54 protein-coding genes and 1 tRNA gene (2 of these 55 only partly in view) are annotated in these 54,726 nt (G+C 68.4%); 20 read left to right on the top strand and 35 right to left on the bottom strand.

Annotation, left to right across the window (positions count from 1 at the left end; translation table 11 throughout):
• From argH to tam, 5 genes are all read left to right on the top strand, one after another.
• Positions 1-1,359 carry the 3' portion of an argininosuccinate lyase gene (gene argH, locus IEX88_RS19600; RefSeq protein WP_188853958.1) on the top strand. It extends 99 nt beyond the left edge of the window, so only the last 1,359 of its 1,458 coding nucleotides appear in the window; the start codon falls outside the window, past its left edge; its stop codon occupies positions 1,357-1,359.
• 2 nt (positions 1,360-1,361) lie between these two features.
• The gene (locus IEX88_RS19595; protein ID WP_188853956.1) at positions 1,362-1,673 is read left to right on the top strand and encodes a lipoprotein; all 312 of its coding nucleotides are present in this window, start codon (positions 1,362-1,364) and stop codon (positions 1,671-1,673) included.
• Positions 1,674-1,743: 70 nt separating this feature from the next.
• Positions 1,744-3,015, top strand: a complete 1,272-nt coding sequence (gene lysA / locus IEX88_RS19590; protein ID WP_188853954.1) for a diaminopimelate decarboxylase — start codon at positions 1,744-1,746, stop codon at positions 3,013-3,015.
• Positions 3,016-3,103: 88 nt separating this feature from the next.
• Positions 3,104-5,776 carry a TIGR02302 family protein gene (locus IEX88_RS19585; RefSeq protein ID WP_244640374.1) on the top strand — a complete coding sequence of 891 codons (2,673 nt, stop codon included), beginning with the start codon at positions 3,104-3,106 and terminating at the stop codon, positions 5,774-5,776.
• A 27-nt stretch (positions 5,777-5,803) separates the two neighbouring features.
• The gene (tam, locus tag IEX88_RS19580; RefSeq protein WP_188853952.1) at positions 5,804-6,601 is read left to right on the top strand and encodes a trans-aconitate 2-methyltransferase; all 798 of its coding nucleotides are present in this window, start codon (positions 5,804-5,806) and stop codon (positions 6,599-6,601) included.
• Between the two features lie 341 nt (positions 6,602-6,942).
• Here tam and IEX88_RS19575 read toward each other — a convergent pair whose 3' ends face one another.
• The 8 genes from IEX88_RS19575 to IEX88_RS19540 form a co-directional block, all read right to left on the bottom strand.
• The gene (locus IEX88_RS19575) at positions 6,943-7,824 is read right to left on the bottom strand and encodes a 3-hydroxybutyryl-CoA dehydrogenase (RefSeq protein WP_188853950.1); all 882 of its coding nucleotides are present in this window, start codon (positions 7,822-7,824) and stop codon (positions 6,943-6,945) included.
• A gap of 232 nt (positions 7,825-8,056) precedes the next feature.
• Positions 8,057-8,986 carry an electron transfer flavoprotein subunit alpha/FixB family protein gene (locus tag IEX88_RS19570; protein ID WP_188853948.1) on the bottom strand — a complete coding sequence of 310 codons (930 nt, stop codon included), beginning with the start codon at positions 8,984-8,986 and terminating at the stop codon, positions 8,057-8,059.
• 25 nt (positions 8,987-9,011) lie between these two features.
• A complete protein-coding gene (locus IEX88_RS19565) occupies positions 9,012-9,761 on the bottom strand; it encodes an electron transfer flavoprotein subunit beta/FixA family protein (protein ID WP_188853946.1) in 750 nt (249 codons plus the stop codon).
• 237 nt (positions 9,762-9,998) lie between these two features.
• The gene (locus tag IEX88_RS19560; RefSeq protein ID WP_188853944.1) at positions 9,999-10,697 is read right to left on the bottom strand and encodes a rhomboid family intramembrane serine protease; all 699 of its coding nucleotides are present in this window, start codon (positions 10,695-10,697) and stop codon (positions 9,999-10,001) included.
• 146 nt (positions 10,698-10,843) lie between these two features.
• Positions 10,844-13,177: a DUF3772 domain-containing protein gene (locus tag IEX88_RS19555; RefSeq protein WP_188853942.1), complete on the bottom strand. Its 2,334-nt coding sequence runs from the start codon at positions 13,175-13,177 to the stop codon at positions 10,844-10,846.
• A gap of 141 nt (positions 13,178-13,318) precedes the next feature.
• Entirely contained in the window at positions 13,319-13,891 is a 573-nt protein-coding gene (locus tag IEX88_RS19550) for a cob(I)yrinic acid a,c-diamide adenosyltransferase (protein WP_188853940.1), read from the bottom strand.
• Positions 13,891-14,079 (bottom strand): twin transmembrane helix small protein, encoded by a 189-nt coding sequence (locus IEX88_RS19545; RefSeq protein ID WP_188853938.1) that lies wholly within the window; start codon positions 14,077-14,079, stop codon positions 13,891-13,893. The genes IEX88_RS19550 and IEX88_RS19545 overlap by 1 nt, the downstream gene beginning before the upstream one ends.
• Positions 14,080-14,152: 73 nt before the next feature.
• On the bottom strand, positions 14,153-15,034 hold the full coding sequence (locus IEX88_RS19540) for a DMT family transporter (protein WP_188853936.1): 882 nt from the start codon (positions 15,032-15,034) through the stop codon (positions 14,153-14,155).
• 254 nt (positions 15,035-15,288) lie between these two features.
• Here IEX88_RS19540 and IEX88_RS19535 point away from each other — a divergent pair, with 254 nt between their 5' ends.
• Entirely contained in the window at positions 15,289-16,245 is a 957-nt protein-coding gene (locus IEX88_RS19535; protein WP_188853934.1) for an AEC family transporter, read from the top strand.
• Here IEX88_RS19535 and gluQRS read toward each other — a convergent pair whose 3' ends face one another.
• A complete protein-coding gene (gene gluQRS, locus IEX88_RS19530) occupies positions 16,246-17,148 on the bottom strand; it encodes a tRNA glutamyl-Q(34) synthetase GluQRS (RefSeq protein ID WP_188853932.1) in 903 nt (300 codons plus the stop codon). It lies immediately after the preceding gene.
• A 76-nt stretch (positions 17,149-17,224) separates the two neighbouring features.
• Between gluQRS and IEX88_RS19525 the strand changes: the two genes are divergently transcribed.
• The 3 genes from IEX88_RS19525 (at position 17,225) to IEX88_RS19515 (ending at position 19,143) form a co-directional block, all read left to right on the top strand.
• Positions 17,225-17,896, top strand: a complete 672-nt coding sequence (locus IEX88_RS19525; protein ID WP_188853930.1) for a DNA-3-methyladenine glycosylase family protein — start codon at positions 17,225-17,227, stop codon at positions 17,894-17,896.
• A 156-nt stretch (positions 17,897-18,052) separates the two neighbouring features.
• The gene (locus tag IEX88_RS19520; protein WP_188853928.1) at positions 18,053-18,613 is read left to right on the top strand and encodes an HNH endonuclease; all 561 of its coding nucleotides are present in this window, start codon (positions 18,053-18,055) and stop codon (positions 18,611-18,613) included.
• A gap of 251 nt (positions 18,614-18,864) precedes the next feature.
• Positions 18,865-19,143, top strand: coding sequence for a hypothetical protein (locus IEX88_RS19515; protein WP_188853926.1), 279 nt, complete (start codon positions 18,865-18,867; stop codon positions 19,141-19,143).
• Between the two features lie 6 nt (positions 19,144-19,149).
• Here the strand turns inward: IEX88_RS19515 and IEX88_RS19510 are convergent, their stop codons facing one another.
• A complete protein-coding gene (locus IEX88_RS19510) occupies positions 19,150-19,677 on the bottom strand; it encodes a disulfide bond formation protein B (protein WP_188853925.1) in 528 nt (175 codons plus the stop codon).
• 216 nt (positions 19,678-19,893) lie between these two features.
• Between IEX88_RS19510 and IEX88_RS19505 the strand changes: the two genes are divergently transcribed.
• Positions 19,894-19,978: transfer RNA gene (locus IEX88_RS19505), tRNA-Leu, on the top strand.
• A gap of 247 nt (positions 19,979-20,225) precedes the next feature.
• Positions 20,226-20,588 carry a hypothetical protein gene (locus tag IEX88_RS19500; protein ID WP_373289625.1) on the top strand — a complete coding sequence of 121 codons (363 nt, stop codon included), beginning with the start codon at positions 20,226-20,228 and terminating at the stop codon, positions 20,586-20,588.
• A gap of 83 nt (positions 20,589-20,671) precedes the next feature.
• Here IEX88_RS19500 and IEX88_RS19495 read toward each other — a convergent pair whose 3' ends face one another.
• The 10 genes from IEX88_RS19495 to IEX88_RS19450 all read right to left on the bottom strand — a co-directional run bounded on the left by IEX88_RS19495 (position 20,672) and on the right by IEX88_RS19450 (position 31,344).
• The gene (locus IEX88_RS19495; RefSeq protein WP_188853923.1) at positions 20,672-22,585 is read right to left on the bottom strand and encodes a sensor histidine kinase; all 1,914 of its coding nucleotides are present in this window, start codon (positions 22,583-22,585) and stop codon (positions 20,672-20,674) included.
• Positions 22,586-22,589: 4 nt separating this feature from the next.
• Entirely contained in the window at positions 22,590-23,273 is a 684-nt protein-coding gene (locus tag IEX88_RS19490) for a response regulator (protein ID WP_188853921.1), read from the bottom strand.
• A gap of 186 nt (positions 23,274-23,459) precedes the next feature.
• The gene (locus IEX88_RS19485) at positions 23,460-23,729 is read right to left on the bottom strand and encodes an EF-hand domain-containing protein (RefSeq protein WP_188853919.1); all 270 of its coding nucleotides are present in this window, start codon (positions 23,727-23,729) and stop codon (positions 23,460-23,462) included.
• Positions 23,730-23,901: 172 nt separating this feature from the next.
• Complete coding sequence (locus tag IEX88_RS19480) at positions 23,902-24,519, bottom strand: ferric reductase-like transmembrane domain-containing protein (RefSeq protein ID WP_188853917.1); 618 nt, start codon at positions 24,517-24,519, stop codon at positions 23,902-23,904.
• Positions 24,500-25,021: a peptidase associated/transthyretin-like domain-containing protein gene (locus IEX88_RS19475; RefSeq protein ID WP_188853914.1), complete on the bottom strand. Its 522-nt coding sequence runs from the start codon at positions 25,019-25,021 to the stop codon at positions 24,500-24,502. Before IEX88_RS19475 ends, IEX88_RS19480 begins: the two co-directional genes overlap by 20 nt.
• A gap of 147 nt (positions 25,022-25,168) precedes the next feature.
• Positions 25,169-26,446: a GNAT family N-acetyltransferase gene (locus IEX88_RS19470; protein ID WP_188853912.1), complete on the bottom strand. Its 1,278-nt coding sequence runs from the start codon at positions 26,444-26,446 to the stop codon at positions 25,169-25,171.
• Entirely contained in the window at positions 26,443-27,873 is a 1,431-nt protein-coding gene (locus IEX88_RS19465; RefSeq protein WP_373289623.1) for a lipopolysaccharide biosynthesis protein, read from the bottom strand. Before IEX88_RS19465 ends, IEX88_RS19470 begins: the two co-directional genes overlap by 4 nt.
• A gap of 64 nt (positions 27,874-27,937) precedes the next feature.
• Positions 27,938-28,507, bottom strand: a complete 570-nt coding sequence (locus tag IEX88_RS19460; protein WP_188853908.1) for a DUF924 family protein — start codon at positions 28,505-28,507, stop codon at positions 27,938-27,940.
• A 369-nt stretch (positions 28,508-28,876) separates the two neighbouring features.
• Complete coding sequence (locus IEX88_RS19455) at positions 28,877-30,055, bottom strand: CobW family GTP-binding protein (protein ID WP_244640372.1); 1,179 nt, start codon at positions 30,053-30,055, stop codon at positions 28,877-28,879.
• A complete protein-coding gene (locus IEX88_RS19450) occupies positions 30,052-31,344 on the bottom strand; it encodes a D-alanyl-D-alanine carboxypeptidase family protein (protein ID WP_244640370.1) in 1,293 nt (430 codons plus the stop codon). Before IEX88_RS19450 ends, IEX88_RS19455 begins: the two co-directional genes overlap by 4 nt.
• A 136-nt stretch (positions 31,345-31,480) precedes the next feature.
• Here IEX88_RS19450 and IEX88_RS19445 point away from each other — a divergent pair, with 136 nt between their 5' ends.
• On the top strand, positions 31,481-32,650 hold the full coding sequence (locus IEX88_RS19445; RefSeq protein ID WP_188853906.1) for a M20 aminoacylase family protein: 1,170 nt from the start codon (positions 31,481-31,483) through the stop codon (positions 32,648-32,650).
• A 46-nt stretch (positions 32,651-32,696) separates the two neighbouring features.
• Here the strand turns inward: IEX88_RS19445 and IEX88_RS19440 are convergent, their stop codons facing one another.
• The gene (locus tag IEX88_RS19440; protein WP_188853904.1) at positions 32,697-33,191 is read right to left on the bottom strand and encodes a CreA family protein; all 495 of its coding nucleotides are present in this window, start codon (positions 33,189-33,191) and stop codon (positions 32,697-32,699) included.
• A 243-nt stretch (positions 33,192-33,434) separates the two neighbouring features.
• Here IEX88_RS19440 and IEX88_RS19435 point away from each other — a divergent pair, with 243 nt between their 5' ends.
• Entirely contained in the window at positions 33,435-34,121 is a 687-nt protein-coding gene (locus IEX88_RS19435; protein ID WP_188853902.1) for a hypothetical protein, read from the top strand.
• A 24-nt stretch (positions 34,122-34,145) separates the two neighbouring features.
• On the opposite strand, the gene IEX88_RS19430 is transcribed toward IEX88_RS19435, so the two are convergent.
• The 6 genes from IEX88_RS19430 to IEX88_RS19405 all read right to left on the bottom strand — a co-directional run bounded on the left by IEX88_RS19430 (position 34,146) and on the right by IEX88_RS19405 (position 40,320).
• Positions 34,146-35,285 (bottom strand): Gfo/Idh/MocA family protein, encoded by a 1,140-nt coding sequence (locus tag IEX88_RS19430; RefSeq protein WP_188853900.1) that lies wholly within the window; start codon positions 35,283-35,285, stop codon positions 34,146-34,148.
• Between the two features lies 1 nt (position 35,286).
• A complete protein-coding gene (locus IEX88_RS19425) occupies positions 35,287-36,042 on the bottom strand; it encodes a sugar phosphate isomerase/epimerase family protein (RefSeq protein WP_188853898.1) in 756 nt (251 codons plus the stop codon).
• Positions 36,043-36,067: 25 nt separating this feature from the next.
• Positions 36,068-37,177: an ABC transporter ATP-binding protein gene (locus IEX88_RS19420; protein ID WP_188853896.1), complete on the bottom strand. Its 1,110-nt coding sequence runs from the start codon at positions 37,175-37,177 to the stop codon at positions 36,068-36,070.
• Positions 37,178-37,179: 2 nt separating this feature from the next.
• Complete coding sequence (locus tag IEX88_RS19415; RefSeq protein ID WP_210319301.1) at positions 37,180-38,124, bottom strand: carbohydrate ABC transporter permease; 945 nt, start codon at positions 38,122-38,124, stop codon at positions 37,180-37,182.
• Complete coding sequence (locus tag IEX88_RS19410) at positions 38,121-39,008, bottom strand: carbohydrate ABC transporter permease (protein ID WP_188853894.1); 888 nt, start codon at positions 39,006-39,008, stop codon at positions 38,121-38,123. The genes IEX88_RS19415 and IEX88_RS19410 overlap by 4 nt, the downstream gene beginning before the upstream one ends.
• A 64-nt stretch (positions 39,009-39,072) precedes the next feature.
• Positions 39,073-40,320 (bottom strand): ABC transporter substrate-binding protein, encoded by a 1,248-nt coding sequence (locus tag IEX88_RS19405; protein ID WP_244640368.1) that lies wholly within the window; start codon positions 40,318-40,320, stop codon positions 39,073-39,075.
• A gap of 182 nt (positions 40,321-40,502) precedes the next feature.
• On the opposite strand from IEX88_RS19405, the gene IEX88_RS19400 reads away from it, so the two are divergent.
• From IEX88_RS19400 to IEX88_RS19385, 4 genes are all read left to right on the top strand, one after another.
• Positions 40,503-41,564, top strand: a complete 1,062-nt coding sequence (locus IEX88_RS19400; protein ID WP_188853892.1) for a LacI family DNA-binding transcriptional regulator — start codon at positions 40,503-40,505, stop codon at positions 41,562-41,564.
• A gap of 108 nt (positions 41,565-41,672) precedes the next feature.
• On the top strand, positions 41,673-42,389 hold the full coding sequence (locus IEX88_RS19395) for a cell wall hydrolase (protein WP_244640386.1): 717 nt from the start codon (positions 41,673-41,675) through the stop codon (positions 42,387-42,389).
• A 68-nt stretch (positions 42,390-42,457) separates the two neighbouring features.
• Positions 42,458-43,465 carry a Gfo/Idh/MocA family protein gene (locus IEX88_RS19390; RefSeq protein ID WP_188853890.1) on the top strand — a complete coding sequence of 336 codons (1,008 nt, stop codon included), beginning with the start codon at positions 42,458-42,460 and terminating at the stop codon, positions 43,463-43,465.
• Positions 43,466-43,614: 149 nt separating this feature from the next.
• A complete protein-coding gene (locus IEX88_RS19385; RefSeq protein WP_188853888.1) occupies positions 43,615-44,841 on the top strand; it encodes a nucleotide disphospho-sugar-binding domain-containing protein in 1,227 nt (408 codons plus the stop codon).
• A gap of 30 nt (positions 44,842-44,871) precedes the next feature.
• On the opposite strand, the gene IEX88_RS19380 is transcribed toward IEX88_RS19385, so the two are convergent.
• From IEX88_RS19380 to IEX88_RS19345, 8 genes are all read right to left on the bottom strand, one after another.
• The gene (locus IEX88_RS19380; protein WP_188853886.1) at positions 44,872-45,873 is read right to left on the bottom strand and encodes an ABC transporter ATP-binding protein; all 1,002 of its coding nucleotides are present in this window, start codon (positions 45,871-45,873) and stop codon (positions 44,872-44,874) included.
• 43 nt (positions 45,874-45,916) lie between these two features.
• Positions 45,917-46,978, bottom strand: a complete 1,062-nt coding sequence (locus IEX88_RS19375; RefSeq protein ID WP_188853884.1) for a Gfo/Idh/MocA family protein — start codon at positions 46,976-46,978, stop codon at positions 45,917-45,919.
• Positions 46,975-47,346 carry a HepT-like ribonuclease domain-containing protein gene (locus tag IEX88_RS19370; protein ID WP_188853882.1) on the bottom strand — a complete coding sequence of 124 codons (372 nt, stop codon included), beginning with the start codon at positions 47,344-47,346 and terminating at the stop codon, positions 46,975-46,977. Before IEX88_RS19370 ends, IEX88_RS19375 begins: the two co-directional genes overlap by 4 nt.
• 2 nt (positions 47,347-47,348) lie before the next feature.
• Positions 47,349-47,639, bottom strand: coding sequence for a nucleotidyltransferase family protein (locus IEX88_RS19365; protein WP_188853880.1), 291 nt, complete (start codon positions 47,637-47,639; stop codon positions 47,349-47,351).
• Between the two features lie 11 nt (positions 47,640-47,650).
• The gene (locus IEX88_RS19360) at positions 47,651-48,490 is read right to left on the bottom strand and encodes a carbohydrate ABC transporter permease (protein WP_188853878.1); all 840 of its coding nucleotides are present in this window, start codon (positions 48,488-48,490) and stop codon (positions 47,651-47,653) included.
• A 9-nt stretch (positions 48,491-48,499) separates the two neighbouring features.
• Complete coding sequence (locus IEX88_RS19355; protein WP_188853875.1) at positions 48,500-49,426, bottom strand: carbohydrate ABC transporter permease; 927 nt, start codon at positions 49,424-49,426, stop codon at positions 48,500-48,502.
• A 248-nt stretch (positions 49,427-49,674) separates the two neighbouring features.
• Entirely contained in the window at positions 49,675-50,898 is a 1,224-nt protein-coding gene (locus IEX88_RS19350; RefSeq protein WP_373289629.1) for an ABC transporter substrate-binding protein, read from the bottom strand.
• Between the two features lie 93 nt (positions 50,899-50,991).
• The gene (locus IEX88_RS19345) at positions 50,992-51,903 is read right to left on the bottom strand and encodes an N-acetylmuramic acid 6-phosphate etherase (protein ID WP_188853871.1); all 912 of its coding nucleotides are present in this window, start codon (positions 51,901-51,903) and stop codon (positions 50,992-50,994) included.
• A 300-nt stretch (positions 51,904-52,203) separates the two neighbouring features.
• Between IEX88_RS19345 and IEX88_RS19340 the strand changes: the two genes are divergently transcribed.
• The 3 genes in view from IEX88_RS19340 to IEX88_RS19330 are tightly spaced (at most 9 nt apart) and all read left to right on the top strand, a layout consistent with a single transcriptional unit that may run on beyond the window.
• On the top strand, positions 52,204-53,085 hold the full coding sequence (locus IEX88_RS19340; protein WP_188853869.1) for a glucosamine kinase nucleotide-binding domain-containing protein: 882 nt from the start codon (positions 52,204-52,206) through the stop codon (positions 53,083-53,085).
• A complete protein-coding gene (locus IEX88_RS19335; protein WP_188853867.1) occupies positions 53,082-53,825 on the top strand; it encodes a GntR family transcriptional regulator in 744 nt (247 codons plus the stop codon). Before IEX88_RS19340 ends, IEX88_RS19335 begins: the two co-directional genes overlap by 4 nt.
• Before the next feature lie 9 nt (positions 53,826-53,834).
• Positions 53,835-54,726: the 5' portion of an SIS domain-containing protein gene (locus tag IEX88_RS19330; protein WP_244640365.1), read on the top strand. The gene runs 140 nt beyond the window's last position; 892 of the gene's 1,032 nt are visible here — the first part of the coding sequence; it begins with the start codon at positions 53,835-53,837; its stop codon lies off the right edge, out of view.

The raw sequence follows: 54,726 nt of genomic DNA, 5'->3' as shown, positions 1-54,726 counted from the left end.
AAGCGTCTCTTTCACGAGGACATCGACGGTTCCAAGGCGCATGCCGCCATGCTCGCCGACCAGGGGATCATCGGCCGGGAAGATGCCGCCGAGATCGCCCGGGGCCTCGAGGCCATCCGCGCCGAGATCGTCGCCGGCGATTTTGCCTTCTCGCGCGAACGCGAGGACATCCACATGAATGTCGAGGCGCGCCTGGCCGAGATCATCGGCCCCGCCGCCGGCCGCCTGCATACCGCGCGCTCGCGTAACGACCAGGTCGCGGTCGACTTCCGCCTCCACGTCAAGGGCGCGTTCCAGGCGGCGGAGGCCGCCTTCGGGCGCCTGATCGAGGCCCTGCTCGACCGGGCCGAAGAACATGCCGACACGGTCATGCCGGGCTTCACCCATCTGCAGGTCGCCCAGCCCGTCACTTTCGGCCACCACTGCCTCGCTTATGTCGAGATGGCCGCCCGCGACCGTTCGCGTTGCGCCGATGCGATCACCCGTCTCGACGAGTGCCCGCTCGGCGCGGCGGCCCTCGCCGGCACCGGCTTTGCCATCGACCGCCACGCGACGGCCCTGGCGCTCGGCTTCCGCGAGCCGACGCGCAACTCGATCGATTCGGTCTCCGACCGCGACTTCGCGTTGGAATTCCTGTCGATGGCCTCGATCGCCGCCGTGCACCTGTCGCGCCTCGCCGAAGAGATCGTGATCTGGTCGACGCCGCAATTCAATTTCGTGCGCCTGTCCGACGCCTTCTCGACCGGCTCCTCGATCATGCCGCAGAAGCGCAATCCCGATGCCGCCGAACTGGTGCGCGCCAAGACCGGCCGCATCAACGGCGCACTGATCTCGCTGCTGACGGTGATGAAGGGCCTGCCGCTCGCCTATTCCAAGGACATGCAGGAAGACAAGGAACAGGTCTTCGACGCCATCGACAGCCTGGCCATCGCGCTGGCGGCCACGACCGGCATGGTCGGCGACATGACGGTCAACGTCGCGGCGATGCGCGCGGCGGCCGGCCACGGCTTCTCCACCGCCACCGATCTCGCCGACTGGCTGGTGCGGGAACTCGGCCTCCCCTTCCGCGAGGCGCACCATGTCACCGGCCGCGCCGTGGCGCTGGCCGAAAGTCAGAAGGTCGGCCTCGAGGCGCTGGAGCTCAGCGCGCTGCAGACGCTCGAGCCCCGCATCACCGAAGCGGTATACGCCGTGCTCGGCGTCGACGCCTCGGTCCGCAGCCGGACGAGCTTTGGCGGGACCGCGCCCGACAACGTCCGCAAAGCCGTTGCAGACTGGCGCACACGGCTGCTTTCGGCGCGGGAGGTGATTTCTCCGTCCGGAGCGGCTATCAAGAACGCGGCTGCGGGGGAGCGTTGACGATGGGTGACGGAATGAGGCGCTTCAATCTTTCGATCCTGGTGCTGGCCACGGCCCTCGCTTTGAGTGGCTGCGGCCGCAAGAACCTGCCCGTGCCGCCGCAGCGCACGGACACCCCGATCGGCGAATCGCGCACGCCCAACCAGGACGCGCCCGCCAGTATCACCAATTTCCAGCGCGCCAACGGTCTCGGCGCCACGTCGACGGGCCTGGCCGGCAGCAGCGACAGCAGCCTGTCGATCTCGCCCGCCGAGGTCAACCGCAACCCGACTGCCGCGAAGAAATCGTTTCCGCTCGACTTCCTGTTGAACTGAAGCGGCGGGCCCGCCCGCTTCTCCGCCTTGCTGCCTCCAACGGACCGCCCCCGCGCTCCGGAGACCTGCCATGAACCATTTCCACTATCGGGACGGCGTCCTCCATGCCGAGGACGTCGATCTGCCCAGCATCGCCGCGAGCGTCGGCACGCCATTCTACTGCTATTCGACCGCGACGCTGACCCGGCACTACCGCGTCTTCGCCGACGCCTTTGCCGATATCGACGCGCTCGTCTGCTACGCGATGAAGGCCAATTCCAACCAGGCCGTCCTCAAGACGCTCGCCGATCTCGGTGCCGGCGTCGACGTCGTCTCCGGCGGCGAGCTGATGCGCGGGCTGACGGCGGGCGTCCCGGCGGAAAAGATCATGTTCTCCGGCGTCGGCAAGACCGCCGACGAGATCGATCTCGGCCTCCAGACCGGCATCTTCTGCTTCAACATCGAGTCCGAGCCGGAGCTCGACCTCGTTTCGGCCCGCGCCGCCGCGCTCGGCAAGACCGCGCATGTCTCCTTCCGCATCAATCCCGACGTCGATGCCAAGACCCATGCCAAGATCTCCACCGGCAAGAAGTCCGACAAGTTCGGCATCGCCTATGGCCGGGCGTTCGAGGTCTACGACCGGGCCCGGCACCTGCCGGGCATCCTCGTCGCCGGCATCGACATGCACATCGGCAGCCAGATCACCGAGCTCGAGCCCTTCGACATCGCCTTCGCCCGCCTCGCCGGCCTGGTGGACCAGCTGCGCCGGGCCGGCCACGCGATCGGCCATGTCGACCTCGGCGGCGGCCTCGGCGTGCCCTATCGCCAGGACAACATGCCGCCGCCGGAGCCGACGGCCTATGCCGAGACGGTGAAGCGCCATGTCCGCGATCTCGGCTGCAAGGTGATCTTCGAGCCGGGACGGCTGATCGCCGCCAATGCCGGCATCCTCGTCTCGCGCGTGCTCTATGTGAAGGACACCGGCGACAAGGTCTTCGTGATCGTCGACGCGGCGATGAACGACCTCGTCCGCCCGACGCTCTATGATGCTTGGCACGACATTTCGGCCGTGGCCGAACCTTCGAGCGACGAGCGCATGGTCGCCGACGTCGTCGGCCCGGTGTGCGAAAGCGGCGACTTCATGGCCCGCGACCGGTCGCTGCCGAGGCTTGTCGCCGGCGACCTGATCTCGATCGCCTCGGCCGGCGCCTATGGCGCCGTGCAGTCCGGCACCTACAATTCGCGGCCGCTGGTCGCCGAGGTTCTGGTCAAGGACGACGCCTTCTTCGCCGTGCGGCCGCGCCAGACGCTCGAGGAGCTGATCGCTCTCGACCGTCTGCCGCCCTGGCTCGGCGGGATCTGACTGGCTCTTCACAGATCGGTCACCGCCTCGCCTTCGCCGCAAAAACTGTTACCCTGAGGGTTCGACAGCGCGAACGAGAGCGAGCCGGATGGCCAAAGATTCCATGAGGATCGCCGAAAGGCGGCCGACCGCTGCGGGACTGTCCTGGGCACGGCGGCGGGCTTTCGCGGGCCTCGTCGTGGAGCGGGTCTGGCCGCCGCTGCTCGGCCTGGCCGGTCTTGTCGCGCTCTTCCTGATCCTCTCCTGGTTCGGCCTCTTCGCCGCTTTGCCGATGCTGGCGCGCTGGGCCATCCTGGCGCTTCTCCTGGCGGGGGGCGCGGTGGTCGTCTGGAAGCTGCTGCGCTTGAAGAGGCCGGACGCCGAGGAGGTCGACCGCCGGATCGAGGCGGCGAGCCATCTCGCGCACCAGCCCTTGCAGGCCCAGAGCGACCGGCCGGCGGGCGGCGACGCCTTTGGCGCGGCGCTTTGGCGCGCGCATCAGGACCGCATGGCCGCCCGCCTGCGCGATCTGTCCGGCGGCGCGCCCCGGACGCGCACCGAGCGTCTCGACCCGTTCGCCCTGCGGGCCGCCCTTGCTCTCCTGCTGGTGACCGCCTTCGGTTATTCCTACGGCTCCAACGGCGGCCGCGTGAGCGATGTCTTCGCCGCGCCGACGGCGGCGCCGGGCGTCGAAGGCCGCGTCGATGCCTGGGTGACGCCGCCTGCCTATACCGGCCGCGCGCCGATCTTCCTGACCGAGGCGGCGGCCGAGCGGGCGGGGACGCCGATCGAGGTGCCGGCCGGCAGCATTCTGTCCGTCCGCGTTTCCGAGGGCGCCGGCGCGTCTCTGACCTACACGCCGGCCTCGGGCGGCGAAGCCGCGACCATCGCGCCGGGCCCGCCCGCTGAGGCCGTGGTGCCAGGCGACGCGGAGGCGGACGCCGGCGCCACCGACGAGCCGACCCCGGCGGGTCCAAAGGATTCGGCCGCATCGGCCGCTTCGGCCGGCGAATATGAATTCAGCCTCGTCGACAGCGGCTCGGCGGCCCTCTCCACCACCTTCCGCACCCTCGGCGCCTGGTCCTTCGTGGTGACTCCGGATACGCCGCCGACGGTCGCCTATGCCGGCGAGCCCGGCGAAACGCGCGGCGGCGGGCTCGAGCTCTCCTACCTCGTCGCCGACGACTACGGCGCCCGAAAGGGGCGCGCCGAGATCGAGGTGAAGGAAGCCATGGCGCCGGGTGCCCGGCCGCTCGTCGCGGTGCCGGAAATCAACCTCGCTCTGCCGCGCCGGGCGCGGGACGCGGAGGGCAAGGGCCGCACGGTGAGCGAACTGAAGGACAGCCCCTATGCCGGGGCGCGCGTCGCCATGACCCTCGTCGTCGCCGACGATGCCGGACAGGAGGGACGCTCGGAGACGAAGACCTTCACTTTGCCCGAGCGCGCCTTCACCAAGCCGCTCGCCCGCGCGGTGATCGAGCAGCGCCGGATGTTGGCGCTCGACGCCAATGCGGCGCCGCGCGTCGTCGAGATGCTGGATGCCGTGACGATGCGCGGCGAGGAGACCATCCCGAACGCCAGCGACTACCTCGCGCTGCGCGCCGCGCGCACCCGCATCGCCGCGGCCGACAACGACGAGGCGCTGGTTTCGGCGGTCGACTTCCTCTGGGAGATCGCCCTCGGCATCGAGGACGGCAACCTGTCGCTCGCCGAGAAGCGGCTGCGCGACGCCCGCGAGAACCTCGCCGAGGCGCTGGAGAACGGCGCGAGCGACGCCGAGATCGACAGGCTGATGGCCGAGCTGCGCGAGGCGATGCAGGAATACATGCAGGCGATGGCCGAGGCGATGAAGAACCAGCCGCCGATGTCGCAGGAGCAGATGCAGAACGCCCAGGAGATCCGTCCCTCCGACCTCGACAAGATGATGGACCGGATCGAGGAACTGGCGAAGTCGGGCGCCAAGGAGGCCGCCCAGCAGATGCTGTCGCAGCTGCAGGAGATGATGGAGAACCTCCAGGCGATGCGGCCGGGCCAGCCGCAGCAGGGAGGCGAGCAGGACGCCATGCGCCAACAGATGGACCAGCTCGGCGAATTGCTGCGCCAGCAGCAGGCGTTGAAGGACCAGACCTACGACCTCGGCCGCCAGCAGATGCAGCGCCAGCTGAACGAGGGCGGCGAGCCTCAGATGGGCGAGGACGGCCAGCCCCAGCCGGGTCAGGACGGCCAGCAGCCGGGGCCGATGAGCGCCGAGGAACTGCAGAAGCAGATCGACCGCCTGAAGCAACAGCAGGGGCAGCTGCGCCAGGACCTCGAAAAGCTGCAGGAGGCGATGAAGGGCATGGGCATGCAGCCCGGCGAAGGTCTTGGCGAGGCCGGCGAGGCGATGGGCGAGGCCGAGTCGGCGCTCGGCGAGGGCGACGACGGCAATGCCGTGGGCCAGCAGAGCCGCGCCATGGAGGCGCTGCGCAAGGGCGCCCAGGACATGATGCAGCAGATGCAGGAAGCGATGCAGCAGGGCCAGGGCCAGCAGCCCGGCCAGGGACAGGGTCAGGGCCAGATGGGCGAGGGCTACGGCCGCGGCGAGCAGCGCTCGGGCCGCGATCCGCTCGGCCGCCCCCGCTCGACCCAGGGCGCCGACTTCGGCCAGGACGTGCAGGTGCCCGACGAGATCGACACCCAGCGCGCCCGCCGCATCCTCGACGCCATCCGCGACCGCCTGGGCGACACGCTGTCGCCGCAGCTTGAGCGGGAATATCTGGAGCGTCTGCTGCGCACGCAGTGAGAGCTGGGATCTGGCAGCGAGTTTGGGATGACGAGCGCGACCACGCCGACCGACTGGCAGCCCGATCTCTACCGGCGCTTCGAGGACGAGCGGACGCGGCCGGCCCGGGACCTTCTCACCCGGGTGCCGCCGGCCGGCGTAAAGCGGGCTGTCGACATCGGCTGCGGCCCCGGCAATTCGACCGAGCTTCTCGTCGAGCGTTGGCCGGCCGCCGACATCCTCGGCCTCGACAGCTCGCCGGCGATGATCGCCGCGGCCCGGCAGCGCCTCCCGGCCCTGCGCTTCGCCGAGGCCGACGTCGCGGCCTGGACGCCGGACGCCCCGCCGGATCTGATCTTTGCCAATGCCGTTCTGCAATGGGTGCCGGACCACGCCGCACTGCTGCCGCGGCTGTTCGCGGCTCTCGCCCCCCGCGGCACGCTAGCCATCCAGATGCCCGACAATCTCGGCGAGCCCTCGCATGTCGCCATGCGCGACACCGCCGCCGAAGAGGATTTCGCTCCCCACATGGGCGACGTCACCCAGGCTCGCACCCGGCTGCCCTCGCTCGATGCCTACTACGACATGCTGGCTGCCACGGCCGTCGCTGTTGACGTCTGGCGCACGACGTATCACCACCCGATGGACGACGCCGCGGCGATCGTCGAATGGCTGAAGGCGACGGGCCTCAGGCCGTTCCTCGATGTCCTCCCCGAAGCGCTGCGGCCGCTGTTTCTCGCGCGCTATCAGGCACGGATCGATGCGGCCTATCCCCCGCGGGCGGATGGAAAGCGGTTGCTGGCGTTTCCGAGGGTCTTCATCGTCGCGATGCACAAGAGCGGCTGAATTTCGCGACGCCGGCACGTTGATCGAGGCACCTCCGTCGAAGAGAGGCCCTCCACTTGGATCATAGTCATCCTCGCGCTTGACCCGAGGACCCATGCCGAGACGTCCGAGACTTCGTTGACGGTGCAGGATGACAATCTGACGCGATTTGGCTCTTGAGCCACTGCGGCATGGGTCCTCGGGTCAAGCCCGAGGATGACTATTCTGGGAGGTCGTGCAGCGTCTCCGATACGGGACTGGGATCTGGACATGCCTGTCCATCGGCTAACCCCTTCGTGATCGGAGGAAAGAGATTCGCCAGTTCGGCGGCACCTCTCCCTGGGAACAGGCGTCGCGCCAGCTCAGCGCGTCGGGACCGGCACCTCGCCGCGGTAGTCGTAGAAGCCGCGGTTGGTCTTGCGGCCGAGCCAGCCGGCCTCGACATATTTCACCAGCAGCGGACAGGGCCGATACTTCGAATCGGCGAGGCCGTCGTGCAGGACCTGCATGATCGACAGACAGGTGTCGAGGCCGATGAAATCGGCGAGCTGCAGAGGGCCCATCGGGTGGTTGGCGCCGAGCTTCATCGCCGTGTCGATGCTCTCGACCGAGCCGACGCCCTCGTAGAGCGTGTAGATCGCCTCGTTGATCATCGGCAGCAGGATACGGTTGACGATGAAGGCGGGAAAATCCTCGGAGACGGTGGTGGTCTTGTCGAGCGTGGCGACGAAGGCCTTGGAGGCGAGGAAGGTGGCGTCGCCGGTGGCGATGCCGCGCACCAGCTCGACCAGCTTCATCACCGGCACCGGGTTCATGAAGTGGATGCCGATGAAGCGCTCCGGCCGGTCGGTGGCGGAAGCGAGCCGGGTGATCGAGATCGACGAGGTGTTGGTGGCGAGGATCGCCTCGGCCTTCAGCACCGGGCAGACGGTCGCGTAGATTTTGCGCTTGACCGTCTCGTCCTCGGTCGCTGCCTCGATGACGAGGTCCATGTCGGCGAGATCGCCGACGCTGCCGGCCGCGGACAGGCGCGACAGCGCGGCGGCCTTGTCCTCGGCAGTGATCTTGGACGAGGCCAGCTGTCGGTCGAGCGTCCGGCTGACGCGCTCCAGCCCCTTGATCGCCCGCTCCGGCGAGACGTCGTAGAGCGTGACGTCGTAGCCCGCGAGGGCGACAACATGGGCGATGCCCGTTCCCATCTGCCCGGCGCCGACGATGCCGATCTTGTTCAGCGCTTCCGCCATGATTCCGATACCAAACGCAAGGACGGGCGCTGGCGCCCGCGAAAAACCGATCCGACGATGGGCGCCCCAAGGACGCACCCTCGCCCGCCCGGGCGATCCGGACGGGAGGGCACTGTCTCACACGGCGACGCGCCGCGGTAGCGGGCGCGGCACTGTCTTTCGTCGAAGCGCTACCGCCGCGTGCTTACCGCTGCAGCCGCGGCGGGTCTCATATGCGGCGAAGCGACGCGGCCTAGAGCTTGGACTGCAGTTCCGGCAGCAGGGTGAACAGGTCGCCCACCAGGCCGTAATCGGCGACCTGGAAGATCGGCGCCTCCTCGTCCTTGTTGATCGCGACGATCACCTTGGAGTCCTTCATGCCGGCCAGATGCTGGATCGCGCCGGAAATGCCGGCGGCGATGTAGAGATCCGGCGCGACGACCTTGCCGGTCTGGCCGACCTGCCAGTCGTTCGGCGCATAGCCTGCATCGACGGCGGCGCGGGAGGCGCCGATCGCCGCGCCAAGCTTGTCGGCGAGCGGCAGGATCACTTCCTCGAACTTTTCCTTCGAGCCGAGCGCCCGTCCGCCGGACAGGATGATCTTGGCCGAGGTGAGCTCCGGCCGGTCGCTGGTCGCCAGCTTGTCCTCGATGAAGGTCGAGAGCGCCGGGTCGGCCGCGGCCGCCACCGGTTCGATCGCGGCGGAACCGCCCTCGCCGGCCGAGGCGAAGGACGCGGTGCGCACGGTGACGATCTTCTTGGCGTCGGCCGAGGTGACGGTCTGGATGGCGTTGCCGGCATAGATCGGCCGCTCGAACGTGTCGGCGCCGAGCACCGCGGTGACGTCCGAGATCTGCATCACGTCGAGCAGGGCGGCGACGCGCGGCAGCACGTTCTTCACCGTCGTCGTCGACGGCCCGACCACGGCGTCGTAGCCGGGCGCGAGCGAGACGATGAGCGCGGCGAGCGGCTCGGCGAGGTGATGGGCGTAGGGCGTCGCTTCGGCGAGGAGCACCTTGGCGACGCCCTGGAGCTTGGCGGCCGTTTCGGCGACGGCCGTCGCGCTTTCGCCCGCGACGAGGACATGCACCTCGCCGCCGAGGGCGAGCGCGGCCGTCAGGGCCTTGGCGGTGAGGTCGGACAGGGTGTGGTTGTCGTGTTCGGCCAGGAGAAGCGTGGTCATGAAAATTTCCTTCGTGCGCTTCGGATCAGAGGACGCCGGCTTCGTTCTTGAGCTTGGCGATCAGTTCGTCGACGGAGGCGACCTTGACGCCGGCGCCGCGCTTGGCCGGCTCGACGGTCTTCACCACGGTCAGCCGCGGCGAGACGTCGACGCCGAAATCGGCCGGGGTCTTTTCCTCCAGCGGCTTTTTCTTCGCCTTCATGATGTTGGGCAGCGAGGCGTAGCGCGGCTCGTTGAGGCGCAGGTCCGTCGTCACGATCGCCGGCAGGGTCAGGTCGAGCGTCTGCAGGCCGCCATCGACCTCGCGCGTCACGGTCGCCTTGCCGTCCGCCAACTCGATCTTGTTGGCGAAGGTGCCCTGGCTCCAGCCCAGCAGCGCCGCCAGCATCTGGCCGGTCTGGTTGCAGTCGTCGTCGATCGCCTGCTTGCCGAGGATGACGAGATCGGGCTTTTCCGCCTCGACGACGCCCTTCAGGAGCTTGGCGACGGCGAGCGGCTCGGTGACGCCGTCGGTCTTGATCAGGATGCCGCGGTCGGCGCCCATGGCGAGCGCCGTGCGCAGCGTCTCCTGGGCCTGCTGCGGGCCGATGGAGACGGCGACGATCTCGGTGGCGACGCCCTTTTCCTTCATCCGGATGGCCTCTTCGACGGCGATCTCGTCGAAGGGATTCATGCTCATCTTGACGTTGGCGAGGTCGACGCCCGTGCCGTCCGGCTTGACCCGGATCTTCACGTTGTAGTCCACCACCCGCTTGACGGCGACGAGGATCTTCATGCCCAACTCCCCTCTGGCCCGGCCGAGGCCAGGCACTCTCTTGGACGCTCCGGGAGCCGGGCCCATCCCTTCGGGGATGTCTCGGCTCGCGGCGCAAACGTGATCCTGCGATATTGCAGTTTGACGTGAAGGTCAAAGTTTAGACCCGGTCATCCCCGTTCTGGGCTGGCAAGCCGCCGCTTTCAAGTCTTGCCGCGGCAGCCGCGCGCCTGTTCGCGACGCGGGCGTCCGGTGCCGTCACAAACTCTGCACACGCGGCGCGAACAGCGGCACGCCGGGGCGGCGCAGCACCAGCGTCAGCAGCGCCCCGGCGACGATTCCGCCGGAATGGGCGCCGTAGGAAACCTCGTCGTCGCCGAGCGCCAGCATGGTGAACTGGTAGCCGATCCAGACGAGGAGGAGAATCCAGGCCGGCAGCGCCAGGGGAAAGCGGCCGAGCACCAGCACCCAGATCCACACCCGCGGACTCAGCATCAGATAGGCCGCGACGACGCCCGACACGGCTCCGGAGGCACCGAGCAGCGAGCTGTCGGACTCGGGCATGGTCAGCGCGTGCGCGCCCGCCGCCGCCGCCGCGCAGAGGAGGTAGAACAGGACGAAGCGGAAATGTCCGAACGCATCCTCGACATTGTCGCCGAACACCCAGAGGAACAGCATGTTGCCGAGAAGATGCCAGAAATCGAGGTGGATGAAGCTGTAGGTGACGAAGTTGAGGACCGTCGGCTGCACATGATATTCCGGCGGCAGCACCGCCAGATCGTTCACCACGGAGGGAATGAAGCCGTAGGACAGCTCAAAGCCGGAGAGATAGGCCCCGGTCTCGCCGGTCGACGAAAAGAACAGCCAGATCACGACATTGGCGACAATCAGCGCCAGCATCACATAGGCATGGCGGATGCTCTTCAGCCGGTTGTCGTCGTAGAACGGCAGGAACATGGGAGCCCTTCAGCGGGTCGAGGCGCCCATCAAGCCGCGCCGGCATCGATAAGGCAAGGGGAACGGCAGGAACCCCTTCGATGGCGGCCCGGCGACGTCGACGTCGCCAGACCATGACATCGCGTGAAGCGGTATCCGGGTGGCACTCACGCCACGACCAGCTTGATCTCCTCCGCCTTGAAGCGCTCCAGCAGCGTGAAATAGATGGCGCTGCGCGTCGAATAGACGGTCCGGGGGCTGGCAACGAAGGCGAAGGCCTTGAACGCCACCTTGCCGTCCTCGATCCCGTCGATGAAGACGGAGGGCGCGGGATCCTCCAGGATCGTCTCATGCGCGGCGAGAATGTCGAGCAGCGCGCGCCGGACGGCCGCCACATCGACATCGAGCGGCGCGGAAAAGCCGATCTGGATGCGCCCGAGCGGGTTGGCCATCGTCATGTTGCGGATTGACTTGGTGATCAGCTCGGAGTTCGGGACGATCAGCGTCGACCGGTCGGCGATCTGGATTTCGGTGGAGCGAACGCTGATGCGCCGCACCTCCCCCTCGTCCGTCCCGAGGCGCACCGTGTCGCCGATCTTCACTGGACGCTCGGCGAGGAGGATGAGGCCGGAGACGAAATTCTGGGTGATCGCCTGCAGGCCGAAGCCGATGCCGACCGACAAAGCGGAGACGACCAGCGCGATCCGCTCGACGCCGATGCCGAGCGTCGACAGCGCCCAGAAGCCGGCGAGCAGGATGCCGGCATAGCTGACGATGGTGGAGACCGAATTGCGCGCGCCGGGATCGAGATCGGTCGCCGGCAGGTAGCGCTCGTTCAGCCAGTGGCGGACCGCGCGCATCAAAGCGATGCCGACGAAGAGCACGACCGCCGCCTTCAGGATCGACCCCGGGACGATGCTGAAGCCGCCGATCTGGATCTCGGCGGAATTGCCGAACTGATAGAACAGCGAGCTCGCCCCTGGTCCGAGCGGGCCGGACAGGAGGATGGCGGCGACGACGAGGATGGCGAGACGCAGGAGAGCGGAGGCGATGACGCCGAGCTGACCGACCTGCGTGCGGCGCAGACCGAGACCCGCCTGCAGCGAACGCCCGAGCCGGCTCTCCGGCGACAGGAAGGTCGTGCAGAGGTCGTCGGCGACAATCAGGAGGAGATAGGTCGCTGCCGCCACGATCGCCGTCCAGATCGCCTGCCGGCTGAGGAAGAGCGCGAAATTCACATAGCCCTGCAGCGCGGCGACCAGCGCGACCGCGACCGCGCACCAGCCCAAAAGAGTGGCGAGCGTCACGAAGGTCGTCTGCGCACTCGGCTCGGCGCCCGCTTCCTGCGCAGCCGCACGACGGTGGCGCATCAGGGTGATCAGCAACGCCGCCAGAAGCGCGCTGTAGCTGAAGGCAACGACGTAGTTGAGGAAGATCGCCGCCGCCTCGCTGACGCCGACCGCCTTGCCGCTCTCGATCAGGAAGACGCCGACGAAGGTCAGGATAGCCCCGAGGCCGGGATAGGGGCGCAGGCGCTTGGCCGTCTCCTCGGTGAGCGGTGCCAGCCGCCAGGAGGGCTGGCCGACCAGGAGGAGGCCGGCGCCGAGCGAGACCATGAAGCCGCCGATGGAGGCGGTGATCGACAGCGTCTCGGCCAGCGGCCGCGTCCAGCGGGTGAGGAAGCCGCCCCAGTTCAGCGCCTGGAAGAGGATGAGGAAGGCGAGCGCCGAGGTGAAGGTGCCGACCAGAACGAACCAGAGCGCGAGGGCGGACCGGCGCGCCCGCGTGCCCGGCACCTGCTCAACGGCGATCCGCCGGCCGACCTGGCGCAGGCCACGCCGCACGGGCATGAGCAGCAGCAGGGCCAGACCGAGACCCGCCGCGACGAGGGCGAGGCGCGAGCCGAAATGCGCCTTGGACGCACCGAGAACGGAGACCACGACAAAATCCCGCAGCCGGGCCAGGTCGTCGGCGAGACTGGCCGCCACGTCGCTCCACAGGGCCGGCGACAGCGGCGAGGCGACCTTCTTGAACGTGTCGCGGTTGAAGGCCTCGTTGATCTCCCGGATCATCCGGTCGATCATTTCCTTGGCGTCCGCGGCCACCAGGCGCCCGCGCTTGATCGTCGAATCGAGATCGGTGCGTTCGGCATCGAGCCGCTCGCGCTGCGCCTTGACGTCGGGCGCCTCGTCTTCGAGCACCGGCCCGAGTTCGGCGATGCGCGCGTCGATTTCGGCGAGCCGCGGCACCAGCTGCGCCACGGCCATGTTGGCGGTGCTCCCGGCGACCATGCCGCGGTCGCGCAGCTCGGCCTTCTCGGCCGACGTCGTCTCGGCCTCGGCCGCTTTCTGGATGGCGGCCAGTTCCGCCGCCTGCTGGTCGAGAACGACGACCGGATCGGCCTCGGCCGCCTCTTCCTGGGCCCCGGCCGGTATTGCGGCGACGCCGAGAAGAAGGAAGAGCACGAGCCAGAGGGAACGCACGAAGGTCCGGAGCGTCATGCGCGTGCCTGTCGTTGAAGCGCGGACGCGTCCAGCGGACCGGTCCCGGGGATGGTCAGGAAATGCTGCCCCAGAGACGGCGGGTCGCCGGGCCGGGAGGGCATGCTTGGTTGCCGGCCAATGCGCCGGCCGACCGATCTGCTAGCGGCTCGCGCCGGGGACCCAGAGAACGTCCGCCCTGCCCTCGTCATTGGCGATGCGCGCGGCGACGAAGAGGTGGTCGGACAGGCGGTTCACGTAGGTCATCGCCGCCTCCGACACCGTCTCGGCCGGCAGCCGGGCGAGCCCGACCATCAGCCGCTCGGCGCGCCGGGCGACGGTGCGGGCAAGGTGCAGATGGGCGGCCGCCGGAGAGCCGGCCGGCAGAATGAAGCTCTTCAGCGGCTCCAGACGCGCATTCATCGCGTCGATCTCGCGCTCGAGCCGCTCGACCTGCGACGGGATGATGGCGAGGCGCTCATAGGGAAGCTTCTCGCCGGTCTCGGGCGTGGCGAGATCGGCGCCGAGGTCGAACAGGTCGTTCTGGATCGTCGCCAGCATGGCATCGAGTTCGCCTGCCGTGTGGAGGCGCGCCATGCCGATCGTGCCGTTCAGCTCGTCGACGGTGCCGATCGCCTCGAAGCGCAGGTCCGATTTCAGCCGGCGCTCGCCGGTGCCGAGGCCCGAAGTGCCGTCGTCGCCGGTGCGGGTGTAGATCTTGTTGAGCTTGACCATCAGCGGGCGAACCAGAGTGCGCCGACCATGATCAGCACGGCCACGCCCTGCAGCATGACGCGGGCCCGCATCAGCTTCTGCGACCGATTGCCGTCGCCCCCGCGCATCATGTTGAAGAGCCCCATCAACAGCACGACGGCGACGGCCACCATGACGATCAAAGCGAGAATGGACAGGATATCGGACATCGGCATCGTTCCGGTTGGCGTCGCCTCGATATAGGCCGCGTCGAGGCGATAGGCGAGTGGCGTTGCGTCACGCCTACGAGACGGGTGGCTCGGCGCGCTTCCAAGTCGCGGCGGCGACGCCGGTGGCAGCCAGCACCATGCCGAAGAGCTGGATGGAGGTCAGCGTCTCGCCGAACAGCGCGAAGGCCATGCAGGCGGTGACGCCGGGCGTCAGGTACATCAGCGAGGAGACCTGCGACACCGCGCCCTCGCGGATGAGGAAGAGCAGCAGGAAGATCGCGCCGATCGACAGGACCAGGGTCAGCCAGACCAGCGCGAAGACGAACTCGCCGGTGACGTCGACGCGCATGGTCTCGAAGAGCACGGCGCAGACCGCCGTCGGCACCAGGGCGCCGAGATATTGCAGGGCCGTGCCGACGCGCAGGTCGACGCCGCCGACGAAACGCTTCTGCCAGATCGTGCCGACGGAAATGCCGAGCGCCGCCAGCAGTGCCGGCAGCAGCGTCAGCGCCGTGAGACCGGAGCCGGTGCCGAGCTTCGGCGCGACGACGAGGGCGACGCCGAGAAGGCCGAGTGCCAGTCCCAGCCAGTGCCGCGGCCGGATCGCCTCGCCGAGGAAGGCGGCGGCGAGCAACGCCGTCAGCAAAGGCTGCAGGCCGACGATCAGCGCCGCGATGCCGGCCGACAGGCCGTGCCGGACCGCGAAGAACACGCCGCCGAGATAGACGCCGTGGATCAGTCCGCCGGCCAGCATGGCGTGCAGCGCCGGCCGCCGCCCCGGCCAGCCCTCGCGCACGGCGAAGGCGACGGGCGCGAGCAGCAGGAGCGCCAGCGCAAACCGCAGCGCGAGGAAGGTGAAGGGCTCGGCATGCGGCATGGCGTAGCGCGCGCCGATGAAGCCGGTCGACCAGAGGACCACGAAGATCGCGGGAAAATAGGGAAGCAGACGGGGCATCGGCGGCCTGTTCTATGATTTTGGCGACGGTCCCGGCGCGCGACCGGCGGCCGCCCCTGCCTTATGCGACCTCGCGGCGTCCGCGTCTGTGGCCGCAGGGCAACGGGCCGCCGACTTCCGGGGCCTTTAGCCCGCTTGCGTCTGTTCATCGCTGGAAAAGCGCAGCAGACACGGAGGACGGGTGTCCGCGCCACGGGGCTGGACCAGAACGGCTCCCGGCCGCCCCACACGACATAGGCCATAGCCGCGGCATCATGCAGATCATCCTCACCGTCATCGTGCCGATCTTCGCGGTCATCGCCGTCGGCTTTCTCGCCGCAAGGCTGAAACTTCTCGATGATGCGGTCGGCGAGGGTCTGGCCAAATTCGTCTTCGTCATCGCCGTGCCGGCGCTGCTGTTCCGCACGCTGGCCACCGCCAATTTCGCCGGTGCCAACCCGCTCTTCCTGTGGTTCGCCTATTTTCTCGCCGTCGCGCTCACCTGGGCGCCGGCGACGATCCTGGTGCGGCGGCTGATCGGCACCGACCGGCGGACCGGCATCATCGCCGGCATTTCGGCGAGCTTCGCCAACACCGTCTTCGTCGCCATCCCGGCGGTGCAGCGGGCCTATGGCGACGAAGGGCTGGAAGCCCTGTTCCTGATCATCGCCATCCACATGCCTGTCATGATGACGGTCGCCACCCTTCTGATGGAGCGCGCCGCCCGCCTCGACGCCCTGGAGAACGGCACCGCGCCGCCGACCGTCTCGGCGCTCACGACGGTGAAGCGGATCGCCGTCAACCTGTCGCGCAACGCCATCATCGTCGGCATCCTCTGCGGCCTCGTCTGGCGTCTGACGGGCCTCGCGCTGCCCGGTCCGGTCGAGGACGTGGTGCGCCTGCTCGGCTCGACCGCCGGTCCCGTCTCGCTCTTCGCCATGGGCATGTCGCTGACGCGCTACGGCCTGCGCGGCGACCTTTCCAGCGCGCTCGTCGTCTCGGCCCTCTCGCTCGTGCTGATGCCGGCCATCGTCTACGTCGTCGGCGTGGAGCTGTTGCCGCCGCTCTGGCTGAAGGTCGCCGTGCTCACCGCCGCCTGCCCCGCCGGGGTCAACTGCTACCTCTTCGCCAGCTACTTCAAATCAGGCGAAAAGCTTGCCGCGACCGCGATTCTCGTCTCGACGCTGCTGTCCGTGGTCACCCTCGCCGTCTGGCTCGCCATCCTCGCCTGATCAGACGGGTTCTGCCGTAGCAGGCAGGCCGACCATGCGCCTGATGTCCGCCGCCGTGAGCCCCGCCGCACGCAGTTCCGCCAGCGAGGTGTCGCCGGCGCTCTTCGACAGTTTCCGCCCATCGGGGCCGAGAATGAGGTCGTGATGGTGGTAGACGGGCTGCGGCAGGCCGAGCAGCGCCTGCAGCACGCGGTGCACCGACGTGGCCGGAAGGAGATCGCGCCCGCGCACGACATGCGTTACGCCCTGCAAGGCGTCGTCGACGACCACCGCCAGGTGGTAGCTCGTCGGCACGTCACGGCGGGCGAGGACAACATCGCCCCAGACGGCCGGATCGGCGGCGATCTCGCTCGCCTCCTCGTCCGACCCCGCCCCCGTCTCGGCGAAGGACAGCGGACCGAGACCGGCCAGCGCGGCGCCCATGTCGAGACGAAAAGCGTGCGGCTCGCCCGCGGCGATACGGGCGGCCCGTTCGGCCTCGGGAAGCTTGCGGTCGAGCCCGGGATAGAGAGGCGCGCCGTCGGGGTCGCTCGGCCAGGCGCTGCCCGTCTCCTCCCGGTGGCGCTCGGCGAAGGCGCGGATCTCGCCGCGCGACAGAAAGGCGGGATAGACGAGGCCGGCATCGACCAGTGCCTCCAGCGCCGCGCGGTAGTCGCCGAAATGCTCGGACTGCCGGCGCGGCGGCCCGTCCCAGGCGATCCCGAGAAACGCCAGGTCGTCCTCGATCGCCCGCTCGTGGGCGATCGTGCAGCGGGCCCGGTCGATGTCCTCCAGCCGCAGGAGGAAGCGCCCGCCCGCCGCCCGCGCGAGACCGTGATTGACCAGCGCCGAGAGGGCGTGGCCGAGATGCAGCGCGCCGTTCGGGCTGGGCGCGAAGCGGTAGACCGGTGGGGATTCGTTCATGCGGGCTTGCCCTTGGCCGTGTCGTCGAGGCATTCAGCGGCATGGATATAGGCCAAAGCACCCGGGCGCGGCAGCGATGATCCTGACGCAAGACGACATCGAGCGCGAAGTCGCGGCGCTGGCAAGGCTCGATCCGCGCCTCGAGCCGCTCGTCGACATCGCCGGCCCCCTGCCCGTTCGCGCCACGCCCGGCGGCCTCCGGGGCCTCGTCGGCATGGTCGTCGGCCAGCAGGTGTCGCGGGCGAGCGCCACGGCGATCCTGACGCGCCTTGGCGCCGTCATGGACCTCGACGACCCCCACGCCATCCTCGCCGCCACCGACGCCGACTTCCGCTTCGCCGGCATGTCGCGCGGCAAGGAGAGGACGACGCTGGCGCTCGCCGAAGCCTGCCGCGACGGCCGGCTGGATTTCGCGCGAATCACCGAGCTGTCTCCGGGCGACGCGATCGGCGAACTGACCGCCTTGCCCGGCATCGGGCCTTGGACGGCGGAATGCTTCCTGCTGTTTTCGGCCGGCCATCCCGACATTTTTCCGGCCGGCGACCTCGCCCTGCAGATCGCGGTGGCGCACGGCCTCGGCCTCGCCGAGCGGCCGAAGGAGAAGCCGCTCGTCGCGCTCGCCCGGGACTGGGCGCCGCACCGATCGGCGGCAGCCAGGCTGTTCTGGGGCTATTACGCCTTGCTCACCCGGCGCGACGCGACACCCGCAGATACCGCGGTCGTCGCCGATGCCGCCCCCCGGCCGTGATTCGCCGGCCGCCCGAAGCGACCCTTTCCCTGAGGCAGGAGACCTCTCTGCGGCCAAGCGTTGCAGGGCTTGGTGCGCAGGCTTCACAAAGGCGACACGATAGGACACCATAGTTCCTGCAAGAAGACGCAAGTCGTTATGTGAAGGAGACTGTCCTTGACGATTGCAGTAGCTCAGAACCTGTCGCCGACACTGGTTCTGAACGCGGACTTCCGACCCCTGAGCTATTATCCGCTGTCGCTGTGGAGCTGGCAGGATGCGATCAAGGCCGTCTTCCTCGACCGGGTGACGATCCTTGCCGAATACGACCAGACGGTCCGCAGCCCGACCTTCAGCATGCAGCTTCCCTCGGTCGTCTGCCTCAAATCCTATGTGAAGCCGGCCCGGCATCCCGCCTTCACGCGGTTCAACGTGTTCCTCCGCGACCGTTTCCAGTGCCAGTACTGCCACTCGCCGAACGATCTGACCTTCGACCACGTCATTCCCCGCTCCAAGGGCGGACTGACCACCTGGGAGAACGTCGTCGCCGCCTGCTCGCCCTGCAATCTCAAGAAGGGCGGCCTGATGCCGCGCGAGGCGGGCATGCTGCCCTACCAAAAGCCTTACCAGCCGACCGTGCACGACCTGCACAACAACGGCCGCCTGTTCCCGCCGAACTTCCTGCACGAAAGCTGGCTGGACTATCTCTACTGGGATTCGGAGCTCGACCCGGAGTAGCGGCGGGGTTTCTGTGGGGCGCCGATGTGGTGCCGGGTTACTCAAAAGCGCCTAGTCGCTTTAGCCACTCCGCGGCCCACCGCCGTCTCACGGACACAGTCCGGGGCAAGCGGGGCCGGGCACAAAGGTCGTCTTCGACGTCTGCGCCGGGGAACGGCCAGATGGACAAGGCAGGAAAGGGAACGGCGCCAAGGCCGTCCCGATGTGCTGCGGCTAGCTTTTCCCCGAGCGATTTATCGCAAGGATCCGCCATGAGTGCCGTCTCCGCCACCGAGGCCGTCCCGCCGCTCGCCCTTCCGGCCGGCCACGATCATTTGCCCGACCCGCCCGAGCCAGATGTCGTCAGCCCTGTGGAGCATGCCGCGGAAGCGACCGCTGCGATCACGGACGAGCCGAATGCCGGCCTGTCGACGGCCGAGACGGTCTCTGACGAGGTCGCCGCAGCACTTGCCGGGGTGCATGATGCAGGCAGTCCTACCGTCGGCATCGACGAGGCCCTCGCCGAATATCACGCGACCAATCCCGAATAGCCGCCCTCAGGCGCGCCGCTCGGCGCGGCCCGTCGCGGCGACGAGGGCGATGGCCGAGAACAGCAGCGACGCCAGCACGTTCCAGCCGGCGAAGGAAAGCCCAAGGAACCGGCCCGCCGCTTCGTCGCAGGCCGGCGGCCGGATGGTATCGATCGTCGCCAGGAGATCGCCGGATAGATCGGCATTCCCGGCGGCACAGCCGGAAGGCCCGGCCCAGAAGTGCCATTCGACTCCGGAATGGTAGACCGCCAGACCGAGGCCGACCAGCATGGCGAGGCCGATCAGCGCGAGCAGTCCCCGCACGATCCGGCCCGGCGCCCGGCCGGCAGCCGCGACCAGAGCCAGCGCGGCCAGGACGATGGAGATGTAATAGGGCCAGCGCTCCTGCAGGCACAGCGCGCAGGGAATGTAGCCCCCGACATGCTCGAACAGGAGCGCCGTTCCCACCGTCGCGGCCGCGCCGACGAGAAGCACCGCGGCGGCCATCGTCTGCATCGTACCTGTGGGCCGGGCGAGGCCGGAGAGAGCTGCCATCCTGCTTGCCTTCCTGGGACGAACCGGGGAGCCCCGGCCGGGATCGAATCGGCCCTGCTCTAGCACCGCCGGTGTCTCCGCGAACAGCCCGCCGGCGGATTTTGCCCACCGCCCGGAAAAGCGTCGCGCGCCAGCACGCCATCTGGCCATGGCGCGCCATGTATCGTATAGGAGACGGCGCCGACCCGGAGCCGCTGAGCCTCGGGTCCGCGCCGTGCGGGCGTGGTGGAATTGGTAGACGCGCCGGACTCAAAATCCGGTTCCGCAAGGAGTGTCGGTTCGATTCCGACCGCCCGCACCACAATTTTCGCGCAGCGGCCGTTATCTCACCCGAGGGCACCATGTCTGGCCCCGCCCATCGGCGCCGCAACGGCATGGTCAGGCCGAGGCCTCTCCGCTGAACGGTCCTTCGTGCCGGCCCCTCGTTTCGCCCCCGACCGCTCCGGTCCGGCGACGCCTGGAAAGTCGGAAGCGCTGCCGGCGCCCCGCGCGCCGATCCCCATCTTCATGGCGTAGGCGGCCCTTCCCGTCCGTCTCAGAATGGTCCCGTGACACGTCGCCACGGCCACAGGGAAGGACAGATCATGACCGCGTCGCGCCAGACACTCAGAAGGACGTTCGCCTGCATGGCCTCGTTCGCCGCCTTCGTGCTGGCGCCGACGTCAGCCGATGCTGTGGTCTACTGCAAGACCGTCGGCGTGCCCAAAGGCTGCGTGGCGGCACCGGGCGTCGTGCGGGTGGCGCCCGTCGTCGCCGCACCCGTGGTCGTCCCGCGCGCGGTCGTGGCCACCCCGCGCGTCGGGGTCGTCGCGCCGCGCTACGGCGTCGGGGTCGGCGCGCGCGGCGTCGGCGTGCGTCCGGGAACGCCCGCCAACCGCGGCGGACCGGTCAACCGCGTCGGCCGCCGCTGACGATCGGGGATCGGCCGCCCTCCGGGAGGGACCGGGCGAATCCGGAGCGGCCCTGTTCCGGAAGGGTCGGTGACCCCGCCGACTCAGGCTGTCGGGACAAACCGTGCCGGCAGGTCGAGGATGACGCGCGTTCCGGCGCCGTCCGAGGACAGCGTCAGCCTGACGCCGCAGAGAAAAGCCCGTTGGCGCATGCTGGCCAGTCCGCGCCCGGTCGGGGGCCGTTTCTCCGCCGGATCCTCCGGCATGGCAAAACCCCGTCCCTCGTCCTCGACGACGATGCGCCCGTGCGGCGGCTCGCTGCCGCTGTCGACGGTTTCCAGGCTGATTCGGACCAGGCTGGCGCCCGAATGCTTCACCGCATTGGTGACCGCCTCCTCCAGGAGGCGCAGGATGTGGATGACATGCCGGGGCTCCAGATTGTCGGCGAGCGGCAACCCTGACGGGCTTTTAAGCTGCCAGTCCAGCCCCATGCCGTGCGCCCGCAGCCGCGCGGCGACGCGCTCGCGCCAGGCCCCGAGGATCAGCATGATGTCGCCGTCGACGTCGTCCATGGCGTCGATCACGTTGCGCAGGTCGCTGAGCGCCAGCGCCGCGGTGCCCCGGATCCTGTCGCCTTCGGCCCCGATCTTTTCGCTGAGCGCGACCATGCTGACGAGGTGGCCGCCCAGCCCGTCGTGCAGATCGCGCATCAGGCGCATCCGCTCCTGCCCCAGCGCCGCCAGCCGCGCGCGGGACTCCTCGCGCCTCAGACTGGCCTCCAGTTCCGTTTCGGCCTCGCGCACCCGTTGCCGCAGGCGCTCGGCAAAGCCGTCGACGGCGTTGAGGGCATTGGCGAAGCGCCAGGTGAGGCCGGCACCGATGGCCACGACGAAGGCGGAATAAGACAGGCGGGCCAGGAAGATCCGGGTATCGGCGAGAACGCCGCTCAGGCTCAGCATGTCGTGCCCCCAGAAGATCAGCACCACGAGGGCGGGCGGCGACAGGAGCAGCGCGTCGGCATCGCCGTGCCGAAGGACCCGCCAGGCGGTCACGGCGGAAATCAGCACCAGAAAGAGGCCGACGGCCGGCAGCCCCAAGAGGATATGGCCGCCCCGCGCGACGTCCGGACCGGCGAACACGCACAGGAGCGCCAGCAAGACCCCCGGCAGGAAGGCCAACCAGATCCAGCGACCGGGCCGCATCCCGAGATAATAGATCAGAAAGAGCAGGACCCAGGCGCCTTCCAGAGCCGGGGCCGCCGTCAGCACCGGGCTTGCCGCGGCGAAGCTGGAAGGATCCGGCGGCACCGCGACGGCCTGGACGACGCCGGTGATCATCGCCGCCGCCAGCGCGCCGTAGGCCGGTTCGCGGCGGCGCTTCAGCCACATGACGGCGAGGATCGCCGCCAGCATCGCCTGGCAGCTGGTCAGCACCAGCGGCAGGGTGACGAAGATGAGCAGGCGCTGCTCGAAGGCCGGGCGGAGCGCCGCGTCCGGCCCGACATAGACGGCGCTGAGAAAGCCCCCCAGCGGCGCCGGCGTGAACAGGCGAAGCGTCGCGTCATTGCGCCCATCGCGCAGCAGCGGCGAGGGAAGCGACACGATCAGCGGCGTATTGCGGTCGAGGCGCGCGGCAAGCGGGTCGCGCCGGCTGTCGGCCAGCACCGCACCGTTGAGGGCAATCTCGACGCCGCTGGCAAAACGCGGCACGAAAATCGACCAGGCGTCATCCGTCGGAAACGAGGGGTGCTCGAACTGGAAGTCGTAGCGGAATTCCAGCGCCGGCGCCTTCTGGCGCGCCGTCTCATGGGGCAGAGCAACAGCCTCGGCCGGCGCATCGCCCACGCTGAACATCGCCTCGGCGATCCGGTAGCGCTCCGGCGGAATAGGCGGCGTCTGGGTCAGGATCACCGCACAGGCCAGCGCGGCCAAGGCTTGCAACAGCAGATAGGCGACGACCATGCGCCGTCGGCCGGCCTCGGCCGCCGGCGCATGGTTCGGCAGGACGTCGCTCGTCATGGGGTCACAGCCGGATCAGCCCCTGCTGAACCGCCTCGAAGACCGCTTCGCCGCGCCGGTTGACCTGCAGCTTGCGATAGATGGTCTTGATGTAGCCGGGCACGGTCTGCCGCGAAATACCGAGATGCGTGGCGATCTCGGCATAGCTACAGCCCTTGGCGATCCCCCAGAGGATGTCTGTCTCGCGCGGCGTCAGGCGGGCCGCCGGTGCCGTCGGCGCGGCCGGAAGCCCGGTCCGGTCCCCCTGCAGCCGCCGGACGATGAAGCGGGCGGCCGCCGCCGAGAGCGGCGCCTGCCCGTCGAGCAGCTGGGCGACGCTGCCGGCGATGTCGGCCGGCAGCGCGTCCTTGAGGAGATAGCCGCTGGCGCCCTCCTCGATGGCGGAGATGATGCTCTCCTCGTCGCCAAAGACCGAGATCACCATGATCTGCGTGCCCGGGGAAAGCCGGCGCGTCTCGCCGATCAGCTCGGTCCCATGGCCATCGGGCAGATGAAGGTCGACCAAGAGGGCGTCGAGGGGCCCGGCGGCAAGCCAGGCGCGGGCCTCCGCGAGGTTGGCAGCCTCCTGCGCGACATAGCGCGATCCGCTGCGCAGGGCGTCGGCCAGACGTTGACGCGTCGGCCCGTCGTCCTCCACCACGAGAACCGTGCCGGAATGGCGATCGGGGCCGTCGCGCTGGGCTTCCATGCCCTTCCCCTTCTTCGGTCGGCCTTCCCCGACGGCCATCGCGCGCAGCGTCTTCTCAGCGACCAAACGCTGCTGCCGGTCGCCGGCTCGCCGAGCCCAAAGTTCAAGCCTGAGCCGATGCCAGTCAATGTATACGCGGGAGGCGACCGGGCTCAAGAACGGCCGACGGTCGGCCGCTTCATGCCCTCATTGCAGGGCGGCGAGCTCGCTGACGGAAACAAACCCGTCCTGGTTCGCGTCGAGCCGGGCAAAGGCGGTGTCGTAGCGCTGCAGCCGCTTGACCTTGATCGCCATGCCCTGGCCGCCGGCGGCCACGCTGTCGATCAGCACTTTGAATTCAGTGACATCGAGCTTGCGGTCGCCATTCTGGTCGGCGGCGGCAAAGCGCTCCTGCGCGCCCGCGGCGGAAGCGGCGACGAGCACGAAGAAAAGCGCGAGGCAAGGTCTGGCAGCCATGCGGGGTCTCCCGTCCGGTTCGGAGTATGAAGCGAGGTCAGCGGACCGGTCAGACCGTGCCGCTGCCGGGCTCCACCCTTTCCGTTTCGGGCGTCGCCGACAACGCCATCTTCATGGGGACCCGGCGCTCGCCCCCCTCACCCGGGAACAGGCAGGCCGGTCCCGCCGGGCGTCACCGACCGGTCGCGAGCCGGCGGCCCAGCACGGTCTTCAGGAGCACGGCGCCGGCCGCGACGACCGTGAACACCGACAGGACCAGCTTGGACATGTCCCCCATCACGCCCTCGATGAGAACGGCATGGACGACGCTCGCGACCACGATCGTCGCGGCGAGGACGGAATGGACCACCTGCCAGAGGCGCGGGCGCAGCCGCCGGCGGAAGGCGGCGAGGCAGGCCGTCACGATCACCGCCCAGAACCCGATCACGCCATAGACGGCAAAGGGCGTCGGCGACACCAGTAGGAGGGCGTCGACGATGTCTTCCGGACTGGTGAGATAGAGTCCCCCGACATGCAGCATGACGAGGCCCGTGAGCGCCAGGCCGATCCAGCGGTGCCAGCGCCGCTGCGCGAGGCCTCGCACGAAGGGCAGGAGGCCATCGATCAGGAGGGGCTGCAGGAACAGCAGCACCAGAGCGAGGACGCCGGCGAGGCCGCCCGTGATCCACAGCGCATCGCGGCTGGCTTGCAATGGGCTCGCCACGGCCACCCCCAGAGGCACGAGGGCGACCGCCGCCACGACGAGCCAGAGCGTGGCGCGGGCGAGCGGTTCAGCTGCCCGCCGCGTCATCGGCGACCGGGGCCAGATTAAAGTCGACGGCGATGCTCGTGTCCTCCCGGCTCTTCAAGAGGGGGCGCAGGAAGACCGGCTCGAAAGCCTCGTCGTCATAGGACATGTGAATATGCGCCTGGCCGAAATTGGGAACGATCGGCGAGGTCTCCAGGCGATAGGTGCCGTCGGCCGCCGTCATCACGCTGCCACGGTTGCTGGCCTCGCCTTCGCCACCGCGCTCGGTCGACGCCCAGATCTGCACCCGGACATTGCCGAGGCCCTCGCAGGAGCCGGCCTTCCGGACGGTGCCGGAGACGACGAAGCCCTTGCCGAGATTGTCCACCAAAGGCGCGTCGGCGACGAAATTGTTCTTGCCGCCGCGCATGGTCTCCGTCGCAGCGCACTCCGCCGCACCGGCGGTCTGGGCCGCCGCTGGAGACGTCAACGCGGCCAAGCCAAGAAGGAGGCCGCCGAGGCCCGAAAGCAAGGGTGGAAGCCGGTCAGTTCGCGCTATGGACATGATGCCTGTCTCCTGCCGTGAGGATTGATCGCAGGGACATGTCCTTCTATCGCGTCTGGAGGTCCCCGCCGCTGCGATGAGCGTGCAACCGGACATTGGCCGCGATGAGGCGTGTTGCCAGTGCCTCTCGAACTCTTGACCCGGCCGTCAGCTCCGTCCGAACACCGCCTTGACCCTTTGGCGCATGAGCCGCGCCGCGTTGCGGGTGCGGCGCATCTGCTCCAGTCCTTGCGCGGCGCGCTCAACGGCGCGGCCGGAGTCGCGCGTCAGACCGACGACGAGCGTCTCGATCGGCAGGCGCTGCTTCCACAGCCGGTTCATCAGGAAATGGTCGGGAACGGCGCAGGAATCGGCGCGCACGACCTCCGGGTCGGCGATCAGCGCCTCGGTGGCCAGCACCATCATCTGCAGCCCCGGCGAAGCCGCGCCATGGGCCTCGTCAAAACCCATCTTCCAGGCAAAGGCCTCGCCGCCGATGACGAAGGTGACAAGGCTGGCGATGGCCTCGCCGTCGAGCCGGAGGGTGAAGATCCGGACCCGATCCTTTTCGGCGAGCTTGTGGATGCTCTCGCGGGCGAAGGCGGCGCGGTAGCGGTCCATGATCAGGGCGCTGCGCTGGCGTCCCTTCCAGCCGCTGGCCTCGAGTCCGAGGAACTCCTCCATCGCCGGGCGAACCTCGTGCGGGGCGCGGGCGATGTCGAAGGTGACGCTGCCCTTGGCTTCCAGCAGGCGGCGCTGGCGCTGCAGCTCGCGGCGCCGCTTGGACGACAGGACGCCGGCCATACTGGCCCCGGGGCCGGCATCGAGCGCCGCCCGCTCGAAGCGGTGGGCGGTGGCGACCGGCAGGCCGAGCCGCGCGGCCGTCGCCAGAAGGGTTTTGGCGAAGGGTTCGTCGCTGCGCACTTCCGGCAGGACGAGGATCGAGGGGAAGCCGAGTTCCTTGTGCGACAGGGTGTCGAGGAGGCTTTCCAGCGTCGCCTCCGGGTCGTCGCTGTCGACGAGGGGCGTGCCGAGCGGGCCGAAGGGATGCGTCCAGGCGCGGATCGCCGGCTGGCCGCCGAGGAAGCCCGTGCGCTCGATCGAATAGGGCATGAGAAAGCGCAGGCGGCTGCGCTGTGGCCCCTCGTCGCGCACGACCATCAGCCGGACATGACGCTCGTCCAGCCGCGGCATGGCCGGGATCAGGAATTGCGGGGCGAAGAAGATGTTCTGGTCGATCGACCGGCGCGTCAGGAAGTCGAGCTCGGCCTCGAGGTCGAAGGCGGCGGTCGGCAGGTAGACCGAGAACCGCCGGATCCCGTCGCCCTGGCCGATCGCCAGATTGGTCTCCGGATTGTCCAGCGGCCGGCTCTGATCGAGGAGGCCGATGGCCGGCGCCGCGCTCGGCGAGGCCAGCATTTCATCGAGAAGGGGCTTGCCGCTCATCCGATTTCCTCCAGGGGCCGGCTGCGGGGCAGCGTCGGACCGGCGAGAATGAACATCTTCAGGCCCAGCCGGCGGTAGGCCACGAGGGCGAGCGTCGCGGCCTCGTAGATCATCGCCAAGGCCGTGGCGACGGCGGCACCGTAGAGACCGTAGAGGGGGATCAGCATCACGTTCAGCCCGATATTGAGAAGGATGGTCGTGAAATAGACGGCGGCGCAGGCCTTCTGCTCGCCCGACATGGTCAGCACGCTCTCCGCCGGGCCGACCGCCGCCCGCGCCAAGACGCCGATCATCAGGATGAAGAGGAGCGGATAGCCGGCCCCGAACTCCGGGCCGAACAGGCCGAGCAGCAGTTCGCCGCCGACGAGGATCACGACCGCCATAGCGAGCGAAGGCCAGAAGGTCCAGCGGATGGTCTCGCGCACGAAGAGCTCGAACTCCTGCGGCTCGCCGGCATGGTGATAGTGCGAGAAGCGCTGCGCAGCGCTCGCCTTGACCGCGAAGTAGACGAAATGGACGAGCGCGAGCGTCTTCACGCTGGCATAGTAGACCGCGACGTCCGACGGCGGCAGGAAATGCCCGACCATCAGGATGTCGACATTGGTCAGAAGGTTGAAGAAGCCCTCGACCAGGAAGATCGGCAGCGCCATGGCCATCCAGGTGCCGAAGATGATCCGCCGGGGACCGGGACCGGTCCTCAGATTCGTCGTCCGGCGCACCAGGAAGAGCTGGCCGAGCGTCGTCGTCCAGGTCGCGGCGACGAGGCAGGCCACGGCCGTCACGGCATGGGCCTCGAAGCCGGCGACATTCACCGCCAGCGCCATGTAGGCGATGATGAGGAGCGGCCGGACGATGAAGGTCGGCAGCAAGGCCAGGCCGGCCAGCGCATGGGCCCGGGACGTGCCGTCCAGAACCTCGCCGAGCGCCATGACCGGCAGGCAGAAGATGCCGATCACCAGCGGCAGCAGATAGTAATCGGGAACCCCGTCGCGAAACAGCCAGAGGGCCGCAAGACCGAGGAGGCTGACGATGCTGGACGAGGCGAGGGCGAAGCGCCGGCTCGTCACCAGGAGGCCGCGCAGGAGATCGAGCTGCTGCCGCACCCGGTATTCCGGCGCGAAGCGGATCACCGCGGTCTGGAAGCCGAGGCAGCAGAGGCCGCCGACGATGACGGAGGCGACGAGGACGAAGACGAAGACGCCGTATTCCGCGCTGCCCATCCAGCGCGCCAGCACGACCTGGCTGAAGAAGGCGATGACCGCCGAGATGACGCGGACCGAAAAGGCAAACAGCGCGATGCGGCCGGCCACGGCCTTCTCGCCGTGCCCGGACAGGACGGCGTCGAAGCCGGCGAAGAACGGCCGAAAGCGGCCCATCAGCGCCTTCGGCACCAGCCGATCCGCGATCTTTTCCGTCGACAGCATCACCACACGCAGGTCCGTTCTCCCCGGCGGCCTCGCGACCGGACGGGCAGACCGTAGCGCGGGAAGCTTAAGAATTGGTCGAATGAGCCCCTGCGGCGTCGGCCCCGTCGGCCAGGAACCGGACTTCGTCCGCCCGTGACGGCCGTCCCAGGATCACGTTTCGGTGGGGGAAGCGGCCGAAGCGCTGGATCGTTTCACGATGCTCCAGCGCAAAGGAGAGGTTCTCCGGATCGACCTCCGTCATCAGGGCCACGCAGGCGTCCTGCTCGGCGAGATCCTCGGCGTGCATCAGCGGCATGACGAAGAACTGGTTGATGTCGTCGCCGACGCGCCAGTGATCGCCACGCGCCAGCGCTTCCCGCGCCAGCTGCAGCGCCTTCGCGTCGGTGGCATACATGCGCGGGTGGCCGCGGAACATGTTGCGCGGAAACTGGTCGAGAAGGATGACGAGGGCCAGCGCGCCGTTCGGCTCCTCGGTCCAGGAATCCAGTTCTCCGAGCGCCGCCCGTTCGTAGAGGTCGATGAAGCGTTGCCTTGTCAGGCTGTCGAAGTCGGGATCGGGCGTGAACCAGCGATCGGGCCCCGCCTCGCGCCAGAAGTCGATGATGGTTTGCGGATCGGTGAAGGTATCGCTCATGTCGGGGTCCGGCGGATCGTCCGCCGCGGGTGCGACGGAGAGGCTTCAGGCAAGCAAGGGCCCAGAGATAGGGCGCGACATTGCGGCGGCGACGGGGCGCTGCGGCAGGAAGAATGCAGGGACCGGGTGGAAATCGCCCGGCGGGGCTGCGCTGCCCACCGTCGGCGCTTCGCTTCGATCGCGCGCCACGCCCGCTGCAGTCGACCCCGCGGCATGGCGTCCTGTCCGTCGATCCGCCGGCGGCGAGCGACATTCCACATCGAGGCCGGCAGGGCGGGCATGTGCTGGGGGAGGCCGGGCGCCATGCGGCCCATCGCCGGCTTCGTCAGCCCCAGAGGCGCCGTCGCACGGCCGACGGCCATGCTGCCGTCAGAAGGACATCCCCGGCACGGCCAGCGGGTTGTCGGTCAGCGCCGCCCGGTCCGGGGCGTCGAGCCGCGGCTGGCCGACGAAGGCGGCGAAGAGGTCGCGCACCAGGCGCTCGTCGAGACCCTCGCCGATGAGCACGAGGCGCGAGCCCGGCGCCACGTCCGCCGGCCAGGCCGGCAGCAGCACGGGCGGATGGAGATACTGCCGCACGCCATGCAGGACGAGCGGCCGCAGCGGCTGCTCGGCGGTCAGCACCACCGCCTTCATCCTGAGGATCCGCGGTCCCTCGAGGTCGCGCAGAAGATCGAGGAAGGCCTCGATCTGGGCGCGCGGGATCGACGCGGCATGCTGGATGGAGAAGGAGCCGATGTCGCCGTGCCGCCCGTTCCCGCCCTGCCGGTGCGCGGGGTCGCCCTCGCCGTGATGGTGGTGGTGATCGTGATGGGCGTGGTGCCCCTGCCCCGCCTCCACTTTTCCCGCCGGTTCGGCCTCGTCCTGCAGCCAGCGGCGGACGTCGGCGGTTTTGGTGGCGGGGTCGTAGAGGCCGCAGCCGAAAAGCGCGCCGGCGCCCGCCGCGCCATCGGCCGCCACCAGCAGCGGTGCACGCGGATTGAGCGGCCGCACCAGCGCCGCCAGCGCCTCCACGGCCCCGGGCGCCGCGAGGTCGGTCTTGGTGAGGACGATCCGATCGGCCACGGCCACCTGCCGCCGCGCCTCCTGGCGGGTGGCGAGATTGTCGCCGCCGGCCAGGGCATCGAGCACGGTGACGACGCCGTCCAGGGCATAGGCCGCGGCGAGCGCGGGATGGCCCATCAGCGCGGCGATCAGCGGCGTCGGATCGGCGATGCCCGTCGTCTCGACGACGACGCGGGAGAGCGGCGCGATCCGCCCGGTCTGCATCCGGTCGGCGAGATCGGCCAGCGTGTCGACGATCTCGCCGCGCACGGTGCAGCACAGGCAGCCGTCGGAAAGTTCGACCACCCCGTCGCGCGCGGTCTCGACCAGGAGATGGTCGATCCCGGCCTCGCCGAACTCGTTGACGATCACGCCGGTGTCGGTGACGGCGGGATCGGCGAGCAGGCGGTTCAGCAGCGTCGTCTTGCCGGCGCCGAGAAAGCCGGTGAGGACGGTGACGCGGATCGGGAAGGCGGGAACGGCCGGCGGCACGGCGAGGGTCAATTCGCCATCCCGCCGCGCAGGCTGGCGTCGCCCATGCTGCTGGAAAGCCGGCCGACCTTGCCCGACTCGGGACCGGCCTCGGGGCTGGCCTCGGGATTGGCGGCCCCGCCCGTCTCCGACAGACCCGGGCTGCCGGAAGCCGGCGTCAGCGGCCCCTCGGTGTCCGCGCCGACCGCCTCGTTCTCGATATCCGGGCGCCAGCGCGGCAGGGGAATGCCGTAGCCGGGGATCTGCGAGATGCCGGCGACGAAAGTGTCGCCAGCCGCCGCGCCGCCGATGCTGACCGGGATCACCGCCGGCGCACGCGTCATCTCGTGCAAATAGGGCGAGCCCGAGGTCTTTTCGGCCCGCGCCGCTTCCGCCTGACGCTCCTTGGCGCGCTCCTCGCGTCCGGCGGGCGAGCAGATCTCCTGGCTGATGTCGGCCGGCGGGCCGCTGGAGGCGGGCAGCGCCTCGACGAGCGTGTCCATCTGCGCGGGATCGGTGCGAAAGCCGTTCTCGAGCAGTTCCGCCGCGATCCGGTCGCGCACGATCGTGCCCTCGGCGCCCAGCACCACGGCGACGATGGTGCGCTTGTCGCGGGTGGCCGAGGCAACGAGATTGAAGCCGGAGGCGCAGATATAGCCGGTCTTCATGCCGTCGGCGCCGGCATAGCGGCCGAGCAGCGGATTGGTGTTGCGCAGAACCGTGTTTCCGGTCGAGATCGCCTCGACGCCGAAGATCTCGCTGAAGGCCGGAAAGTCGCGGCGCAGGTGCACCGCGAGGATGGCGAGGTCCTTGGCGCTGGAAAACTGGCCGGGTCCCGGCAGGCCGTTCGGGTTGATGAAGCGCGTGTCCTTCATGCCGAGCCTGTCCGCCTCGGCATTCATCATGCCGATGAACCTCTCCAGCGAGCCGCCGCCGAGCGCCTGCCCGATGGCGACGGCGACGTCGTTGGCCGACTTCACCAGCATCATCCGCAGCGCCATGTCGAGCCGGACGATCGTGCCGGGCGGGAAGCCCATCTTGCTCGGCGCCTGGCCGGCGGCGAAGCGCGTCATCACCACCGGACTGTCGAGCGTCACCGCTTCGGCCTTCAGCGCCTTCAGCGCCAGATAGGCGGTCATCAGCTTGGTCGTCGAGGCGGGATACCAGCGGTGCGTCGCATCCTTGGTCGACAGCACCTTGCCGGTGTCGACATCAACGACGATCGAGGTCTCGGCGCTGGCTGCGGACGCGCCGAGCGCGCCGACCAGGGCGAGAGAGATGATGCAGGCAAACCGCCGGGCTGCGCCCTCCGTGATCTTCAAGAATCCGGTCCTTCAGTGAACTGTTGGCGTCGCCATGGCTTCGCGCCTATCTCGCCTCTATGGCACTGTCATGGCAAGGTGCCGGAGCCAAGCCCCCTCTTGCCGCCATCCGCTACGGCACTGCCGAAAGATCTTCATGCCCGTCAACAACCGCATCGCCGACCGCCAGGACGAAATCGCAGGCTGGCGCCGCCAGTTGCACCAGATTCCGGAAATCCTCTACGGCGTCCACGAGACCGCTGCCTTCGTCGCCGCCAAGCTCGCCTCCTTCGGGTGCGACGAGGTGGTGACGGGCATCGGCCGCACCGGCGTCGTCGGCGTCATCCATGGCCGCAGCGGCCCCGGCCGGCGCCGCATCGCGCTGAGGGCCGACATGGACGCGCTGCCGATCGTAGAGGAGACGGGGGCCGCCTATGCCTCGCTCACACCCGGCGCCATGCACGCCTGCGGCCATGACGGGCACATGGCCATGCTGCTCGGCGCGGCGGAGAGCCTGTGCGAGACGCGCGGCTTCGAGGGCAGCGTCGTCATCGTGTTCCAGCCGGCGGAAGAAGGCGGCGCCGGCGCCAAGGCGATGATCGACGACGGCCTGATGGAGCGCTTTGCCATCGACGAGGTCTACGGCATGCACAACATACCGGGCCTACCGCTTGGCCATTTCGCCATCTGCCCCGGCCCGATCATGGCCTCGACCGACACCTTCGTCCTCACCCTTCGCGGCCGCGGCAGCCATGCCGCCATCCCGCAGCAGGGTCTGGATCCGATCCTGGCGGGCGCGGCCCTCGTCCAAGCGCTGCAGCAGATCGTCGCCCGCAACACCGACCCGTTGCAGTCGCTCGTCGTCTCGGTGACCGAGTTCCACGCCGGCTTCACCAGCAATGTCATTCCCGAGACCGCCGTCGTCTCCGGTACGGTGCGGGCCCTGACGGCGGAGATGCGCGACCTCGCGGAAAGACGCATGGGCGAGATCGCAGAGGGCATCGGAGCGGCCCACGGCGTCGCCATCGAGCTCCGCTACGACCGGCACTATCCCGTCACCTTCAACCATGCCGGCGCCACCGCCTTCTGCGCCGCCGTCGCCGCCGAGATCGTGCCGGCGGCTCAGGTCGACACGGCGGTGGCGCCACTGATGGGCGGCGAGGATTTCTCCTACATGCTGGAGGCGCGGCCGGGCGCCTTCATCTTCGTCGGCAATGGCGACACGGCCGGCCTGCATCACCCGAAATACGATTTCGACGACCGCGCCATCGCCTACGGCGCGTCCTACTGGGTGCGCCTGGCCGAAAGGGCGCTGGCCGGCGCTTGACGTGCCGACGGCGCCGCCCTCCCCGCTTTGGTTATGCCGGGGCGGGCTATTGCGGCTTGCCGTTTGTCCAGTTCGGCGCCGCGGCGAACAGAGGCACGGTCGAGATCGCCATCTTGGCGCTGCCTTCCTTGATCTCGCGCGAATGCGAGAGATAGATCAGCGTATCGTTCGCCTTGTCGTAGACGCGGTTGACGACCAGCGCCTTGAACACCAGCGAGCGGCGGGTGGAGAAGATCTCCTCGCCGTCATCGTCGAGATCGATGTCGCCGATGACGATCGGCCCGGTCTGGCGGCAGGCGATGGAGGAGTTCGAGGGATCCTCGAACCAGTTGCCCTGGCGCAGGCGATCGACGACGCTGCGGTCGAAATAGCTGACATGGCAGGTCACGCCCTGCACCTTCGGATCGCTGATCGCTTCGATCTTGATGTCGTTGCCGAGCCAGTCGGTGGAAATCTCGCCGACCTCCTGCGCTGAAGCCGGGACGGCGAGGCCGAGAAGCAGCGCGCAGCCCGCCACGAACGAAAATCCTGAATATCGCATCGTCTCGCCATCCTCGGTAACACATCGGTTGCCCGCAAATGGCCCCTTTCCTGGCCGAGTACAATCCGCCGACGGGGATGGATCCGGTCGGGGCGTCCCGAGGCTTATGCACGGCGTGCGTCGGAATTTCCCCGACTTCCGGTCCGGATGGATTGGATTGCTTACTGAATTCCGGTATGGATGCGATCCATCCAGCGACCCATACCGCAGCCGCTACCCTCCGCGACCGAGAGTGGAAATCCATTGTCCTGCCAAGAATTGACGCCTGATTCGGCGCGCACGCTGCCGATCCGGACCGGTTTTCACGGAACGCCGACACCCGCTCTACTCCCCTGGATCGTCGGTGGACTGGCGCTGGCGGCTCTGGCAGCTCTATCGGGGTCGATCGCGGCCGATGTCGATCAAATGCGCTTCTTCTTCGACGAGAACGGGCCGATCGAAATCCTGCAGGCGGTCTGCCTTGCCCTGACGGCGGTGATCTTCGCTGTGGCCTTCCTGCGATCCAGCGGTGCGCGCGCTCTGTACTGCGTCGCCGCCTTCGGCGCGATCGTGACGGCGACGACGCGGGAGACGCCACGCTGCAGCAGCGCCTTCTACGATGGTGGCATGTGCCTGACCTCGACCGGCAAGGACTGGATCGTCGTCCTGGGCGCCGTCCTGTGCCTCGCCGCCTTGGTCTGGCGCCGGCTGAACTGGCGCAAGGTCCTGCATCCCGTGGCGCTGCGCTGGGTCTGGCCTTCTTTCGGCGTCATGGCCATGCTCGCCGGCGCGGAAGTCGCCGAGCATGTCGTCTGGATGGCGATGGAAGAGTCGCTGGAACTGGCGGCCTATCTCTACCTCGCCGCTTTCGCTCTCTGGTTCCTCTATCACTCCCGGCAAGCGCCGGTCGCGCGCGAGGCGGTGCCGGGCAGCCTGACTCCCCCGCGCTGAAGCATCGATCCCGGCCGGCGCCGTCTATCCGCGCCGGTCCGCGAGCAGCGCCAAGGCTTCCGGAACCCCGAGGGGGGCCGGCTGGTGGCAGGTCGATGTGATCGCCACGGCGCGTTCCTCGGCCGAAGAAATGCCGACCGCCATCAGGACATCCAGCGTATGCAGGGCGAAGTCGCCGTCGAGACGGTGCGGACGCCCCGCCTCGATCGCGGCCGCCATTTCGGCGAGGCCGAGCCCGCGATAGTTCGCGTGGACAGGGTTGGCCTGGGGATAGTTCGGCCGGCCGAAGCGCTCGCCCGCCGTGTCGATCCCGTGCCAGGCGTCCCGATCCCGCGCGATCTCGACGGTGCCGCCAAAAAAGTTCGGATCGGGCACGCGCAGCGACGCGCCGACGCCGTGCAGTTCGATCGGCGTATGACCATGCTTCCACACGTCCCAGGACGCCAGCAGCGTCACCTGCGCGCCCGAGACGAAGCTGAGGACGGCGTGGATGGTGGTGTCGATCGCCACGGGGATGGTCGTGCCTCGGTTCGGCCCTTCGGCCGTCACCACCCGCTCGGCGAGGCCCCGCCGGCCGGTCGCGAAGACCCGCGACACCGGGCCGAGCAGGGTCACCAGCGCCGCGACGTAATAGGGTCCCATGTCGAGCACCGGGCCCCCGCCCGGCTGGAAGTAATAGGCCGGCGCCGGGTGCCAATGCTCCATGCCGCGCGACATCACGGTGGCGACGCCTGAGACGATCTCGCCGGTCGAGCCGTCCCCGATAAGCCGGCGCGCCGTCTGCACGCCGATGCCGAGCACGGTGTCGGGGGCCGCCCCGACCCTGAGGCCCGCCGCCTTGGCGGCCAGCACGATCGCCTCGCCGTCGGCGAGCCGCGTCGCCAGCGGCTTTTCGGTATAGACGTGCTTGCCCGCGGCTAGCGCCGCCAGCGAGACCTCGACATGGGCTTCCGGGTTGGTCAGGTTGAGAACGATATCGACGTCGCTGGCCAGAAGCTCCGCGATCGACATCGCCCGGATCGCATAATGCTCGGCCTTGGCCTGCGCCGCTTCGGGGCGCAGGTCCGCGCAGGCAGTGATGTCGATGTCGCCGAAGAGGGCGGCATTCGTCAGGTAGATGTCGGAGATCACTCCGCAGCCGATGAGACCGACGCGCTGAACCATGTCAGGCTCCGCCGCCGAAAGCGGTCATCGCCTCGGCGCTGCGGGCGGCAAAGCGCCGGAAGTCGGACGGGTTGTCGTGCTCGGCAATCATCAGCTCGGCGCCGGCGGCGATGCCGGCGTCCCACAAGCCCTGCCAGTCCATCGTGCCGTGACCGACATCGGCCCAGCCATCCTCGTCGGCATTCTCGCCGGTGGCGACGATGTCCTTGACGTGCACGGCGGCGATCTGTCCAGAGTAGCGCTCGATCCAGGCTTTCGGGTCTTCGCCGGCGCGCACGATCCAGGCCGCGTCCGCCTCCCATTCGACCCCGGAGCCGAGGATGTGCTCGATCGGCCGGGAGCCGTCGGACAGCGCCACCATCTCGAAATCATGGTTGTGCCAGGCGGTGCGCAGCCCGTGGTCCGTCGCCCGTCCGGCGATGGCCCCGACACGACCGGCAAAGTCGGTCCAGCCTTCGGCGTCCGTCGGCCGATCGGCCGGCAGGAGATAGGGCAGAACGAGGATTTCCGTGCCGAGCGCCCGGGCGATCTCCAGGCTGCGATCGAACTCGCTCTCGAGAAGCTCGACGCTGAAATGGGCGCTGCGCGCGGTCAGGCCGTGGGTCTTCAACGCCGCCACGAGGCCGGGCACGTCGTCGTAAAGAGCGCGGAACGGCTCGACATTGCGGTAGCCGAGATCGGCCAACACGGCGAGTTGGCTGGCCAGCGGCGGAAAGTTGCGGGCCGAATAGAGCTGCATGGAAAGGTCTGGGGTCATGGGGATGTCCGGTAAGGGTTGGGTGTCAGAGACGCTCGCCCGAGGCGCGGTCGAACAGCGAGGCGCGGGAGGGATCGAAGGAAAAGGTGATCGGCTGGCCGTGGCGAAAACTCTTCTCGCCGTCGACGCGGATGGTCAGGGGGTGGCCGCCGAACTTGGTCCACAACAGCGTGTCGGCGCCCATTGGTTCGACGAGATCGATCGTCCCCGTCGCGGCGAAGGACCGCGGCGGCGCCTCGCCGAGCGTGATGTGCTCCGGCCGGACGCCGAGCGTCACCTCGCGGCCGGCCTCGAGCGTGGCCCTGAACGGATAGGGGGCGAGCGAAACGGTTTCGTTGCCCAAAACGATCGCCTTGCCCGCCGGCGAGAAGCGCCCGTCGAAGAAGTTCATCGGCGGCGAGCCGATGAAGCCGGCGACGAAGCGGTTCACCGGCTTCTGGTAGACCTCGATCGGCGGCGCCAGCTGCTGGATCACCCCGTTCTTCATCACCGCGATGCGGTCGGCGAGCGTCAGCGCCTCGATCTGGTCGTGGGTGACGTAGATCATGGTGTTGCCCAGCTGGCGGTGCAGCAGCTTGATCTCGACCCGCAGCTCGGCCCTCAGTTTGGCGTCGAGATTGGACAGCGGTTCGTCGAACAGGAAGACGTCGACCTGGCGCACCAGAGCCCGGCCGATGGCGACGCGCTGGCGCTGCCCGCCCGAGAGCTCGGCCGGCTTGCGCTTCAGGAGCGGCACGAGCTGCAGCATGGTCGCCGCCTTGTCGACGCGCGCGGCGATCTCGGCCTTGGGGATGCCCGTCATGCGCAGGCCGAAGGAGAGATTGTCGTAGACGCTCATGCGCGGATAGAGCGCGTAGGACTGGAAAACCATGCCGATGCCGCGGTCCTTCGGCTCCGACCAGGTGACGTTCTTGCCGGAGATCCAGATTTCGCCGTCGGTGATGTCGATGAGGCCGGCAATGGCGTTGAGGAGGGTCGACTTGCCGCAGCCGGACGGGCCGAGCAGGACGAGGAACTCGCCACGGCCGACGTCGAGGTCGAGCCCGTGCAGCGCCTTCAGCGCGCCGTAGTGGATGTCGAGGTCGCGCACCGAAACGCTGGTGTCGGTGCCGGCGATGTTGGGGGTGGTGTCCATGTTCATCCCTTCATGCTGCCGGCGGCGATGCCGCGGACGAACCAGCGACCCGATACGAAGTAGACCGTCAGCGGCACCAGCGCCGTGAGGATGGTCGCGGCCATGTTGACGTTGTAGGCGCGCTCGCCGGTGGTCGAATTGACGATGTTGTTGAGCTGCACGGTCATCGGCAGGTTGTCGCGACCGGCGAAGGTCAGGCCGAGGATGAAGTCGTTCCAGATGCCGGTGACCTGCAGGATGGTGGCGACGATGATGATCGGCGGCGACATCGGCAGCATCACGTGGACGAAGATCTGCCAGAAGCCGCCGCCATCGACCCGCGCCGCCTTGAACAGTTCCGCCGGCAGGCTGGCATAGTAGTTGCGAAACAGGAGCGTCATAATCGGCATGCCGAAGATCACGTGGATAGTGACGATCCCCGGCAGCGTGCCGTAGAGGCCGAACTGGGCCATGATGCGCACCAGCGGATAGATGAACACCTGGTAGGGGATGAAGGCGCCGACGAGGAGCACGCCAAAGAACAGGTTCGCCCCCCGCACCCGCCAGAACGACAGGGCATAGCCGTTCACCGCGCCGAACAGGATCGAGACGATGACGCTCGGCACGAGGATGCGCACCGAATTCCAGAAGCCGACCTGGATGCCGGAGCAGTCGAGCCCGGTGCAGGCCTCCTGCCAGGCCACGATCCAGGGCTGTACGGTGAGATCGGACGGCCAGGCGAAGATCGAGCCGAGGCGGATCTCGTCCATGGTCTTCAACGAGGTGACGATCATCACGTAGAAGGGCAGGAGGAAGAACAGCGCGGCGAAGAAGAGGAAGAAATAGAGGCCGATCCGCCCGGGCGTCAGCCGCTGCGGCCTTCGTCCGCGCATCGCCGACTTCTCGGCCGGGCGGGACGGTTCGGCGTCCCGGCGCGCGCCGGCGACGGGAGGGGCGAGCGCGCTCATGCTGCCGTCCTCCGCCGGGCGCCATAGGTCTTGAAGTAGAAGAACGGGCCGAGGACGGCGAGGACGATCAAGAGCATGATGACCGAGGCCGAGGTCGCGAGCCCGATATTGGCGCGCTGGAACAGGTAGTCCATGACGAATTTTGCGGGCACTTCGCTCGCCGAGCCCGGCCCGCCATTGGTCAGCGCCACAACGAGATCGTAGACCTTAACGGTCGAGATCGACAGAAGCACCACCGCCGTGCCGATCATCGGCGCCAGCATCGGCAGGATGATCGAGACATAGGCGCGCCAGACCGGAATGCCGTCGACCTTCACCGCCTTCCAGATCTCCTCGTCGATGCCGCGCAGGCCGGCCAGCATCAGGGCCATCACCAGGCCGGAGCTCTGCCAGAGCGCGGCGATGACGACGGCGTAGATCGCCATGTCGCGGTTCGCCGTCCAGTCGAAGGTGAAGCTCTCCCAGCCGAGATCGCGCATCGTCTTCTGGATGCCGAGGGCGGGATTCATCATCCACTGCCAGATCAGGCCGGTGACGATGAAGGACATGGCGTAGGGATAGAGGAAGATCGTCCGCCAGCCGTCCTCGCCGCGGATCTTCTGGTCGAGGAAGACGGCCAGGAGAAAGCCGAGCGTCAGACAGCCCGCGATGAACAGCACGCCGAAGATCGCCATGTGCTCGAGCGAGGTCTGCCAGCGCGCCGAGCCGAACAGCCTGACATAGTTGCCGAATCCGACATAGTCGGCCACCGGCAGGCTGCGCGAGGCGGTGAAGGAGATGTTCACCGTCCACAGCATGGTGCCGACATAGGCGACGAGGATGAGGATCGCCGACGGAATCAGCGACAGCGTCGCCATGCCGGTCGGAAGGCTGCGTCTGGACATGGGGACCTCGCGGATCGATCAATCGGGACGGGGCGACGGCGGGCAAGCCGCCGCCCGGTCGGTGTCAGTCGATCGACTGCAGCGCCTCGCCATAGGCGGCGACCATGTCCTCGGCGCTGGCCGAAGGGTCGTTCCAGAACTCGGTGATGATGTCGCCGAGCGAGCCGTTGAGATCGGAAGAGATCAAGAGCTCGGAATTGCCGACCTGCGTGTCCGGGCTCTTCAGATAGTCCAGGCCCTTCTTGGCGCATTCGTCGAGGCTGGACGTGTCGATGTCGCTGCGGATCGGCACCGAGCCTTTTACCGTGTTGAAGGCGACCTGTGTTTCCGGCTCCAGCATGACCGTGGCGAGAAGGTTCTGGGCCTTCACCTGTTCGGCATCGCTCGTCTTGGGGAAAACGAAGACGTCGCCGCCGATCATGAAGGTCGGCTCGCCCGGCGTCAGCGCGCAGCCGAACTCCTGGCCGGCGGTCTGGCCTGCGGCCTTGAAGTCGCCCTTGGCCCAGTCGCCCATGATCTGGATGCCGGCCTTGCCGGTGATCACGAGCGCCGCGGTGTCGGTCCAGTTGCGCCCGGCCGAGCCCTGGTCGGCATATTGGCGCAGTCTGCCGAAGGTCTCGACCGCCTTCAGAAATTCAGGCGACTGCAGCGCCGCCTCGTCGCGGTCCTGGTAGATCTTCATGTAGACATCGCGGCCGGCGACGCCGAGGAGGACAGCGTTGAACAAGAGACGCTCCTGCCAGAGCTCGCCGCCCTGGGCGAGCGGGATGAAGCCCGCCGCCTGGATCTTGTCGAGGGCGGAGAAGAGCTCGTCGAAGGTCGCCGGCGGCGCAGCGACTCCGGATTTCTCGAACACGTCCTTGGAATAGAACATCCAGTTCTGGCCGTGCACGTTGATCGGCACGGCATAGAATTGTCCGTCCTTGGTCGAGGCCTCGACGAAGGACGGCGGCATGAAGTCACGCCACTTGCCGGCCACGGCCAGCTCTTCGATGCTGTTGAGCAGCCCCTGCTGGGTCAGGTCCTGGAACTGCTTGCCGGTGTTGAACTGTGCGGCGGTCGGCGGATTGCCGCCGACGATGCGGTTGATGGTCGCCGAGCGCGACGCCTCGCCGCCGGCGATGGCCGAATCCACCCATTCGCCGCCCGCTTCGTTGAACTTGTCGGCGAAGACCTTCACGGCGGCGGCCTCGCCGCCGGAGGTCCACCAGTGGATGACTTCGGCCTTCGGCTTCTCCTGGGCCGCCGCGCCCGTCAGCGTCAGCCCGATGAAAGTCGTCGCGAGCATGGCTCGCCGCAGCAATGCGGTCATGTTCCTCTCCTCCCAGAAATCTGCACCGATCTATTTTTGTAATCGTTTACAGTAACCGAAACCTAGAGGAGATTGTAATCGATTGCAACAGGCGGCATGTAGGCTCAATGAGCGAGCGAATCGGCAGGACCAGGAAAGGCGGGCGGAAGGGCCCCGCGGAACGCGCACCGCGCATCGGTGACGTGGCGCGCGAGGCCGGCGTCTCGACCGCGACGGTCAGCCGGGCGCTGGCCGCCCCGGCGAGCGTCAGCGAGGAACTGCGCCGGCGGGTCCTGGAAACGGTGGAGCGCCTCGGCTACACGCCCAATGCCGCGGCCCGCAATCTGCGCGGCGGCCGTTCCCAGATGATTCTCGTCGTCGTCCCGCGCCGCGCCAACCCGCCCTTCTTCGCCGAGGTGCTGCGCGGCATCGACACCGTGCTGTCGGCCGCCGGCTATTCCGTCATCATGGGCAATCTCGACCAGGAGGGCGCCAAGGAGCGCCATGTCGTCGAGATGATGGCCGCCGGCCATATCGACGGCGCGATCATCCTCTCGGGCAAGGTGCCGGTCAGCGGAGAGCGGTCGATGCTGGATACTGGCCTGCCGATGGTCAGCATCTGCGCCGCGGCGGAAGGCACGCATGCCATTCTCACCGACGAGGGCGAGACGATCGTTGAAGCCGCGCGCCATCTCGTCGGCCTCGGCCACCGCGACCTGTTCTACGTCGCCGGGCCAGACGGCAATGCCAACGAGCGCATCCGCTGGGCGGCGCTGCAGCAGCTCTTCGCCGAGCTGGCGCTGGGCGACGTCCGGGTCCGGCGGACGGAGGGCAATTTCCAGTTCTCCGGCGGGGTGACCGCGGCGGAAGCCTTCCTGGCACTGGCGGAACGGCCCACCGGCGTGGTCTGCTGCAACGACGAGATGGCGATCGGCTTCATGAAGACGGTGCAGGCGGCGGGCGTGCGCGTTCCGGCCGACGTCTCGGTGGTCGGATTCGACGGCATCGAGTTCGCCGATTTCTGCGAGCCGACGCTGACGACGGTCTGCCAGCCGCGCTACGAGCTCGGCGCGACGGGCGCCCGGCTAATGCTCGATCTGATCAAAAAGCCCGGGCCCTCCGCGCCGACGACGACCCTTCTCGCCAACGAGTTCAAGGTTCGCGATTCGACCGCCCCGCCCCGGCAGCCGCGACCGGGAGAGGCGCCCGCGAAGGCGGCCCCCGGCGATGCCAAGCCCGCCTTAGTGCCGCTCACCATCTCTTAAGCCCTTGACGGGTAATGTGGGGTTTCCTTTTCGCGACGACGGAACCCCATGCCCCTCGTTCTGCCCTACAAGCGTCTCCTGCTTCTCGCGCTTCTCGTCCCCCTCGGCATGCTGGCGTCCTGCGCCCGCCATCCCCTGATGAGCGACGAGGAGTGCATGACGCGGGTGATGTATTTCGAGTCCAATCGCTCGAGCCCCGAGGGCATGCTTGCCGTCGGCACGGTGGTGATGAACCGGATGAAGTCCGGCAAATACCCCAAGACCGTCTGCGGCGTCGTCGGCCAGAAAAAGCAGTTCGCGCCGGGCGTGCTATCGAAGCCGATGGGGGCCGGCCGCGCGCTCGCCGCCAAGACGGCCAAGGTGGTGATGAAGGGCGGCAAGCATCCGGAAGTCGGCCGCGCCATGTTCTTCCACACCGCCGGCTACTCCTTCCCCTATTCCAACATGCACTACGTCACCATCGCCGGCGGCAACGCCTTCTATGAAAAGCGCAAGGACGCGTCGTCGACGCAGGAACAGGTGCGCCGGCGCGTCGCGGCCGGGCGCCAGGACCGGCTCTCCTATGAGCCGCCGGAGCGCCAGGCGGTGCGGCGCGAGATCCGCGCCGCCCGGCAGCAGCAGGCCGAGCCGGTGTTCGAGCCGGCCGTCATCCCCGAGCCGGGATCGCAGCCGGTGTTCGGCCGCGTGACGCTGCCGGCGGACGAGCCCGCAGTGCAGGACACCGCCCCGACCCTGCCCCCGCCGCCGGTCAGCCGGGTGCGCGCCAGCCGCGGGGCGCCGCTCGAACCGATGAGCATCGAGGAAGTCTTGCGCCGCGGAGGCTGACGCGCCGCGGTCTCGACGCTTGCGCGCCCGGCGCTAGATCCCTTGCACACGGGGCGAAGGGGACAGGTATGGCGGACAAACTCGTCTGGGGAATCATGGGTGCGGCCAACATCGCGCTGCAGAAGGTCGTCCCCGGCATGCTGAAGGACGAGACGAGCGAGATTCGCGGTTTCGCCTCGCGCGATGCCGGCAAGGCTGCTGAAGCCTCGGCACGCTTTGGCCTTCCCACATCCTATGGCAGCTACGAGGCGCTCCTCGCCGATCCCGTGATCGAGGCAGTCTACATCCCGCTGCCGAACCATCTGCACGTGCCCTGGTCGCTGAAGGCGCTCGCCGCCGGCAAGCATGTCCTCTGCGAAAAGCCCATCGCCCTCGATGCCGACGAAGCGGCGCAGCTGGTCGAGGCGCGCGACAAAAGCGGCCGCCAGGTGCTGGAGGCCTTCATGGTCCGCCAGCATCCGCAATGGCTGCGCGTGCGCGAGATCGTCGCCAGCGGCGAGATCGGCGATGTCGTGCTGATGCAGACGACGCTCAGCTACTACAACGCCGACCCTGCCAATGTCCGCAACCAGGCCGACATCGGCGGCGGCGCGCTCTACGATGTCGGCTGCTATGCCGTGCTGCTCTCGCGCTTCGTCTTCGGCAGCGAGCCCTTGCGCGCCATCGCCCTGATCGACCGCGATCCGGTGCTGGAAACCGACCGGCTGACCGGCGCGATCCTCGACTTCGGCGAGGGCCGGCAGCTCAGCTTCGCCACGTCCACCCAGCTCGTGCCCTTCCAGCGCATGCAGATCTTCGGCAGCCGCGGCCGGATCGAGGTGCCGGTGTCGCTGAACGCACCGCAGGGCGAAACGACCACGCTCTTCGTCGACGGCAGCGGCGCCATCGACGGCAGCGGCGTCCGGACCGAGACGATCGAGGCCTGCGACCAGTACATGCTCCAGGGCGCCGCCGCCGTGCGGATTTTCCGCGGCGAGGCGCAGCCGGAATTTCCGATCGAGGACGCGGTGCTCAACATGCGCGCCATCGATGCGCTCTACCTCTCGGCAAAGACCGGCAGCTGGGAAACGATTTGATCTCGGACTGACGGGCCGGATCACCGACGCCCGGCCGCCCGCCGCTTCCAACCTCCATGGGTGGCGGCTAGAATAGGGCTCTCCCGCAAGGGCTGGCCCGCCACCGACCGGGATCTTGCGCCGGAAGCCCGACCGGAAGTTCGTCCGCCATGGCGCATTACGCCCTGATCTGCCCGCCGTTCTACAGCCATGTCAGGGTCTTCGAGGCCCTGGCCGAGGCGCTGGCGGCGCGCGGCCACCGCACGACCTTTGTCCTCAATGCCGGCGGCGAGCGGCTGATTTCTTCTGACGGGCCGGCTGTTGTCACCACCGGCCCCGGCGGCGATCTGGACGCGATCATCAAGCGCGCGGCCCGGCCGAACGGCCCGCTCGGCATCCTGCGCACGGTCGCCGATACCGCGCGCCTCACCGACGCGCTCTGCCGCGACGGGCCGGCGCTGCTGAAGGCGATCGGCGCCGATGCCATCGTCGGCGACCAGATGGAGCCGGCGGCCGGGCTGCTCGCCGCCCATCTCGGCCTGCCGCTCGTCTCCGTGGCCTGTGCCCTGCCGGTGAACGCGGCGCCGGGCGTGCCGCTGCCCTTTCTCGGCTGGCCCTACGACCCCTCCCTCGCCGGCCTGAAGCGCAACCGGGCCGGCGAGAAGGTCGCCGCCTTCCTTCTCCGGCGCCAACGACGGACAATCGAGGCATGGGCGACGCGTTTCGGCCTCGCCCCACGCACGACCATGGAGGACTGCGCCTCACCGCTTCTGCAGATTTCGCAGTGCCCGGCGGGCTTCGACTTTCCGCGTCCCCCGGATCCGCGCTTCCACGCCGTCGGGCCGATCCGAAAGGCCACGAGCGATGAAGCTCTGCCCTTCGGCCTGCATCCGAAGCGCCCCTTCGTCTTCGCCTCTCTCGGCACGCTGCAAGGCCATCGCCTCGACATCTTCAAGACGGTCGCCAGCGCCTGCCGACGGATCGACGCGCAGCTGCTCGTCGCCCATTGCGGCGGATTGAGCGAAGCCGCGGCCTACTCGCTCGGCGCCGACTTCGTCACCGATTTCGCGCCGCAGGCGGCCGTCCTCGCCCGGGCCGACGCCTGCGTCACCCATGGCGGCATGAACACGGTGCTCGATGCCCTGCAGGCCGCGGTGCCGCTCCTCGTCATCCCCATCGCCTTCGACCAGCCGGGCATCGCCGCCCGCGTCGTCCACCACGGCGTCGGCCGCATGCTGCCGCGCCGGGGTCTGACCTCGACAGCGGTTGCGGCCGCCCTGCGGCCGCTGATTGAAAAGCCGGAAGCGACGGCCAAAGCCGCCTGGCTCGGCCGGGAGATCGCCAAAGCGGGCGGCGCGACGCTCGCCGCCCGGCTGATCGAGGAAGCGACGGCCTGATCCTGCCAGGAGCGGAGCCTGTCGAGGGGATCAGGCCAGCGTCGCGCCGTCTGCCCCGAACCGGTGCACCGGGCCGTTCTGGGGCGACAAGCCGACCGTCTCGCCGATCGCCACGCGGCTCTGCCCGGCCAGCCGCACCGTCAACTCCGCCCCTTCGCCGAGCGTCACGTAGAGATAGGTGTCCGAACCCAGATGCTCGACATGCCGGACGGTGCCGGTCCACCGCGCCCCCTCGCCGTCGAGGGCGAGATGCTCCGGACGGATACCGATCGTCTCTGCCCCCTCGCGGGCCGCCAGCGGGCCTTTGAGAAAGTTCATCTGCGGCGAGCCGATGAAGCCGGCGACGAAGAGGTTGCGCGGGCTGTTGTAGAGCTCGATCGGATGGCCGACCTGCTCCACCTTTCCGGCATTGAGGACGACGATCTTGTCGGCGAGCGTCATCGCCTCGGTCTGGTCGTGCGTGACATAGACCATGGTGGCGCCAAGCGCGCGGTGCAGCCGGGCGATCTCTAGGCGCGTGTTGACCCGGAGCGCCGCGTCGAGATTGGACAGCGGCTCGTCGAACAGGAAGAGTTTGGGATCGCGCACGATGGCGCGGCCGATGGCGACGCGCTGGCGCTGCCCGCCGGAGAGCTCCGCCGGCCGGCGCTTGAGCAGCGGCGTCAGGTCGAGAAGCCCCGCGGCCTTCGCCACCCGAGCCTCCCGCTCGGCCTTGGCGACGCCCTCCTGCTTCAGCGCCAGCGCCATGTTGCCGGCGGCGGTGAGGTGCGGATAGAGCGCGTAGGACTGGAACACCATGGCGATGCCGCGCCTGGCCGGCGGCACCGCGTCGACCGGCACGCCGGCGATTTCGACCGTGCCCGACGTCTGGTCCTCCAGCCCGGCGATGACGCGCAGCAGGGTCGACTTGCCGCAGCCGGACGGGCCGACGAAGACGACGAACTCGCCCGTCTCGACCTCGAGGTCGATGCCCTTCAGCACCTCGACGGTGCCGAAGGTTTTGACGATCCGGCTGAGCCGCAAGGATTTCATGTCGGCTTTCCCATCCGTTTCGTCTGGCCGCACCGTGCCGCCGTCACAGGCGCACGCTGCGGTTCTCGCGCATGCTGGTCTCGGCCGCGAGCACGATCTCCAGCGAGCGCACGGCATCCTCGTTGTGCTGGGCGAGATCCATGTCCTCGCGGATCGCCCGGAGAACGAAGGCCTGCTCGCGGTCGCACAGTGCCTGGTGCCCCGGCTCGTCGGCCGTCGACAGCCAGTCGTCGCCGCGCGAGAACTGGCCGTCCGGGCCGCGCTCGGCATGATGCACGCGGATGCGCGCCGTCTTGGTGTGGGTGTCGACGTCGCTCGACGCGGCCCCCTCGTCCATGACGATCGACACCGCGCCCTTGGGGCTGATGACGTCCTTCACGAAGAAGGCCGTCTCCGACATCATCGGCCCCCAGCCCGCCTCGTACCATCCGACCGAGCCGTCGTCGAAGATCACCTGGAGATGGCCGTAATTCACCTGGGTCTCGGCGATCTCGTTGGACAGGCGAAGCCCCATGCCGCGCACCTCGATGGGCCTGGCGTCGGTGATCTGGCACATGACGTCGACATAGTGGACGCCGCAGTCGACCAGCGGCGAGGTCGTCTTCATCAGCTGCTTGTGGATCTCCCAGGCCGCGCCCGAGGACTGCTGGTTGAGGTTCAACCGAATGACATAGGGCCCGCCCAGCGCCCGCGCCGTCTCGATAAACAGCATCCAGGAGGGGTGATGGCGCAGGATATAGCCGATGACGAGCTTTTTGCCGGTCCGCTGGGCGCAGTCGGTCACGCGGCGCGCTTCCTCGGCCGTGCCGGCGAGCGGCTTTTCGACGAAGACATGCGCGCCGGCCTCCATCGCGGCGACGGCGAAATCGGCATGGCTGTCGGTATAGGTCGAGATGGCGACGAGATCGGGCGTCAGCGCCAGCCCCTCTTCGTAGCTGCCGAGCAAGGGATAGCCGGAGAGCTCCACCGGCAGGTCGACGGGCGAGCGGTTGTAGAGCCCGACGATCTCGAAGCCGGGATGGGCGTGATAGGCGAGCGCATGGCTGCGCCCCATCTGGCCGAGTCCCGCGACGAAGACGCGCAAGGGGCGAGCGGTATCAGTCATTTGGCATTTCCATCATCAAAGGTTGCGAGCGCCGCCGCGGCCATGGCGACGATCTCCGGCACCGACTGGCTGGCGGCGGTCCAGAGGCGATCCACCGCGATCTCGAAATAACCGTGGCTCAACTTGTTGCGAATGGCGTAAGCCGCGCGGAGGTCCAGGCCGGCAAGGGCCGTGGCGTGATCGGGCAAGAGCCTCATCAGTTGCCCCGAAGCCTCGCCGACCACCTCGATACACTTGATGACGGCGTGCTGCGTCTTCAGGTCAGCTTCAAATGTCGAGCGATCCTTGCCGGCAATATGGTCCGCAACGAAGTGGCCCCACTGAACGATGTCTTCGAGACGGTCTCGGGCGCTGCGCTGAAAGGCCATGGCTAGAGCGGCCGCTGGTCGCGCAGGACGTTCGGACGGATATCTTTCTTCAGCGTGTCCATCGTAAAGAGATCGACAGGTATCCCCAAGAGATCGCCCAGTTGAAGTTCCAGTCCAACAATATCGAAGAGCGAGACGCCGGAAGGCGAGTCGACCAGGATGTCGAGATCGCTCTCGTCTCCGTCTTCGCCGCGAGCGACCGACCCAAACAAACGGGGGTTGGTGAACCGCGATTGCGCGATCACCGCCAGCACTTCATCGCGCTTTGCCGCCAGAATTTCCGAGGGCTTCATCCCTGCCTCCGTCACTTCACCGCGCCCGAGGTAATACCGCGGATGAGGTTGCGCGAGAACAGGAGATACAGCACCAGCACCGGCAGGATAGCGAGCGACAGGGCCGAGAGCACCGCTTCCCAGTTCGTCAGGTACTGCCCGAGGAACTGCTGCGCGCCGAGCGTCACGGTCTTGGTGGATTCGCCGGGCGCCAGGATCAGCGGGAACCAGAGGTCGTTCCAGATCGGGATCATGGTGAACACCGCCACCGTCGCCATGGCCGGCCGTACCAGGGGTAGGACGAGGACGAAGAACACCTTGTATTCCGACATGCCGTCGATCCGCCCGGCATTCTTCAGATCGTCCGAGACCTGCCGCATGAACTCCGACAGGATGAAGACGGCGAGCGGCAGCCCCTGTGCGACATAGACGAGGATCAGCGCCGTCAGCGTGTTGACGAGGTTCGAGGCGACCATCATTTCGAGGATCGCCACCGTGCCGAGGCGGATCGGGATCATGATCCCGAGCGCCAGGAACAGGCCGGTGAAGCTGTTGCCGCGAAAGCGGTATTCCGACAGGGCGAACGCCGCCATGGCGCCGAAGAGGATGACGAAGAAGATCGACACCACGGTGACGACCAAGCTGTTCTGGAAATAGAGCAGGAAATTGCCCTGCGCCATCACCGTGCCGTAGCCGCCGAGGTTGAAGGTCTCCGTCGTCGGCGGCAGCAGCGGGCTGCCGAAGATCGCCCGGCGCGTCTTGAACGAGTTCATCACTACCAGGACGACCGGCAGCACCGCGATCAGCGAGTAGAGGACGAGGGCGAGGTGGACGAGACCGATGCGGAAGCCGCCGTGGCGTGTGTTGGCCATATCCGCCCCTTACATCTGGTAGCGGCGGATGCGCCGCTGGATGACGAAGAGATACAGCGACACGCCGAGAAGGATGATGGTGAACATGCCGGTGGCGATCGCCGCGCCCATGTGCCGGTCGCCCTGCTGCAGCTGGAAGCCGAAGAAGGTTCGGTAGAGGAAAGTGCCGAGAATGTCGGTCGAACCATCGGGCCCGGCGAGCGCGCCCTGCATCGAGTAGATCAGGTCGAAGGCGTTGAAATTGGCGACGAAGGTCAGGATGGTGACGAGCCCGATGGTCGGCAGGATCAGCGGCAGGCGGATCTGCCAGAACTGCCGGAAGCCGGTGATGCCGTCGCATTCCGCCGCCTCGATGATCTCGTCGGGAATGGTCAAGAGCGCCGCATAAACCAGCATCATCGGAATGCCGACATATTGCCACACCGAGACGAGCGAGACGGTGGTCAGCGCATAGGCCTCGACGCCGAGATAGGGCGCGAAAAGACCCTTCAACCCGATGGTCCCGAGCAGCCCCGGCGCCACGCCCCAGAGCGGCGAGAGGATCAGCTTCCAGATGAAGCCGACGATGACGAAGGAGAGGATTGTCGGCAGAAAGATCACCGTCCGGTAGATCGCAACGCCCTTCAGCTTCGGGATCGATAGGAGGGCTGCCAGCGCGATGCCGATCGGGTTCTGCACCAGCATGTGGATGGCGAAGAAATAGAAATTGTTGCCGAGCGCGTTCCAGAAACTCTGCGACCAGCGGGGGTCGCCGAAAAGAACTCGAAAGTTTTCGAGGCCGACGAAGCGCGTCTCACCGTCCCGCACGCCCTCCAGCGAGGTCCAGAGCGTTTCCGCCAGCGGCACGATCATGATCACGGTGTAGATCAGAATCGCCGGCGCGAGGAAGACGAGGATGTGCCAGCGTCTCGGCTTCCGCAGGGCGGCGTCGCTCATGGGTGGGCGTTCCTCGATTGGGCGAGCGAGTTGACGCGCCGCAAGCTTCGCTATCCGGCGCCCGACTACCAGGCGAAACGTCAAAGAGTATTCTTCTCCCCTTTGGGGAGAAGGTCCGGCAGGGGATGAGGGGAACACCGCATGAGAATGATCTCCCCGGGCGCTCCCCTCTTCCGGCTGCTCGCTTCGCTCGCATCCACCTTCTCCCCCAAGGGGAGAAGAATGGCGTCAAGCTTGTGAGCGCAGGCTTACTTCGCCGGCTTGTACCAGCTGTCGAGGCCCTTCTGCAGCTTTTCGGCGGCCTGGGCCGGGGTCTCGGTCTTGTTCATGACATTGGCCGATTCCGCCCAGGTCTCGTTCTCGAGGTTCGGCGTGCCGCGCGACAGGATCTGGTAGGTCGAGCGGATCGTCGGCGTGCATTCCGAGCGCCACTTGACGAATTCCTGCGCCAGCGGATCCGTCAGCTCGACCTTGGCGTCGATCAGCGGGAAGAAGCCCGGCGCCTCGTTGGCGTAGATGGTGGCGAATTCCGGCGATGCGACCCAGGACAGGAAGGTTTTCGCAGCCTCCTGGTTCGGGCTCTTGGCGTTGAGGCCCATGGCGATGTCCGGATGGTCGGAGATGTAGCAGGTGTCGCCGGCCTTCGGCACCGGCGGCTTGAAGGCGCCCATCTCGAAGTCGACCTGCGGCTTGAACGGCGAGATCTCCCAGGAGCCGGTCGGGTAGATGGCGGCGCGGCCGAGGGTGAAGAGGTTCTGGCTGTCGGGATAGGTCTGCGCCTGGTAGCCGTCGCCCATGTAGTCGGCCCACTTGGCGAGCACTTCGTAAGGCTTCACCCAGTCCGCATCGGTGAGCTTCTGGGTGCCGGCGATCAGCGCCTTACGGCCTTCCTCGCCCTTCCAGTAGTTCGGACCGATGTTCTGGTAGCCCATGGTCGCGGCTTCCCACTGGTCCTTGGTGCCCATGGCGAGCGGGATGTAGGTGCCATCGGCCTTGATCTTGTCGAGCACGGCGAAGAACTCGTCCTCGGTCGCCGGCACTTCCAGGCCGAGATCGGCGAACGCCTTCTTGTTGTACATGAAGCCGTGCAGCACCGAGGCCATCGGCACGCAGAAGGTCTTCGCGCCATCGTCGGTCGACCAGGCGGTCTTGGCGACGTCGCCAAAGTTTTCGATGCCCGGAAGCGCCGAGAGGTCGGCGAGCTGGCCCTTCTCGAACAGCGCCAGCGAGGCGTCGAACGGGCGGCAGGCGACGAGATCGCCGCCGGAGCCCGCGTCGAGCTTGGCCGAGAGGGCGGAATTGTACTCGGTCGGGGCCGACGGCGAGAACACCACCTTGATGTCGGGATGGGCAGCCTCGAAGACCGGGATGATCTTCTCCTGCCAGACCGCCAGATCGTCATTGCGCCAGCTCTCGATGGTCAGCGTCGTCTGCGCCTGCGCGGGCAGCGCCGCGGCGGAAAGCGCCGCGATGGCGGCGGCGGAAAGAAGGAAGCGTTTGGTGGGCAGGGTCACGGGCTTCTCCATGGGGTGCAGGATCTCAGGGCAAAATCGGAAGGGCCGCCGTCAGGGGACCGCGACGGCAGAGAGTTCATCGAGCGCCCGATCGAGACGTCCGCCGTGGCGCAGAAGGCGGGACGAAGCGGCATCGAGATCGCGGTCGCCCGAGGCCAGCAGCACCGCCGGCTTGACCGCGCCGTCGGCCGCGGCCAGCGCGCGGGCGGCGGCCGATGCGTCTGCGCCGCTGAGGTCGGTGACGATCCGCAGCGCGCGCTGGCGCAGCTTGGTGTTGTCGGCACGCAGGCTGACCATGTGGCCGCCATGGATGTGGCCGAGCCGCAAAGCGACAAGGGTCGACAGCATGTTCAGCGCCACCTTCTGCGCCGTGCCGGCGCCCATGCGGGTGGAGCCTGCGACGATCTCCGGCCCGGTGTCGAGGACGATGCCGACATCGGCGCCCTCCAGCAGCGGTGCGCCCGGATTGTTGGCGATGGCGACGGTCGCCGCGCCCGCCGCCCTGGCCGCGGCGAGGCCGGCCAGCGTGTAGGGCGTTGAGCCGCTGGCCGAGATGGCGACGACGCAGTCGGCAGCGCCAACACCGGCCGAAGCGACGTCGCGCTCGGCCTGTCCGCCGTCGTCCTCCGGCCCGCCGACGAGGCTTTCCGTGATGGCGAGGCCGCCGGCCAGGATGGTGGCGAACCGCTCCGCCGGTTCGCCATAGGTCTGCGGAATTTCGAGCGCATCGCCGAGGGCGATCAAGGCCGGGCTGCCGGCGGCGAGATAAACAAGCCGGCCGCCCTGGTTGAGACTGCGCACGGCGAGCTCGGCCGCCGATGCGAGGGCCGGAATGACGGCCTCGACCGCCTCCACGGCGCGCTTCTGACCGCCGAGAAGCGCCGCCAGCACCCGGCCGTCGTCCCAGCGCTCGATGTCGACGACGCCCGGATGCCGGGTCTCCGTCGCGCGAAGATCCGTCATGCCCGCACCACCGCCGTCAGCGGGGAAGACGGCCTGTCGGGGGAAAGGACGGTCGGTGGAAACAATCGCAGTTCTCCGGTCGGCAGCACGGCTTATGTCCATTGATGTTACCAACTTGATGCCATTCGTCCAGACGCAATCCTTAACTTTTTGCTCTTCCGCACCGCAGCATAGAGAGATGCCTTATTTTTTCGCTATTTGCCGCGGTATTTCGGAGAAAGCGCGAGCGTCGCTGAACAGGCGAGAATAGCGATTGCGTCCGCCCGAACTTTTGGTATTACTTTGGTACCCGGAGGTATCATGCAGCAACCCATCCTGATCGGCGTCGATGGCGGCGGAAGCCGCTGCCGGGTGCGGGCCCGCTTCGCCGACGGCACGCCGATCGGCGAGGCCGAGGGTGGCTCGGCCAACATCTTCAGCGACCTTGACCTTGCTCTGCACAACATCCTGTCGGTGACGCGGGAAGCCCTGGCACAGGGCGGTCTCGGCGAGGAAGACCTCGGGCGCTGCCATGCCGGGCTCGGTCTCGCCGGCGCCAACATCCCCTCGCTGGCCGAGGAGCTCGCAAGCCGCCCCCTCCCCTTCGCCCGTCGGGCAATCGAGACCGACGCCGTCGTCGCCTGCCGCGGCGCGCATGCCGACGCCGATGGTGCCATCGCGATCCTCGGCACCGGCACCGCCTATGTCCGCCGGACAGGCAAAAATTTCACCTCGATCGGGGGCTGGGGCTTTGCCCTCTCCGACCAGGGCGGCGGCGGCTATCTCGGCCGCGCGGCGCTCGTCGCGGCCCTCCTCGCGCATGACGGCATCGGCCCGGCGAGCGAGTTGATTCGCCTGGTGCTCGACCGCTTCGACGGCGATGCGGCGCGGCTCGTGGAATTCGGCGGCGAGGCCCGGCCCGTGGATTTCGGCGGTTTCGCCCCGCTCGTCATGGACGGCGCCGACGACGGCGACCCCGTGGCGATGGCGATCGTCGCGGAAGGGCTGTTTCACGTCGTCGCGGCGCTGACCCGGCTTCTGGCGCTCGGCGCCCCGTCGATCGTGCTGCTCGGCGGACTGGCGGCGCGCTACCGGCCGCGCCTGCCCGCCACCCTGCAGCCTTACATCGGCGAGGCCCGGGGGGATGCGCTGGACGGGGCGCTGGCGCTCGCCGCCACGCTCGCCGACGGCAAGCGCCCATGAGCGCCGTCTTCGACCAGGGATTTCTCGCGCCCGGCCTCGGCGGGCCGCTGTATCGACGGTTGCAGGACGGCATTCGCCGCGCCGTCGCCGACGGTCGTCTCAGGCCGAACGAAGCGCTGCCGGCCGAGCGCGACATCGCCACCGGCATCGGCATTTCCCGGGTGACGGTCCGCAAGGCGATCCAGGCGCTCGTCGCCGACGGCGTCATCCGCCAGCGCCACGGTTCCGGCAATTTCGTCGCCGAGGCGGCGACGCGCGTGCAGATGGGCCTTTCGCACCTGAAATCCTTCACCGAGGACATGGAGAGCCGCGGCTCTTTCACCTCTTCGCGCTGGCTGGAGCGGTCGGTCGGCACGGTCAATCCTGACGAAGCCATGCAGCTGCGCCTGTCGCCCGGCGAACAGGTGGCGCGGCTGTTCCGGCTGCGCCTTGCCAACAGCCGGCCGATGGCGATCGAACGCGCCGTGGTGCCGGCGTCGGTCCTTCCGGATGCGGAGGCGGTCGACACCTCGCTCTACGCCGCGATGCAGGCCGTCGGCCACCGCCCGGTCCGCGCCCTGCAGCGCATGACCGCCGCCAATCTCGGGCCCGAGGATGCCGCGCTGCTCGGCCTCGAGGCCGGCGCCGCGGCGCTGTCGATCCTGCGCCTGTGCTTCGACGCGCAGGACAGGGCGGTCGAATTCACCCGTTCGCTTTATCGCGGCGACGCCTACGACTTCGTCGCCGAACTCACGATCTGAAAGCTGGTCATGCCCCCTGCTACCAAGAGCTTCATGCGCCGCGAGATTAACGAAACCCCCGCGGCGCTGCGCCGGCTTCTGGCGCAGTCGGGCGGCGCCATGCAGGCGGCGGGAGACGCCCTGCGCCAGCTCGCGCCCCCTGTCCTCGTCACCATCGCCCGCGGCTCTTCCGACCATGCGGCGTCCTACTTCAAATATGCCGCGGAAATTTCCACCGGCATTCCCGTCGCCTCGCTCGGACCCTCGGTGGTCTCGATCTACGGCGCGAAGCTGCGGCTTGCGGGCGCCGCGGCGCTCGCCATCTCGCAGTCGGGCCGCAGCCCCGACATCGTCTCCATGCTGGCCGCCGCAAGGCAGGGCGGTGCCCGCACGGTCGCGCTCGTCAACGTGCCGGGATCCCCGCTCGAGGCGGCCGCCGATCATGTCGTACCACTGGCCGCCGGCCAGGAGCACAGCGTCGCTGCCACGAAATCCTTCATCGTGTCGGTCGCGGCCTCCCTCGAGGTGCTCGCCGCCTGGACCGAGGATGCCGCCCTCTCCGCGGCGTTGCAGCGGCTGCCCGACCAGCTCGAGGAAGCGCTGCAGCAAGACTGGTCGCCCGCCCTCGCGGCCGCCCGTGGGGCGGGCTCGCTCTATACGCTCGGCCGCGGCGTCGGCCATGCGGTGGCGGCCGAGGCGGCGCTGAAGTTCAAGGAGACCTCGCTGATCCATGCCGAGGCCTATTCCGGCGCCGAACTGCTGCACGGTCCGGTCTCCCTTGTCGATGGCGGCTTTCCCGTCTTCGTCTTCGCGCCGAACGACGCCGCCCTCCCCAGCCTCGTCGAACTCGGCACAAGGCTGAACGCCAAGGGCGCCCATCTCTTCGTCGCCGGCGAGGGCCTGGCCGGCACGCGCCTGCCGA

It is taken from the genome of Aureimonas glaciei, assembly GCF_014643375.1.
In the GTDB taxonomy this organism is placed as follows: domain Bacteria; phylum Pseudomonadota; class Alphaproteobacteria; order Rhizobiales; family Rhizobiaceae; genus Plantimonas; species Plantimonas glaciei.
The sequence above is the reverse complement of the archived record's forward strand: the minus strand, read 5'-3'. Positions and strand labels throughout refer to the sequence as shown.

Bases quoted from the DNA above. Each gene is read 5' to 3' on its own strand.
- IEX88_RS19390 (WP_188853890.1), top strand. From the start codon at position 42,458: ATGGCGGACAAACTCGTCTGGGGAATCATGGGTGCGGCCAACATCGCG.
- IEX88_RS19360 (WP_188853878.1), bottom strand. From the start codon at position 48,490: ATGGCCAACACACGCCACGGCGGCTTCCGCATCGGTCTCGTCCACCTC.
- IEX88_RS19555 (WP_188853942.1), bottom strand. From the start codon at position 13,177: ATGACGCTCCGGACCTTCGTGCGTTCCCTCTGGCTCGTGCTCTTCCTT.
- IEX88_RS19470 (WP_188853912.1), bottom strand. From the start codon at position 26,446: ATGAGCGGCAAGCCCCTTCTCGATGAAATGCTGGCCTCGCCGAGCGCG.
- IEX88_RS19510 (WP_188853925.1), bottom strand. From the start codon at position 19,677: ATGGCAGCTCTCTCCGGCCTCGCCCGGCCCACAGGTACGATGCAGACG.
- IEX88_RS19565 (WP_188853946.1), bottom strand. From the start codon at position 9,761: ATGAAGATCCTCGTCGCCGTCAAGCGGGTGGTGGACTACAACGTGAAG.
- IEX88_RS19595 (WP_188853956.1), top strand. From the start codon at position 1,362: ATGGGTGACGGAATGAGGCGCTTCAATCTTTCGATCCTGGTGCTGGCC.
- gluQRS (WP_188853932.1), bottom strand. From the start codon at position 17,148: ATGAACGAATCCCCACCGGTCTACCGCTTCGCGCCCAGCCCGAACGGC.
- IEX88_RS19430 (WP_188853900.1), bottom strand. From the start codon at position 35,285: ATGGTTCAGCGCGTCGGTCTCATCGGCTGCGGAGTGATCTCCGACATC.
- IEX88_RS19355 (WP_188853875.1), bottom strand. From the start codon at position 49,426: ATGAGCGACGCCGCCCTGCGGAAGCCGAGACGCTGGCACATCCTCGTC.
- IEX88_RS19540 (WP_188853936.1), bottom strand. From the start codon at position 15,034: ATGCCCCGTCTGCTTCCCTATTTTCCCGCGATCTTCGTGGTCCTCTGG.
- IEX88_RS19535 (WP_188853934.1), top strand. From the start codon at position 15,289: ATGCAGATCATCCTCACCGTCATCGTGCCGATCTTCGCGGTCATCGCC.
- IEX88_RS19340 (WP_188853869.1), top strand. From the start codon at position 52,204: ATGCAGCAACCCATCCTGATCGGCGTCGATGGCGGCGGAAGCCGCTGC.
- IEX88_RS19485 (WP_188853919.1), bottom strand. From the start codon at position 23,729: ATGGCTGCCAGACCTTGCCTCGCGCTTTTCTTCGTGCTCGTCGCCGCT.
- IEX88_RS19490 (WP_188853921.1), bottom strand. From the start codon at position 23,273: ATGGAAGCCCAGCGCGACGGCCCCGATCGCCATTCCGGCACGGTTCTC.
- IEX88_RS19575 (WP_188853950.1), bottom strand. From the start codon at position 7,824: ATGGCGGAAGCGCTGAACAAGATCGGCATCGTCGGCGCCGGGCAGATG.
- IEX88_RS19585 (WP_244640374.1), top strand. From the start codon at position 3,104: ATGGCCAAAGATTCCATGAGGATCGCCGAAAGGCGGCCGACCGCTGCG.
- tam (WP_188853952.1), top strand. From the start codon at position 5,804: ATGACGAGCGCGACCACGCCGACCGACTGGCAGCCCGATCTCTACCGG.
- IEX88_RS19545 (WP_188853938.1), bottom strand. From the start codon at position 14,079: ATGTCCGATATCCTGTCCATTCTCGCTTTGATCGTCATGGTGGCCGTC.
- IEX88_RS19445 (WP_188853906.1), top strand. From the start codon at position 31,481: ATGCCCGTCAACAACCGCATCGCCGACCGCCAGGACGAAATCGCAGGC.
- IEX88_RS19405 (WP_244640368.1), bottom strand. From the start codon at position 40,320: ATGACCGCATTGCTGCGGCGAGCCATGCTCGCGACGACTTTCATCGGG.
- IEX88_RS19385 (WP_188853888.1), top strand. From the start codon at position 43,615: ATGGCGCATTACGCCCTGATCTGCCCGCCGTTCTACAGCCATGTCAGG.
- lysA (WP_188853954.1), top strand. From the start codon at position 1,744: ATGAACCATTTCCACTATCGGGACGGCGTCCTCCATGCCGAGGACGTC.
- IEX88_RS19480 (WP_188853917.1), bottom strand. From the start codon at position 24,519: ATGACGCGGCGGGCAGCTGAACCGCTCGCCCGCGCCACGCTCTGGCTC.
- IEX88_RS19570 (WP_188853948.1), bottom strand. From the start codon at position 8,986: ATGACCACGCTTCTCCTGGCCGAACACGACAACCACACCCTGTCCGAC.
- IEX88_RS19440 (WP_188853904.1), bottom strand. From the start codon at position 33,191: ATGCGATATTCAGGATTTTCGTTCGTGGCGGGCTGCGCGCTGCTTCTC.
- IEX88_RS19560 (WP_188853944.1), bottom strand. From the start codon at position 10,697: ATGTTCCTGCCGTTCTACGACGACAACCGGCTGAAGAGCATCCGCCAT.
- IEX88_RS19420 (WP_188853896.1), bottom strand. From the start codon at position 37,177: ATGGACACCACCCCCAACATCGCCGGCACCGACACCAGCGTTTCGGTG.
- IEX88_RS19410 (WP_188853894.1), bottom strand. From the start codon at position 39,008: ATGTCCAGACGCAGCCTTCCGACCGGCATGGCGACGCTGTCGCTGATT.
- IEX88_RS19425 (WP_188853898.1), bottom strand. From the start codon at position 36,042: ATGACCCCAGACCTTTCCATGCAGCTCTATTCGGCCCGCAACTTTCCG.
- IEX88_RS19370 (WP_188853882.1), bottom strand. From the start codon at position 47,346: ATGGCCTTTCAGCGCAGCGCCCGAGACCGTCTCGAAGACATCGTTCAG.
- IEX88_RS19550 (WP_188853940.1), bottom strand. From the start codon at position 13,891: ATGGTCAAGCTCAACAAGATCTACACCCGCACCGGCGACGACGGCACT.
- IEX88_RS19345 (WP_188853871.1), bottom strand. From the start codon at position 51,903: ATGACGGATCTTCGCGCGACGGAGACCCGGCATCCGGGCGTCGTCGAC.
- IEX88_RS19335 (WP_188853867.1), top strand. From the start codon at position 53,082: ATGAGCGCCGTCTTCGACCAGGGATTTCTCGCGCCCGGCCTCGGCGGG.
- IEX88_RS19395 (WP_244640386.1), top strand. From the start codon at position 41,673: ATGCTGGCGTCCTGCGCCCGCCATCCCCTGATGAGCGACGAGGAGTGC.
- IEX88_RS19365 (WP_188853880.1), bottom strand. From the start codon at position 47,639: ATGAAGCCCTCGGAAATTCTGGCGGCAAAGCGCGATGAAGTGCTGGCG.
- IEX88_RS19525 (WP_188853930.1), top strand. From the start codon at position 17,225: ATGATCCTGACGCAAGACGACATCGAGCGCGAAGTCGCGGCGCTGGCA.
- IEX88_RS19380 (WP_188853886.1), bottom strand. From the start codon at position 45,873: ATGAAATCCTTGCGGCTCAGCCGGATCGTCAAAACCTTCGGCACCGTC.
- IEX88_RS19375 (WP_188853884.1), bottom strand. From the start codon at position 46,978: ATGACTGATACCGCTCGCCCCTTGCGCGTCTTCGTCGCGGGACTCGGC.
- IEX88_RS19460 (WP_188853908.1), bottom strand. From the start codon at position 28,507: ATGAGCGATACCTTCACCGATCCGCAAACCATCATCGACTTCTGGCGC.
- IEX88_RS19495 (WP_188853923.1), bottom strand. From the start codon at position 22,585: ATGACGAGCGACGTCCTGCCGAACCATGCGCCGGCGGCCGAGGCCGGC.
- IEX88_RS19475 (WP_188853914.1), bottom strand. From the start codon at position 25,021: ATGTCCATAGCGCGAACTGACCGGCTTCCACCCTTGCTTTCGGGCCTC.
- IEX88_RS19415 (WP_210319301.1), bottom strand. From the start codon at position 38,124: ATGAGCGCGCTCGCCCCTCCCGTCGCCGGCGCGCGCCGGGACGCCGAA.
- IEX88_RS19515 (WP_188853926.1), top strand. From the start codon at position 18,865: ATGAGTGCCGTCTCCGCCACCGAGGCCGTCCCGCCGCTCGCCCTTCCG.